Here is a 57671-nt window from a genome sequence, read left to right as displayed (position 1 = left end):
GCGCTGACCCGCCATTTTTGCTGCCCGGAATCGGTGCCTGTGGCGGGGTCAGTGGCGGCGTCGGTCGCGACGGGATCCGCGGCATCGGTGGCACCGTCGGTGACGGTCGCGGCGTCCGTGCCGTCCGTGGCGGCATCGGTGCCATCCGCGACGTCAAAAGCCACGTAGACGTGGGCTTCCACCGCGTGCTGCACCTGGATCCACTCCAGGCCGGCCGCCGGGGGCGCCTGAAGCGCGGCAGCCAGCAGCTGGTGCAGCTCCTCGGGATCCCCCACCCGGTGGGCGAAGCCATTAGAGGCGGCGAAGACCCAGTCGGTCTCCCGGCTGGGATTGCCGACGGGCTCGCCGCCGCGTTCTCCCGTAGGAGCCTCTCCCAGCGCGCTGCCCGACCCCTCGCCCGGCTCGTGCTCTCCGTTAGTCCTTGAGGATGTCATTGATCACGATGGTCTGATCGCGACCCGGGCCCACACCGATGTAGGACATACGGCAGCCCGAGAGCTCCTCCAGGCGCTTGACGTAGTCCTGCGCCTTCTCCGGCAGCTCCTCGAAGGTGCGGCAGCCGGTGATGTCCTCGTCCCACGCCGGCATCGTCTCGTAGATCGGGGTGGCGTGGTGGAACTCGGTCTGGGTCATCGGCATCTCGTCGTGGCGGACACCGTCGACGTCGTAAGCCACGCAGATCGGGATCTCACCGATGCCGGTCAGGACGTCCAGCTTCGTCAGGAAGTAGTCCGTGAAGCCGTTGACGCGGGAGGCGTAGCGCGCGATGACGGAGTCGTACCAACCGCAACGGCGCGGGCGGCCGGTGTTCACGCCGACCTCGCCACCGGTGGTCTGCAGGTACTCGCCCCACTTGTCGAAGAGCTCCGTCGGGAACGGGCCGGCACCAACGCGGGTGGTGTAGGCCTTGATGATGCCCAGGGAGCTGGTGATGCGGGTCGGACCCACACCCGAGCCCACGCAGGCGCCACCGGTGGTCGGGTTGGAGGAGGTCACGAACGGGTAGGTGCCGTGGTCCACGTCCAGCATGGTGGCCTGGCCACCCTCCATCAGCACGCGCTCGCCGCGATCCAGGGCCTCGTTGAGGACCTTCGAAGAATCGATGAGCATCGGAGCCAGGCGGTCCGCGTAGGACAGGAAGTACTGCACGACCTCCTCCGGCTCAATAGCGCGGCGGTTGTACATCTTCACCAGCATCTGGTTCTTCTTATCCAGCGCGGATTCGATCTTCTGGCGCAGGATGGACTCATCCAGCAGGTCCTGGGCGCGGATGCCGACGCGGCCGACCTTGTCCTGGTAGGTCGGGCCGATGCCGCGGCCGGTGGTGCCGATGGCGCGCTTACCGAGGAAGCGCTCGGAGACGCGGTCGATCGCCACGTGGTACGGGGCGACGAGCTGAGCGTTGGCGGAGACACGCAGGTGGGAGGTGTCCGCACCGCGGGCCTGAAGGCCGTCGATCTCCTCGAACAGGGCCTCCAGGTTCACCACGCAGCCATTGCCAATGATGGAGGTGGCGTTGTCGGAGAGGATGCCGGCCGGCAGGAGCTTCAGCTCGTACTTCTCCCCTCCCACGACGACGGTGTGGCCGGCGTTGTTACCGCCGTTGGGCTTCACGACGTAATCGACCTGGCCACCCAGGATGTCCGTCGCCTTACCCTTGCCCTCATCGCCCCACTGGGCACCGACAACGATGATTGCTGCCATTTGACTTCTCTTGTCCTCGCTTATTGGGGGTAGTCCAACTTAAAGATCATACTACGAGGTCGTGGCCCGGCTCTTCTTCAGCGCGAGGATCGGTGGGATCAGCATCACCAGCCCGGCGATGAGGGCGACTCCGCCGAAGAGCCACACCAGCCCCGCGATGATCGCGATGGGTGCGAGGATCGCCGCAGCGATCTCGAAGGGGGCGAAGCCCACGTAGGCCATACCGAACTCTTCGAGGGTGCCGGAGCGCATCTCCGGGTCGACGATCTTCAGCACGGCAATACCCGTGGCCACCGAGGCGGTGGCCCAGCCCCAGCCGAACACCGCGCGCTCGAACCAGCCGTGGTCGAAGGTGCGGGGCGCAACGTAGAAGAAGAGGAACAAGCAGAACGCCAGCCCCACCAGGAACAGGATGATCAGCGGGACGATGTAGCTCGCAACCACCGCCGGGATGATGGACGCGATACCCACCGCCACCAGGAAGTCCGTCGACGCACCCGAGACTGAGCCCATCAGCTTCGTGTCCAGATAGTGTGGAGCCTTGAGCAGGTGCAGCGCACCCACCCCGGCCAGGCCCACGAGGAAGGCCATCGCGAACAGCGGGAAGCTCAAGGCCGGGAAGGTCTCATTGATCCAGTTGGTCAGGATATTCGCCAGGAAGATCGTCACGGTCAGCACCGCGATGTGCAGCGCGATCGGCTCAATCGAGGATGGGCTCGTGGTCGCCCGCCCCACGCTCGGGCGCTGACCAGGCAGGGAGATGATGCCGGTGCGCATCTCCTCCGGCAGCTTGTCCAGGCGGGGCAGCTCATTAGTGTGGCCCCTCTTCGAGCCCCACCGGGCGAAGATCACACCACCGATGATCGCGGAGAACATACCCACCGCAGCGGCGGTGAAGCCCAGGCTCGTGGCCTCAGACATGCCCGCGGAGTCCAGCGCGCCACCGACCGCGGCCGCGACGCCGAAACCACCGACGAAGCCGACGGGCAGCATGATGCCGAACCAGTCTGGCGTCCCAAACAGCGGGGCGAACAGCAGCACACCCAACAGTGCGAAGAAGCCCCACTGCGCCAGGTACATGCCCACGGAGTAGGACCACATCGTGCGCGCGCCCTGGCGCACCTTGGCGTCGAAATTCATCGTGAACGGCAGCGCACCGAAGACGACGGCGATGAGGATGGTCGCATAGTCCCCGAAGTGCTCGCTGAACTGGATCAGCCCCAACCCGTTGGGCCCCAGCAGCAGGCCCAGCAGGCCTGCGGTGATCGGGGCGGGGATCAAGAGTTTCTGGAACCAGGGAATGAAGCGCCGCATGAGGTTGCCCACGATGAGCAGCACCGAAATCCAGCCGATATCCATCACGACGTCGAAGGGTGTGAAGCCATCCACGTGAATAAATCACCTTTCTTCTCTTACGGGGTTCTCACGGGCGGCTGTCATCGCGTTTGGCTCACTCTCTCGCGGTGGTGGCCACCCGGGTTAAGCTAAACGCCATGATAGTCGTGTTGCTCACTCCAGAATCCAACTTCACGGAACAGGACGTCCGCGCTGCCGTCGGCGAGGGCCCGGAGAAGCTGGAGTTTCACGAGGTCTCCACGATCCCAACCCGCCGCGAGCTGAAGGTGCTCAACCCGCTGCCGAGCCTGGTCACCGAGCCCACCCCCACGCTCGACGAGATCGCGGCCCAACCGGACGTGCCCCACCAGGGCGAGCCGCAGCCCGCCCCGCACGTGGCCAGCGAGCCGGTGCGGGTGGTCGTCATCGGTGAGGACGCCACCGTGGCCGCCGTGGCCTCCAAGCTCATGCGCCTCGACGCGCTGTGGGCCCAACTGGCCTTCGTCCCCACCGGCGGGGAGAGCGACATCGCACACAGCTGGGGGCTACCCGAGGAACCGGGCGCAGCGCTGGAGTTCGCGCTCACCGCCCCGCCAGCGCCCACGCCCGTCATTCGTGACGACCACTCCATCGTGGTGCTGGGCAGCGCGGAGCTGACCGGACCGGAGGGCGGGGAGCTTTACGGGGAGGTCATCGTGGACTCCGACACGCTCTACCACCATGACCGCGGGGCGCGTGGGAACTTCACCCACGGCGTGCGGCTGGTACCGACCCCGTCCGCGCCTGGGATCGCGGCCGTGCAGCTGCCGAGCCCGGAGCAGGTCAAGCGCCTGGAGAAGGCCCGTTCGGGTGGCTGGTGGGCGAAGTTTACAGCGGGATTCCGGCCGCCGGCCGAGCCCACGATCTTGAAGGGCCGGGCGCTGCAGGCCGGCGCCCGGGAGATGACGGTCACCCGGGATACGGTCACGCACCCGCGGCCGCTGAAGGCCGTGACCTTCTACCGGCATCTGCGGGACGGGCAGTTCATCCGACGCTAGCAGCGTGGGGGAGTCAGTCCTCGTCGAAATCCGGGTCCTCGCCCCAGACCTCCGGCGGGTGCCACGGGTTCTTCACCGTGGGCGCCAGCGAGGCCATCGCGGAGGGGCGGGAGTAGCCGCAGACCATCAGCGCATCCACGATCGCGGAGCGCACCTGCGCCACGATCACCAGACCTGAGAGTCCCTGGTTTGGAATGATCTCCGGCTTCGCTTCCGATGCCAGCTTCTGCAGCGCGCGGATCACCTCCGGGATCTCCACCAGCTCCTGGCGGCTGCCACGGGTGCCGCCCATCGTGTACAGCGCGCCCAGGTGGCCGAGTGCATCAGAGAGGTCACGGACGACCTCCACGAGCTCCTCCGACACCGGCTCGCCGTCCTCCACCATGATCTCCGCCCGGCGGGCGAGCACCCGGATGTTGCGGACCAGGTTATCCACCGGCAGCAGTGCCCGCTGCATGGAGCGGGAGTGGCGCCGGGCGGACCAGTAAAGCGGGGAGATGGTGACGATCTCGTCGCCGCCCTTAGATTCCGCCATCAGGGAATTCACCGTGGACTGGGTGCCGCGTGCAGTCTCTAGCGCCTCCGCCAGGGCGTCGCCGTCGCCGAGCTCCATCGCTGCCGCGACCTCGTCGAGCACGAGGGCGGACTTGGAGATCAGGGAGGAGAGGTCACGGCGGGCGGCGCGCAACGGAGAGCGGGGCACGATAGCCATGACGAGCATGCCGATCACCCCGCCGATCAGCGCGTCGACCATGCGGTCGGTAGAACCCCCGGAGCCAGGTGGCAGCAGGGTCGCGATCAGCACCCCGGTGTTCGCCGCCTGCATCGCGACCATCGGACTGCGGTCAACGAAGCTAGCGATGACGATCCCGGTGAAGACCACCACGGCGATCTGCCAATAGCCGGCGCCGATCTCTCGGATCACGAGGTCGCCGATCCCCACGCCAAGGCTGACCCCCAACACCAGCTCGAAGGCGCGGCGGAGGCGTTTGCCGCCGTTGACCCCCAGGGTGATGATGCCCGCCATCGGGGCGAAGAACGGGTTGTGGTGGCCGAAAACCTCGATCGCGATGAAGTACGCCAGCGCGGCGGCGAGCGCACACTGGAAGGCGAAGATGATGGAGACCTGCACACGCGTCAGGCGCTGCTTCGGTGCAATGTCTCGGATGCTACGCGCGGCGGCCGCGATGCCCGGCCGGCGGCGGATCAGGGCACGCAGCCGAGCCCGCGCGGGGCGGGACTTGGCCTCCTCTTTATCGAGGATTTCACCCAGGTCCTCCCCCAGCGGGATGTCTTTCGGCCGATGCGTGCTCATGCCCTTCAGTGTGCCACGTCCAGCTGTGGCCTCGAGCACGAAGGGCTGAGAGTTAGAGGGCGTTGACGCTTTTAAAGCTTGTCGACGTCCTCGAGGTTCATCGCCGGCACGGCTGCGGGGTCGCAGTCGTTGAGCAGGTTGAGGCAGCGGATGACCTCGTCATCCTCATTGATGCGCTTCGCGGCGACGACGAGCGCGCCGATGGCACGGAGAACGCCCTGGTTGGGGACGTGGTCCCACGGCACTGGGCCGGTGCCCCGCCAGCCGTTGCCACGCAGCGCATCCAGGCCCCGGTGGTAGCCGGTGCGGGCGCAGGCGTAGGCGGTGACCGGCTCGTCGACTTCGATCAGGCGGAAGGCCAGCGCAGCCCACGCACCGGAGTCCTTCGGGTTGGCCTTCGCGATCTTCGCCAGCGAGTCCAGGTCGGCGCCCGCGTCATCGGCGGTGACGGCGCTGGTCAGTTCCTCCGGCAGGCGAACCTCGGGGTGCTCGGCACCAAAGAGGTCTCGGCCGGTACGCAGTTGTTCAGCCATTGGTCCTTCCTCCTGATCAGTATTGCTTCGGCGCGGGGTTATTCCTTCCCCGCGCCGATACGGAAGCGGGTGTTACTTGCCCAGCGTATTGCCTGCAGAGCGCAGGTCCTGGCAGGCCTCGACGACGCGCTCGGACATCGCCTGCTCGGCCTTGCGCAGGTAGGAGCGCGGGTCGAAGACCTTCTTGTTGCCGACCTCGCCGTCGATCTTGAAGACGCCGTCGTAGTTTTCGAACATGTGGCGGGCAACCGGGTTGGTGAAGGAGTACTGCGTGTCGGTGTCGATGTTCATCTTGATGACGCCGTAGCGCAGGGACTCCTCGATCTTCTCCTTCTCGGAGCCGGAGCCGCCGTGGAAGACGAAGTCGAATGGGTTGCTGCCCTCAGCCAGACCCAGCTTCTTCTCCGCGACCTTCTGGCCCATGTCCAGGACCTCTGGGCGCAGCTTCACGTTGCCCGGCTTGTAGATGCCGTGGACGTTGCCGAAGGTTGCGGCCAGCAGGTAGCGGCCCTTCTCCCCCAGGCCGAGGACGTCGATGGTCTTCTCGAAGTCCTCTTCGGTGGTGTAAAGGTTGGCGTTCGGGTCGGCGGAGACGCCGTCTTCCTCGCCACCGACGACGCCGATCTCAACCTCGAGGATGATGTTCGCGGCGACGGACTTGTCGAGCAGGTCCTTAGCGATCTGCAGGTTCTCGTCGATCGGGGTGGCGGAGCCGTCCCACATGTGGGACTGGAACAGCGGGTTCTCGCCGGCCTCGACGCGCTTGCGGGAGATCTCCAGCAGCGGCAGGACGAAGGTGTCCAGCTTCTCCCTCTGGCAGTGGTCGGTGTGCAGGGCGACGTTCACTCCGTAGTGCTTGGCGGCCTCGTGGGTGAATGCCGCGAGCGCCTCTGCACCAGCCACCATGTTCTTCACATTCAGGCCGGAACCGAACTCCGCGCCACCGATGGAGAACTGGATGATGCCGTCGGACTCGGCGTCTGCAAAGCCCTTCAGGGCTGCGTTGATGGTCTCGGAGGAGGTGCAGTTAATCGCTGGGTAAGCGAAGCCACCCTCCTTGGCCTTGTCCAGCATGTCGCGGTAGACGTCCGGGGTTGCAATTGCCATTTTTGCCTCCTAAGTGCCGCTTCGGGGCGGCGTGGGCCACCCGCTCAGCATGATTTACTCACCTGAATTATGCCTGCACTTCATTCTACGCGTCGGCAGCCCCGCCGGTCCCCGCCCGTTTGAGGGGACAAGCAGCAAAGGCGCGTGGCAAAGAACCCCCAACGACCAGGGATTCCCTCAAAGCTGGGGTGCTAGTTGCCCTGCTCGCGCTGGGCGGCCTCCAGCCCCGTGATGCGCGCGGCGGCCTCCATCAGCTTCCACCCGGAAAGTTGCACAGACAGATCCCGTTCCGCGATGTCGGAACTAGCCACCGCCCCGGCGATCGTCGCACCAACCAGGCCACCGGAGTGCGGCAACGTCGCGTCCCTATCCCACCGCGACGGGAAGACCGGCAGACCGTCCACCTCCAGGCGATAGCGCCAGGCGGACTCGGCGGAGTGCAGCACGATCCGGCGCGCCTGGGAGCGGGCCTTGCGCGTGCGCGGCCCCAGCTCCGGAAGCTTCTCCGCCGCGAGCGCCAGGTAGCGGACGAGGATGCCGTTGAACAGGCCGCCGTCGCCGCCAGCGGTGGGCGCGGTGATGACGTAGTTGGAGTTGGTCAGATGCTCGGAGATCGCGTCGATGAGACCGCAGGCGCGGTAGATATAGTCCATCCCGGCCTCCGAGACCTCGTCATCCCCGACGCGGGCTTGCTCGCGCTCGGCGATGGCCAGCTCAACGCAGGCGCCGAGGGCAACGCCCTGGCAGTAGCTGTGGATCGTGGGCTCCGGGACAGGGCCGTTCATGCGCATCCACAGCCCGTCCATGACCAGACCGTCCTCGTTGAGCATGTTCTCCCAAATCCAGTCGACCAGCTGGCGGGCCAGGTCGAGACGCCCGGTGCGGGCCGCCATGATCGCGACCGGCCCGTTGGTGGGGACGTTGTAGAAGGTCTCGTTGCTGCGCCACGGCAGCACGCCCGTGAGCGAGTCCACGCCCTCCAGGATGTTCTCCTCCAGATCCTTGCGGGCGGAGACGCGCTTGACCTTGGTGTACTGCTCCGCACGCCACATGGCCAGCGCGAGCCAGGCCTTGTCGTCGTAGTAGTTATTCCGCGTCAGCGGCGCGAGATTGCGCAGCCGCATGCCACGCAACGTGGCCCGCAGTTCACGTTGGCGGGCCTTAGATGGGCGACGGCGCGTGGCGTCCACCTGGCAGTCCACGTAGTGGGCCTGCCACCAGTAGTGCCATCGGTAAAAGGCCTTGTCCCGCGCCAGGGGTGGCCAGGCGATCACGGCAAGATTGGTCCGCGGCACGCCCCATACTTTCGAGGCGTGGCGGTCCGTAATTGCTTGCTGGGCCAGATCGGCCCGGTGATCCCAACGTTCGTGCACACCTTTAAGTCTGCCCAATCCGGGCGATTTTCGCGAAGTTTTGCAGCTTTTACCAGGCCTGGGAGAGGTCCGCGTGCTGCCGGATCCAGGCGTGCATCGCGATCCCCGCCGCCACACCCGCGTTGATCGAGCGGGTGGATCCGAATTGCGCGATGGAGACGGTCATCCGCGCCCCACGCTGCGCCTCCTCGGTCACGCCGGGTCCTTCTTGGCCAAACAGCAGCAGGCAGCGGCGCGGCAGCTCGGCCGTTTCCAGTGGCACGGAGCCGGGGGTGTTGTCCACGGCGACGACCGCCAGGTCCCGTTCCGCCGCATAGTCGAGTACCTCGGCGACGGTCTTGTGGTGCTCGAGGTACTGGTAGCGGTCGGTGACCATCGCTCCCCGTCGGTTCCAGCGCTTGCGCCCGACGATGTGGACCGTATCCACCGCGAAGGCGTTGGCGGTGCGGACGACGGTGCCGATGTTGGCGTCGTTCTCGAAGTTTTCGATGGCGATGTGCAGCTCGTGTCGGCGGGAGTCGATGTCCGCGACGATGGCGTCCATCTTCCAGTAGCGGTAGGCGTCGACGACGTTGCGGCGGTCACCGTGTGCGAGCAGTTCCGGGTCGAAGTGTTCTTCCGTGGGCAGCGGCACCCCGGGGTATTCCTGCTCCCAGGGGCCGACGCCGACGCGGGATTCGAACCACTCGGTTGGGCCCTTTCCGGAGTGTCCGGTGGGTTGCGGTTGCTGGGCCGGCTGATGGCCTGGGTGCGTGGTGTCCGGCTTGTCTTCGTGGCTCACTACGCGGTCTTTTCCTTCTTCTGACGCAGGGCGCCATTGATCCCGTCGACGAGCAGCAGCTGCGCGATGACGTAGGTCGCCATGACCGCGCCGTCGGTGAGTGCGTCGATGATCTTGAGGGCCGTGGGCGCGGTGGGGCGTTGCGCGTGCTTCAACAGGGTGAGGCGGTTGAGGATCAGGGCGTCGGAGAGCAAGAAGAGCGTTCCGCCGAGCGCGTGGCCATAGTCCTCCGGGGTTTCCTCTGGCGTGCTGCGAAGGAGAGACGGGTCTTGAGCCAGCACGTTGGTTGCCCCCAGGAGGGAGCCGTAGCCACCCGCAGCGGGCAGGGCCTGTGGCAGCTTCCAGCTGGCCAGCCCCAGCCCCGTCGCAAGGACCGGCAGGTGGGCCGCGGCGACCGTTGGGGAAGGCCGGGCGCCCCGCTTGGCCAGCAGCCAGATATAGGCCAGCTGGTTGGCGCTGAACCACGCCGCACCCCGGTTGAGGTTCCCGGCCCGCTCGGTCGGCTCCGGGCTGCGGGACTGGGTATTCATCAGGGTGATATCCCCCAGCCAGCCACCCACGAGACCAGCCAGGAGAAGAGCCTGCCCAGCGTTGGGGGTGCGGATCTTGCGCCAGGAGCGCGGGTTATCTGCGGTGGCACTGGGCGCGAGGACGGTGCTCGCGAGCAGGGGCATGAGCGTTGGCTTTACGGCTCGCGTGATGCGATCCGAACGCGTGGCCGCGGCGGCGACGGAGACGGCACCGGCCGCCAGGTAGGCAATGCGCCCCGGGTGTGGGTGGCGGGCGGCGGCGCGCAGGGCGTGGGCGCCTTCGGCCGCTCGCTCCAGCACGTGGCTCAGAATTCGGTTCTGTGTCAGGGTGCTGCGCATCGGGGTCTCCTTGTGGTTTCGCGGGACTATCGCTCCACCGCGGCGGGCAGGCCTAGTTCAGGCCGAGATCAGCCAGGCCGAGCAGCGGGCGGTACTCCAGGCCTTCTGCCTCGATGACGTCGCGGGCGCCGGTGTCGCGGTCCACGACCGTGGCCACGCCGACGACGTTCGCCCCGGCCTCACGGGCGGCGGCCACGGCGGTGAGTGGGGAGTTGCCCGTGGTCGTGGTGTCCTCGACGATGAGCACGTTCTTGCCGGCGATGTCCGGGCCTTCGATGCGGCGCTGCATGCCGTGCTTCTTGGCTTCCTTGCGGACGACGAAGGAATCGACCCCCTCGCCGGCGTGCATGATCGCGGTGGCGACCGGGTCGGCGCCGAGGGTCAGCCCGCCGACGTTGGTGTACTCCCAGTCGCTGGTCAGCTGGCGCAGGAGCTGGCCGATGAGTTTCGAGGCCTCCGCGTGAAGGGTGGCGCGGCGCAGGTCGACGTAGTAGTCGGCCTCCTTGCCGGAGGAGAGGGTGACTTTACCGTGGACGACGGCGAGTTCCTTGACGAGCTCTGCGAGTCGCGCAGCGGCGGCGCGGTCGACGGAGGGGGTTTCCTGTGCCATGGGACGCGTTCCTTCCGGAGGAGGGGATGAAAGATTTGCTGTTCTTTAAGTTACCGCAGGAAAAACAAAACCCACCCAGTGGGCCTCGCGTTCAGCGAGGGCTCATTGGGTGGGTTGCCGCGTGGAAGGGTCAGACCACGCTAGCTTTTCGTGGTCACACTTCCGATTGAAGCGGATTCACAGTCTTCTTTTAGTCCCGGGAGGGGCTTGCTTTAGTCCCGCAGGGGCTTGGCCTCATCTGGCGAGTGCCCCGGAGCGAGGCCTTCTCGGACGAGTTCGTCTTCGATTGTGTCCTCCGGGTTACCGACATCGCCTGTCTTTTGTTTCTTTCCTAGCCACTTATCGAATAGGCCGTTTTGGTACATCACCGTTCCGAGAATCATGAGGATACCCAGGAACTGCAGCAGGGACGGAACCTCACCGAACAGCGGCCAAGCGATGACCACCGAGGAGACCGGGGAGAGCAGCAGGATGCCGGCGGACAGCGTCGGATCCAGCCAGACGGAGCCCCACTGGACGAAGGTCCAGGCAACTGCCTGGCCCAGGGTGGCCAGCATGATCAGCCAGATCCAGTTCATGGTGGTCAGGTCGTCGCCCAGAGCGGACTCTGGGTTCACCGCAGGCAGGTGACCATCGACCAGGACACCGTGAGTGAAGTCGAAGCCACCGCGCGGGGAGCCAGTGTATGCCCACAGAGCCGGGGCAACCAGCTGGGAGATAGCGGTGTACATCATCGGCTGGATGTACAGGTCCTTACGCGGAGCCGTGGTACCGGCCTTGCGGGAGAAGTACAGGTAGAAGGAGTAGCAGATACCAGAGGTCAGGCCGAGCAGGGTGCCCAGGGTTGCGGTGTTGATGCCCGCGATCTGCTCCGGGCCGGTGGACTCGCCACTGCCCTCGAAGACACCACCGGTGAGCATGACACCGACGATCATGATCGGCACGAGCACCAGGAAGACCGGCGGGATCTTGTACTTATCGAAGATCGCCGAGAGCATTGGCACGACGATCACCTGCAGGTTCAGCAGGATGGCCGCGATACCGGCGCCAACGTAGAAGATCGAGTAGTTCCAGGCAGTGAAGTCGACACCCAGGAACAGACCTGCGACGAGGGACATGATGATGCCGGCCTTCGGCAGGGAGCCCTTGCGCTTAATCTCCCAGAAGCCGAATGGCAGCAGGACGATCAGGCCGATCAGAATACGGAGGAATGCCTGCGTCGCAGGATCCATGTTGGAGGCCTTCACCCAGATAGGAGTGAAAGCGAGGAATGCGGTACCCAGTCCGAGAATGAGCACGGCCTTGCCGTGGGACACAGGCTTGACTGGAAGCATGCGTCCGGACGCCGTAGCGCCTTGACCCTTAACAGTGTTCATGGTTTCCATTTTTACATTTCCCGTTAAGGCAATTGCAATGATTTATGCCCAATATCACAAATAACCCAATATACCCGTATTGCTTCCGCAATTGATCAATCACCTGTTTTAGTAGGCATAACGGGAGTTATGTTCTAAAGGGAAGTGAATTTCTTATGCCGAGATATCTCTTTCAACAATTCAGGCTCGAATAATTCGATCATTGTCCTCGCCGCCGGGAAGTTCCGGACATCACCTCGACCTAAACAATTTAACGCCCCTCCGAACGCCAATCTTCGTCATCACCCGGCTCGACGATTTCCGCCTCTACCAGCTCAATCTCCGCCTCTACTGGCTCAATCGGAGACGGCAGCGCATGGCGCGCATCCGGGGCGCGGTGGCGTCCGCTACGGCGGCGCTGCCCCCGTCGCTCTGCAGCGGTGGCGGACAACTCGTCGCTAAAGATCGTGGGCGCCCTCTCAATATCCGCACGAATAACCTGCGGGCACTGACCGACTGATGCAGAAATATGGTCTGGATCCTCCCCAATGAGGGGAATATTCTCCGAATCCATTTCGAGCACCGAGCCGTCGAAATCATCAGTCAGGTTCGCCTCACGCTCCCGATCGAAACGGCGAGGGAATTCCACCGGATTAGCCGGCCGTTCAATGTGCGGACGATCCGAGAAGGTTGATTCGTCACTTTCTTGGCCGGCATAAACCTCCGCGGCGTCCGATACCGAGCTCGGCGGCACGGCAGCCTCCCCTGATTCCCCCGCCTCCACGGGCGCGGCGGAGGTCTGCCCCACAGGACGCAGGTAACCCGGCCGCGACTTCCTCTCCCCCGCCGGAGCCTCGTCGCTCTCGCCGTGCTCCCGTCGATTCTCGTCCTGCAACGCCTTCTCACCCTGCTGGTGGTCAGAAGATTCCGCCCCGGCAGGCGTGAGGGAGACCACAGTGCCCGGCAACGCCCGCGTCTGGTCTGCGTTCTCCAGCTCCAGGACCACGCTCATCGTGCGCGGCGGAAGAACCATCGCCGCGTGCGCGAGGGAGAGCAGCTCCGGCAGGATCCGCAGCCAGATGCTGAAGTCCAGCTTCCGGCTAATGCTCAAGATAACCCAGTCGCCACCCCAGATTACGTCGGAGGCGACCTGGCTCAGCGCCGCGAGGCTGTCCTCCACCCGGACATCCAGCATGCGGTCGAGAGCCCGCACGTCGGAGGTATAAGCGGCATAAGGTGGCTGATCCAGCAGCTCGGAACGTCGCAGCCCCTCTGTCACCCCCTGCTCGCGGGAATAGTGCACCGTCACCGGGGACGCGGCCGCCCGGCGCATCGCCATGAGCGTGCCCTCCCCCAGGTCTGCCACGTGGTACTCGTGCCCCTCCCAAAAGCCACTGACCACATCCTTGGCCAGGGCCCGAATGGGAGAAACGCTCACCGCGTGCAGTGCGGCAATCGGCCACTCCTGCGGCAAATCGAGATCCTCACGGGTGAACTCCGCCCCGTTGGCGGCAGCCCACTGGCGGCGCCGGCGGCGGATCGAGGCAAACAGCCCACCCTGGGCAGTCTCGGCGGCCACCATATCCGGCCCCTCCTCCGGGGCCTGTGCGTCCTCCGGGGGCAGCTCCGGCGCGTCCTCTGGCTGGGCTTGCTCCCCAACCGGGCCTGCGACAGCACCCTCGCCCGCACGGTCGGCCCGCTCGTCGGCCGACCCGCCGCCATCGGCAGCGCCAGGAACCGCCCCAGCGGTCGACGCAGCGTCGTTCGCGTCGCCGTCGTCGTCGGTGGAGTCGGCGTCCGGGAGGGAAGAAGCGGGAGGAACCGACTGCCTAGCTGCCGCAGCACCACCGGACTCCCCCTGGGAGCTCGCGTGCTTCAGCAACCACACCGCCACAACGAGCAAAATCAGCCCGATGAGCAGGGCAACAATCGATCCACTCATGTCGTTCAGCCTAGTCCGCCTCCCCGTGCAGCAACAGAAAGCGGGGAGCGAGCCTGGCAGCCAGCCTCACTCCCCGCCCGAACGGCGCGTCAGCGCCTCTTATTCGTTGGCAGCAGCGTAGTCGGCGCTGTCCATCAGCTCGCCCGCCTCGGAAACGCGGACGTCGTAAAGCCAGCCCTCGCCGTAGGGATCCTCGTTGATGACGCCGGCGTTGTCCTCGAGCTCCTCGTTCACGGCGACGATCTCGCCAGAAACCGGCGCGTAAATGTCGGACACGGACTTGGTGGACTCGACCTCGCCGAATGGCTCGCCGGCCTCAATCTCGTCGCCGACCTCCGGGAGCTCGACGAACACAATCTCGCCGAGAGCCTCTGCCGCGATGTGGGTGATGCCGACGCGAACGACCTCACCCTCCGTGATGTCGGTGGTGTTAACCCACTCGTGCTCTTCGGAGTACAGGAAGTCAGTAGGCAAAGCAGTCATGGTCGCTCCTCACGATCATCTTCAAAAACTGTGGGCGTGTCATGGGCATTGGGTGTAATCCCCACCACATCGAACACGGCAAACTGTACTACACAGCCGGCCCGCTGCGGCGGATATCACGGGGATACCTCGGCCCGGGGTCGGCTGGGCCACCCCCATTTCATGTTTTGCAGAGTTTGATGCCGCTTTTCTGGGGTTTTCCGACTTCAAACTCTGCAAAACGTGAAATAAACGTGGAATAGGGGTAGCGCGGGGCGGTGAGGCCCCGGCTGCCCTACTTTTCGCGCTGGTAGAAGGGCATCTCCACGACCTGGTACGGGTACTGCTTGCCGCGGATATCGACCTGCACGGTCTGTCCCACGGCGGCTGCCCCGCCCTCCTCGATCGCGGCCTTATCCACGTATGCCATCGCGACCGGGTAGCCCAGGGTCGGCGAGAGCGCGCCCGAGGTGACCTCTCCGATCGGCTGGGCGTCCTCGCCCTCGCCGGCCAGGACCGCGTAGCCACTGCGGGCTGCGCGGCGCCCCTCACCCTGCAGGCCGATGAGCACCCGCGCCGCGCCCTTCTCCTTCGCCGTCACGATCGCATCGCGCCCCACGAAGGAATCCTTGGACTTCGTCGCAGCGAGAATGCCGAGACCCGCGTCGACCGGGGTGAGCTCGTCGTTGAGCTCATTGCCGTAGAGCGGCATGCCCGCCTCCAGGCGCAGAGTGTCGCGGGCAGCCAGACCACAGGGCAGGCCGTCCAGCTCCGTGGCCTTGCCCAGCGCGACGTTCCACACCTGCTCGGCAGCGTCGTTGTCCACGATGATCTCGAAGCCGTCCTCGCCGGTGTAGCCCGTGCGAGCGATCAGCGCCGGCTGACCGGCGACGATGCCCTTGAAGGCGGCATAGTAGCCCAGGCCGTCAACCGCGCCCTTGACGTCCTCGGTCGCGCCGGAAGCCTCCGGGGCGTCGGTGACGTTCTCGACGATCGAGTGCATGACCTCGGCGGCCTTCGGACCCTGGATCGCGACGAGGGACTTGTCCCCAGTCTGGTCCACGACGGTGACGTCGAAACCTTCGGCGCGCTGCGCCAGGGCCTCGGCGACGCGCGGGGCGTTGCCGGCGTTCGGGACGACGAGGAAGTCGTCATCCGCGAGGCGGTAGGTGATCAGGTCGTCCACGATGCCGCCGTCCTCGGTGCAGAGCATGGAGTACTTCGCCTTGCCGACCTTGACGGCGGACAGGCGGGAGATCAGGGCATAGTCGAGGAACTCCGCGGCCTGCGGGCCGGAGACCTCCACCTCACCCATGTGGGAGAGGTCGAAGACACCGACGGTCTCGCGGACGGCGCGGTGCTCGTCGAGCTCCTTGCCGTACTTCAGGGGCATGTCCCAGCCACCGAAGTCGGTGAAGCGGGCGCCGAGCTGCTCGTGCACGTGGTGCAGGGCGGTGTGCTTCGGGGTGCTTGCAGAATCAGTCATTGCAAAACCTTCCTTCAAACGTGCTGGGTCTTAGTCCTCGATAGCGAAAGCTTCGAGCGGCGGGCAGGAGCACACGAGGTTGCGGTCGCCGTAGGCGTTATCGATGCGGCGCACCGGCGGGAAGTACTTCGTGTGGCGCAGGCCATCCACCGGGAAGGCTGCCTGCTGGCGGGAGTACTTGCCGCCGGAGACGGCATCCTCGAAGTCGTCGCGGGTCACGCTGAATGCGGTGAACGGCGCGTGGCGCAGCACGGATTCCTCGACGGTGACCTTGCCGTCGATGATCTCCTGGATCTCACCGCGGATGGTGATCATCGCTTCGATGAAGCGGTCCAGCTCCCCCTTATCCTCGGACTCGGTCGGCTCGACCATCAGGGTGCCGGGCACCGGGAAGGCCAGGGTCGGGGCGTGGAAACCGAAGTCCATCAGACGCTTGGAGACGTCCTCGGCGGTCACGCCGGAGGCCTTGGTCAGGGCATTGAGGTCCAGGATGCACTCGTGGGCGACCAGGTCGTTCTTGCCCGTGTAGAGCGTCGGGAAGTGATCGGCGAGCTTGCGGGAGATGTAGTTCGCGTTGACCAGGGCCATGCGGGAGGCCTCGGTCAGCCCCTCGTCACCCATCATCGCGATGTAGGACCAGGTGATCGGCAGGACACCGGCGGAGCCGTAGCGTGCGCCGGAGACCGGCAGGCCGGTGTTCGGATCCTCGGACTGTTCGACGGTCGCGTCGGTCGGCAGGAACGGGATGAGGTGCTCGGCCACACAGACCGGCCCCACGCCCGGGCCACCACCGCCGTGCGGGATGGTGAAGGTCTTGTGCAGGTTCAGGTGGGACACATCGCCGCCGAATTGCCCCGGCTGGCCCAGTCCGACCAGCGCGTTGAGGTTCGCGCCGTCGATGTACACCTGGCCGCCCGCGGCGTGGACCTTGTCGCAGACCTCGCGGACGTGCTCCTCGAACACGCCGTGGGTGGACGGGTAGGTGATCATGATGCCGGCGACCTCTGGGCCGTACTTCTCGAGCTTGGCGTCCAGGTCATCCAGCAGGATCGAGCCGTCCTCGGCGGACTTCACGGCCACGACCTTCAGGCCGGCCAGTGCCGCGGAGGCGGCGTTGGTGCCGTGCGCGGAGGTCGGGATCAGCACCTTGTCACGCTGGTCATCGCCGCGGGACAGGTGGTAGCGGTGGATCGCCAGCAGACCGGCGAACTCGCCCTGGGAGCCGGCATTCGGCTGAACGGAGACCTTCGCGTAGCCGGTGATCTTGGCCAGGCGCTCCTCCAGGTCATCGATGAGCTCCAGCCAGCCAGCTGCCTGATCGGCCGGGACGTGCGGGTGAATCCCCGCGAACTCTGGCCAGGTGATCGGCTCCATGGAGACGGCGGCGTTGAGCTTCATGGTGCAGGAGCCCAGCGGGATCATCGTGCGGTCCAGCGCCAGGTCGCGGTCCGCCAGCTTGCGCATGTAGCGCATCATCTGGGTCTCGGAGGTGATGGCGGTGAAGATCGGGTGGGTCAGGATCTCGTCATCGCGCAGCACACCGAGGTCGGCGAGCGGGCCGGCGGAAAGCTCGAAGCCGGCGGTATCCGCGGTCGCGCCCTTCTTCTCCGCGACGACAGCCAGCAGCTCGGCGACGTCCTCATCCGTGGTGGACTCGCCGACGGAAATTCCGACGTGGTCCTCGTCGACCTTCCGCAGGTTGAAGCCCGCGTCCACCGCACGCTGCAGGACGGCGTCCGCGCCACCGACGCTGGACACATCCACGGTCACGGTGTCGAAGAAGGAGTCGTGAGCCAGGGTCAGACCAGCCTCGGACAGGCCCACGCCCAGAGCGACGGCGCGGCCGTGCACCTGGGTTGCGATCTGGCGCAGGCCAGCCGGGCCGTGCCAGACGGCGTAGAAGCCCGCCACGACGGCCAGCAGGGCCTGGGCGGTACAGATGTTCGAGGTCGCCTTGTCGCGACGAATGTGCTGCTCGCGGGTCTGCAGAGCCAGGCGGTACGCCGGGGTGCCCTCGGCATCCTTGGACACGCCGACGAGGCGGCCCGGCATCTTGCGCTGCAGGGAATCGACGCAGGCCATGAAGCCGGCGTGCGGGCCGCCGAAGAACAGCGGCACACCGAAACGCTGGGCAGAGCCCACCGCGATGTCCGCACCCAGGGAGCCCGGGGAGGTCACCAGGACCTGGGCCAGCAGATCAGCAGCGACGGTGACCAGCGCGCCGGCCTCCTTCGCAGCGGAGATCAGGCCGCTCAGGTCACGGATCCGGCCGGTGGACCCCGGGTTGGAGACCACAACACCGACCAGCGGGGTGTCTCCCGCGGCGGCGGCGAAATCAGCGGCGGTAGCGTCCTTAAAATCGACGACCTTGACCGGGATGTCCGCAGCCTCGGCGCGAGCCTCGGTCACGGTGATGGACTGCTGGTGGAGGGAGGAATCCAGCAGCACCACACCACCCTGCTTGGCGGCCTTGGTGTTGCCGCGGGCCATAAGCTGCACGGCCTCGGCGACGGCGGTGGCTTCGTCCAGCAGGGATGCGCCCGCAATCGGCAGGCCGGTGAGGTCCTGCACCATGGTCTGGAAATTCAGCAGCGCTTCCAGGCGACCCTGGGAAATCTCCGGCTGGTACGGGGTGTAGGCGGTGTACCAGCCCGGGTTCTCCACCACGTTGCGGCGGATCACCGCGGGGGTGATCGTGTCGTAGTAACCGTTACCGATGAGCTGCTTCATCGGCTTATTCTTCGACGCCATCGCCTTAAGCGCGGCGAGCGTATCGGCCTCGCTTAGCGCGTCGGGCAGGCCGATCGGCCCCTCCTGAACGATGGAGGAAGGAAGGGCGGCCTCCGCGAGCGCAGCGGAGGACTCATAGCCCAGGAAGTCGAGAATCTCCTGGGTATCGCTGCCGTTGGGCCCGATGTGGCGGTGGACAAAAGCTGCGTGATCAGTAGCCATCAAGCTCAAACTTTCCGGTTTGTGGTGTGCTTATTCCGCCTAAATCCTATCGGAGGCTAAAGACAATAGTGTCCGGGGTCACGTTTTCAGGGGTGCGGGGTGGGGTGCCCCACCCCACGGGCTTCTTATCCCCGCCCGCTGCCTGCCCTCTCTGGCGCACCCCTGGGGCCATCGAGGCAACGAACCCGAGCACCACTAGCCCAGCTCTTCGGAGCTGGGGCTGGGTGCCGGGGAGGCACGCGGCTACAGCGCGTTGCTAACCGGATTAGCGAAGGCTTTGAGATCCTCCCAGGAGTCGGCACGGGCGGTGTCTTGCTCGTAGGCGATCAGGTAGCCCCAGTGCTGGCCGGCGTAGGCACCCTCGGCCACCAGGCGGCGCACCAGTGCTTCGGCGGCCTTACGTTTGGACTGCACCCGGGCGTCATCCCGGCCGCGTTCGTCCTTGCCCTCGATGATCCAGTGCACCCCGTTGGTATCCAGGGCCACGAAGTCAGGGAAGTAGCGATCCTTAGCGTTGTAGAACACGAAGGCCTGATCCTGCGGATGCAGCCGGTGCCACCACACAATCCCTGGCGAGGTATTTAGCAGTCGTGCCAGCTGATACTCCCCGGTGAAGGAATCAAAAGATTCCTCCGCGAACAGCGATTTGAACCAGCCGCCATACACCCGCCCGCGTACAAACTGCGCACGCGTCTCAATCTGGTCATGCACCTTCTCCCCCAGCGGCAATGTATAGCCGGCACCGGGCATCTTCTTAGGGTGAATGCTGGGCACCTCGCGGGTGGCCCGCAGGGTTTCGGTGATGTAGTCCTTAATCAGACCCAGCAGCTCAGCGCAAGCAGAGTCCAGGGACTTCACGGTCCACCCGGTGAAGCTCACGGCTTGCATGAACCTCGGTACCAGGAAGGTGGATACATAACGGCCGGTTGCTTCGGTCTTGGGTACCAGCGCCAGCTTCATCACCAGTTTCACCAATGTGTCTTGAGCGTCCGCATCCTCGACGTGTACGGAGTCCACCTCAGCGCTCTCGCGATCTTCAGCGCGGAGTTTCTTGCCTAGGACTGCGATGATTTCCTTGCGTAGCAGCACATCGCCTGCGGAGGTCACCCGCCGGGCTGCCTGCTCGACCGCGCCGTCGCTGATCTCCGAGAGATCAATCGGTGGCTGCTGGAGGGTCATTGTGGTCACCGGGAAGTGGTATACGACGTCAGCGAAGCCGGGGTTACGGTCGATGGAGACCAGCTCCCACTGCGGTTCTTCCCTGCCGTCCCGGCCGGGGTCGATGATCTCCCGAACCCCCACCCCCGGTGTTCCCGCCGATCCGCTTTCACCGAGGGGAACCATTGCTGGCTGTGAGCCATCGCCTGCACTTCCGCCCTCGCCTGGGTCGGTGCTGTCGCCTGCTTCCGCGCTGCTCCCAGGGGCTGGCCAGGCGCCTGCCTGCCCGGTACCTGTGCCTGCCCCGGCACCAGCGCCGGGGTCTGTGGAGGATTCGGTGCCCGCGTTGGTGGCTCTGCGGATCGCTGCATCCACATCTGCCTTGTCGGGTTCGGGGACAGCTTTTTCCAGGCCGAACTGCTGCAACACATTCTCAGCATCTAACAGCTCGGTGAAGGACTGGTGGGCGATAATGTCCAGCTGGTCGATCTGTCCCACACCCGTGTACTTCCCGAAGGGCAACCGCAGCCCGCGACCCATCGTCTGCTGGGTCAATACCTCGGACGCCATGGCCCGCAGAGTGACCACGACGGCGATATTCTTCACGTCCCAGCCCTCTTTGAGCTTGTTCACGCTCACCACCGCCAGCACGGGGGAATCAGGCCGGTCAAGCTGGTCGAGTCGACGCTGGGTCAACTCATCTTCGTGCTTGGAGTCCACCTGCAGCACGGCATCATCCCGGCCGAGGTACTCCGGGGTGCGCAACAGGTTAGCTATCTGGGTGGCGTGCTCCACATCGGAGCAGACCACGAAGGCCACCGCGTTCACATGATCGCGGCCCTCTGAGGCGGCATAGGAATCGTAGTAAGCCTGCTTGAGGGCCCGCAGCTGCAGCGCATCACGCAGTTGTTGCTCCTCAGAAGCCTCGTCGGTGCCGTACCCGGTCTTGCGAAATGCCAGTACGGGGGCCTTGACGTACTTGTCTTGGATGGCACGGTAAAGCGGGTACTCGAAGATCACGTGATCGGTCTTCTTATTCACCGATGCGGTCAACCCGATCGCGGCGGCAGGGTCGAGTTCCTTCAGTGCAGCATTAAACGCGGCGGCGCTAACGCCGTAGAGGTGGGATTCATCGGCGATGACCACCAGATCATCCAGCCCCTTCAAGTAGTCGAAGAGCACCCCGGCGTTTTCATCGAACCGGCGGGGTTTACGCCGCATAGCTTCCTGTGTGCCCCCGCGGGTATCCCCCTCGGTGGACTTCGGGGCGATGAGTTGCTGAATGTTGAAGATGAACGTCAGCACCGGCACCTCCCGCCCGAACGCGAGCTCGGCAGCACCATTCTGGCGGGCCACCCAGGCGGAATAATCCTGCGGGGTCACCACCTCAGGCGGCACGGCTGAGCCTGTGATGTAGCGCGGCGCTCCGGGAGTGAAGTTCTGCACGGTCTTTGCCTGCACGGTTTTGCCTGGAGTGACGATCACCACGTTGCCGACACCTTGGCGGCGCAGGTATTCCACAAATGCGGCCATCAGGTACGTCTTGCCCACACCGGTAGCGAGGTTGAGCACCTGCATCACAGACGGGTCATAATCGCCGTCGAGAGTGAACACCAGCTGGCGCAGCGCCTCCTTATTCGGGGCACGCAGGTCGAACTCGGAGCTGATGGATTCCAGCAGGTCGGAATCAAAACTGATATTGAGCCTGGTTGCCATTACTGCTCATCACCCTTGCTATAGCGGAATAGATCATCGGGCAGGGCGACCACCCGCGAGCCCTTCACCGTTTTGCGCAGGTGCTCGCGCACCCCGTCCATGACGGTGGTCGCCGCCAGCACGATTGTCTCGCCGGGCTGGGTCTGGGAGGCCAGCCAGTCGACGATCTCGACCGTGGCCACGCCTTCCACCACCTTGAGCAAGGCATTGCCACGCCGGGCATCGAAAATATAGTCATCATCGGCGTGCAACAGTGTGAACCCGAGGTTGGCGGCCACAGACTGGATCAAAGCTTCGCCGGTGGCTGCTGCTGTGAGCATCACCCGGTCCAGCTCTGGGTTGTAGTCGAAACACGCAGGCGACAGATGGGCGACCTGGAAGGCGCCGCCACCACGCCAGTTCAGCACTTCCTTCGTGCGCCTGGTCTTAGAGGCAGCCTTCAACGCCTTCGTCAGTGGGTTCTTCTTCGCCTCGGGGTCGTCTTTAATCAGCTTGTTCAGCACTCTCGTGAATTTCGCGGCATCTTCCGGCGAGACACCATCGGGGAGTTCGACGTCATAGGCAGCGACGCGTTCCCCCTTCGTCCGCGTAATTCCGCCTGGGTCTTCGTCGTTGACGACCTTCTCCAGACGGGGACGCGTGAACGTCGTGAACGTCGACTCCAACAACTCACACGTCACCCAACGACGCCCCATCTTCTGAGCTACCGCAGCCGTCGTCCCGGACCCAGCAAACACATCCAGCACGATGTCACCAGGATTCGAGCCGATATGAATGATGCGTTCGAGGAGACGCTCCGGCTTCGGAGTGTCAAATGGCGTCAATGCTGGAAAGAGCGCTTTCAGCTCAGACTTGGCAGCGCGATTGTGGCCGACATCCTTGTTTTCCCACCATGTGCGAGGATTGTTGCCCTTGGTGGGAATATACGCTTTACGTCCGATTCCTCCCGTCGAACGGATCAGAATCTCCGGGAGCGGATCGCCTGAAATGCGTCGTGCGGCCACCCGCTTACGTGCTTCATCGAGTGGAACATCCAAAACTAGCGCACACACATCATCGGACGCCTTATCTCTAGGTACTCCTTCATTGCTGGCACGCCAATCAGCGTCATGAAGATTCTCCAGCCGATACGGAACCCACCCCTGCAAGCCGTCAAGAATGCGCTGTTGCGAATATCGCCAACTGGCACCTTTAGGAGGGCGCATCATTTCACCTGTCAGGGGGTTCTGGATCGCATAGCACATGCCTCCCGAGCCGTCGCCATGATTACCCGATGGGTTATCGTCCCACCAAGGTCCGAGGGGGTCATTGTCCGGATTAGAGAAGCGGGCATTGTCGGCTGCTGTGCGAAGAGCCTTGTTTGGCTCGAAGGCCTCGCTACGGCGGTAAACGATAACGAAATCCTGGTCCACCGAGAAACCCAAACCACGCCGAGGGGAGTCAGCCTTTTGCCAAACAATTTCTGCTTGAAAATTCCCCGCACCAAACACCTCATCCATCAGCACGCGCATCCGATGCACCTCAACATCGTCAAGGTGAACCCAGATCGACCCATCATCGGCAAGCAGCTTCTTCATGTGGAGCAGTCGGTCGCGCATCATGGTGAGCCAGATGGAGTGCTCGAGGTTATCTTCGTAGGAGGCGAATGTTTGCGCGGTGTTAAAAGGTGGGTCGATGTAGATCAGTTTGACCTTGCCCACGTACTTCTCGGCCAACTCGGGCACCCGGGTGAGCGATTCGAGGACGTCGCCGGATTCGCCGAGGATCAGAAGGTTCTCGTCCTGAGGCTCAAGGTCGGCGCGCTCGGAATAATCGAACTCCTCCGACTTCTCCGTTTGGCTGCCCTGCACGTAATCGTCGTAGACGAGGGTGTGGGTTTCGCAGTAGCGCGGATCGGAAGGATCCACCCACGTGTAACCGTACTTGCCGGCCTCGGTGGGGATGAGGGCTTTGTCCTTGTTGTACCAGGTCAGCTGGAGGCGTTGCTTCGTCATCTACTCACGTTCTCCCGGTGAACCATCCCAGCTGCCGAGGGACTGATTGTCGAAGAATAAACACATAAGCAATACAGTATCCGAGCCCGCCGACACGGAGTCAGAGTATCGAAAGCAGAAACGATACCCTACCCTACTGCGCTAATAGCCCGCCTCCGGATCAACCTCCGTGGGCAGCGGCTCCCCCGCCGCATAGGCCTCGGCCACGCGGACGGTGTGCTCACCAATTCGGCGGCGCACCGAGTACGGCGGATTGGCCAGGTGCGGCGTGATGACCACATTGGGCATCGTCCACAGTGGGCTATCGGCCGGTAGCGGTTCCGGGTCCGTGACGTCCAAGGCCGCGCCCGCGATCTCCCGCGAGTCCAGGGCCGCTATCAGCGCTTGGGTATCAATGAGCGGACCACGCCCCACATTGACCACAACCGCATGTGAAGGCATCGCCGCAAACGCCGCAGCGTTGCCCAGGTGCTTCGTCTCATCCGTCAGCGGCGCAACGAAGACGAAGTAATCCGCGCGCGGCCACACCGACTCAATGTCGCTAAAGGGAACGGCTTCCGCGCCGTCCACCGGACGGCCTGAGCGATTGACCGCGATGATTTTCACGCCAAACCCGGAGAGCATCTCAATGAGCCGCTTGCCAATCCCGCCCGCACCGATGATCGCCACCGTCGTATTTTCAAACAGGAAAGAGGTGTACGCCTCCACCTCGTCGCGGTTGTCCCAGGTGTCCACACGCTTGTGCGCGTGCAGTTGGGCCAAGAGCAACGCAATCGTGGACTCAGCTACCGTCGAGTCGTAAAGTCCCGCGGCATTGGACCAGCGCACATTCGTCGAGCGGATGAGGTCGAGGATGTGGTCCACGCCCGCGAAAGGCACCTGCACGAATCCAATGGACTCGGGCAGCTCCGGGAAATCAGCTGGCTGCCCGTTAAAGACGAGGAACTCCGCGTCCTCCAGCGCGACACGCTCGTGTCCCGCAGCTTCGAGCGCCGCCGTGGTCTCCTCCCACGGCTCTGGCACAATTGCGTATTTCATTGACTATGCCCCCTTAGTATCCCGCGGTGGCATTGACGCGGGTGGGCATGGGCTCGCCCGCCTCCCACGCCGCCGCGTTCTCGTTAAAAATCTTTCCCATGTGGAACGTCGCCACGTGCTTGGACGCCGCCATGTGCGGGGTCATCACGCAGTTGGGCAGCGCGTAGAGCGGGTGCCCGTCGGGCAGCGGCTCCGGATCCACGACCTCAAGGCCCGCCGCAGCGAGCTGGCCGTCGCGCAGCGCCGCCACGAGGTCGTCGGTGACCACAGTCCCCCCGCGCCCCACGTTGACAAATACCGCTGAGTCCTTCATCGCCGCGAAGAGTTCCACGTTGAAGAAACCAGCTGTCTCCGAGGTGAGCGGCAGAGTCGATACGACGAAGTCGAACCGGTCCCACTCCACATCCTTCAGCGTCACGGGACCGGTTCGCGTGACCTCCGTGAGGTTGACATCAAACGGTCGCAGCAATTGCGCCAACCGCTTGCCGATGCCTCCAGCACCCACGATCGCCACCTCCCGCGGCCGGCCCTGCGCGTAGAGCCACGCCTGGGTTTTGTCGAGCTCCCGCGCGACGTCCCACGTCGCAGCCTGGGCAAAGGCTTTGTGGTGATGCGCGGCAGAAAGCATGAGCGCGAGCGCGGCCTCAGCGACGGGTTCGGCAAATGCCCCGGCCGCATTGCACCACGGCAGTCCGTCCGCGGTGATGACGCCAGCCTCAATGAGTTGATCGACGCCGGTGTAGCAATGCTGCACCCACTGGATATTCGCGGGCATCTCCGGGATACGGTCAGGGCGCGGATCTGTATTGATATAGACCTCAGCTTCCTCAAGCCCCACATGTTCGTGGCCAACGCGTTCAATATCTGCAATCGTCTCGTCCCAGGGACGTGGCATGTAAAACTTCATGGCCCCACCCTAGGGAATCTGGCAATGGGGAGCGCACAACCCCAATCGTGGGAATCCTCACCGGACCCCCCAGCGGTTCCCGGCGCCTGGTGGCAACACACCCCCAGCAGGACACCGCCCATCATTAGGGCAGACCACCACTAGCGGCAGGCCAGAAGCAACGCAATCTCAACCGGAAGGAGCATTTTCAGACTATGGTAATTTTGTGCCTAAAAATACTATTCCGAGTTCTCTCAGCTCCTGGTTCCTTCCCCCTGCCCTGCCCCAGGTCCCGGACGGCCGCCTCGCCGTCGTGACCGGGGCGAGCAGCGGGATCGGCAAGGCGGTCGCAGCCCGCTTCGTGGCTTCCGGATTCCGGGTGGTCGGAACCACACGTAACCCGGCCACGCTCACCGATCCGGTACCGAATGTGGAGTACCTAGCCTTAGACCTCGCAGATCCGGCCTCTATTGAGACCTTCGCCGAGGACGTCCTGGCACTTGGCGCGCCGGGTGTGCTCGTTAACAATGCAGGCGAGAGCCAGAACGGCCCACTGGAGGAGCTACCCCGGGAGGCGCTGGAGCGGCTGTTCCAGGTCAATGTCATCGGGCACGTGGAGCTCACCCAGAAGTTCCTGCCGGCGATGCGCGAGCAGGGTTTCGGCCGCATCGTCATGATCGGCTCCATGCTGGGCAGTTTCCCGCTGAGCTACCGGGGTAGCTACGTGGCCTCGAAGGCAGCGATCCGCAGCTTCGCCGACTCTGCCCGCAGCGAGCTTTCGCCGTTCGGGGTCGGCATTTCCACCGTGGAGCCCGGCGCGATCGCCACGGGGCTCAGTTCGCGGCGCACCATCTACGTCGACGACGCCGGCCCGTACTCGCGGGACTTCCACCGGATGCTCGACACCCTCAACGACAACGAAGCCAAGGGCATCAGCGCTGAGGACGTCGCGGAGCTGGTGGGCGCCGTGGTGGCAGAGGCGCGCCCGCGTGCGGTGTACGCCCGGGGCTCCCTGGCGCCGGTGCCCTATATCCTGCAGCGGATCGTGCCACGGGAGACGATGTTGCGCATCATGCGCGCCAAACACGGCCTCTAAAAGCTGCAGACTAATCTCGGGCCGGCAGGTTAGTCCTCCTCGCCGGGTGTCCTGCCGCCTTCGCCCCCAGCGGCCTTCTCCCCAAAAGCCCGCTCCCCAAAGGCCCTCTCCCCAAAGGCAGAGTGCAGCTCGGAGCGCGCCTCCGCGCGCACGTCTAAGCGGTGATTCATCCGCTCCAGATATTCGCTCTCACGCTGCTTAAAGGCCCAGTCGCGCCACGGCTGGGCAAAGAGTGCGAGTACCGTCGCTCCCACAACCCCCATGAACAGCAGCGCGCCCGCGAAAATGGTGACCGCCGGGCCGCCGTGTACCCCGAACACGATCGCCAGCATCACGCTGCCGACCAGCCCGAGCGAGGCCAGCGACATATAGGCCACGTTGATCGGGTGGAGCCGGTGGCCGAAGCTGCCGTTGTAGGTCATCACCAACGGGATGATCTGCAGCGCGAACAGCCCCAGGAAGTAATAGGTCGCCACCCGGCGCAGCACGTCGGTGTCCAGCAACTGCGGAAAGCCCGTCAACGCGGTGAGCATCCACAGCATCGTGACGAGGTTCAATAGACGCCGTGCCATGTGGCTAAACCCTAAACAGCTCGTCTTGCGCCGCGCACGGGCCGCTCAGCGCGACGGGAAACTCGATCTCCCCCGACCCGTGGGATAGCGCCAACACCAGCACGATCGGGTCGTAGCCGAGGCGGCCAACCTCTTTGGGCGCGTAGGTGACCACCGGGGCTCCCGCCTGCACGGTCGAGCCCTCAACCCAGCGGGTCGCGAAGCCCTGCCCGTTGAGCTGATCAGTGTCGATGCCCATCTGCACCAGCACGCGGGCACTCTCGTCCTCCAGCTCCACGACGAACATGTGGGGCTGCATCCGCACGATGGTTCCCGCGACCGGGGACTGCACCTCCACGATCTCCTTATCGGGGTCTGGGATCACAGCCACTCCCGCGCCTGCGGAGCCGGAGGCGAACACAGGGTGCGGCACTGCGCTCAGCGGCGCGGTCGTTCCAGCGAGAGGTGCCCCCACCGGGGTGCGCTCCGCCTTCAGGGCTTCCCCGCGGTCTGCAGCGACGGCGTCCACGTCGGCCGCGCCGAAGCCTGCGGCGCCTACATCCCCCGCGCCGCCGAGGTCCTCAAAGTCGTGCCCATCTGTCATGCTTCCCCAGCTTAACCACGCGCGATCTTGCGGGAGGAGGAAGCGGACCATTGTGACCAACCCCCTACGAAGTGCCGCCCGACGGGGAGGCCTGCCTCCTCCATCGCTGCCAGGAAGAGGGCGGAGTCCAGCCCGGACCCGGAGTGCACGGTCAGCTCGGTGTTCTCATCGATGCCGTGGCTGGTGAAGATCTCACGCAGTTGTGCGCCACCCAGTACCTTGCCCTCCTCATCCAGCAGGGAGGCCACGGGGATGTTCACCGCGCTCGGGATGTGACCTGCCTGGTGGTCGAAGGGCTCCCGAACACCGCGGAAGCGCTCCGGGTCGCGGCAGTCAACCAGCATCCGGTCGCGGCACCAGACGTCGATCTCGTCGATGTATAGCTCCGGCATGGACCGCGGCCGGACCTTGAAGTCCCCGCGTCCCCGGAGGGCACCGATTCCGCCGGCGACGTCGCCGCCCGCCTTCTCCCATTGGGAGGTTCCGCCGTTCAGGATCTTCACATTCTCGACGCCAGCCCAGCGCAGGATCCACCAGGCGCGAGCAGCGTAAATATTGCGACCGGCGTCATAGATAACGACGGGGCGACCTTCCGTGATGCCCCAGTTATAAAAGTTGCGCTGGAGGGCAGCCAGACCCGGCATGGGATTGCGGCCCCGGGCACGCGACGGGGTGCCGGCCAGGTGCTGGAGAGGGTTGCAGAACATCGCCCCCGGCAGGTGCTGACCCACGTAGGCTTCCCACGCGCTGTTCTCGGTTTTAGCCCAGTGGGAGTCGATGATGGTCATGCGCTCGCCGAGGCGATAGGCCTCATAAAGATGCTCACCGCTGATGAATGGGCCCGGAATTTTGGAGAAGGTATCGTGCACGCGCCGGGAAGTTGCTTGGCTCATGGTCACCATCCTAGAGATTGTGCACGCCCGAGGTTTTCATTACTCAGCCTCTTCCCCACGAGCCCCCGTGGGAGCGTCCTTCGGGCGGGCCTATCCCCCGCTCAGGCGCGCTTTCTTATATGCTTTTTAGGTTAGCTTTCTACCCTTCAAAGACTGGAGCAGTGGATGTCTGAAAACCCGTGGGAGAAGAAGCCGTCTGGCTCCGGCGACGGTCAGCCGGAGAACCCATGGAATCAGCCCTCGGATAATCCGTGGGCGCGGAGCCAGCCAGGCACCAACCAACCGAGCACCAACCAGCCGAGCGCCGACCAGCCCGCGCCGACGTCCCCCAACGCGCCGCGGGACTCGGGCAAGGAGACCACCGACCCGGACCTGCGCTCGTCGAACCCGGAGGGGGACTGGGCGGCGCTGGCGAACTCTCCGCAGCCACCGAACTACCAGCGGGGCGCGGCCTCGGCAGGGGCGGCGGCTGGCACGGCGAACTACGGTCAGAACTTCCAGCAGGGCCCCTATCAGCAAGGTTTCCAGCAGGGGCCGCCGAATGGTCAGGGCTATCAGCAAGCCCCTTACCAGCAAGGCCCTTATCAGCAGGGTGGCTACCAGCAGAGTTACGCCCAGGGGCCACAACAGCAGGCCCCTTATCAGCAAGCCCCGGAAAAGAAATCGGGCAAGGGCTGGCTGATCGCGCTCATCCTCCTCCTGATCCTCGCGCTGATCGGTGGCGGCTTGTGGTGGTTCCTCGCGGGCTCCAAGGAGGGTGGCTCCAACGATGAGCCTGTCACCGTCTACGAGACGGAGTACGAGGACGAACCCTCCTCCGAGAAGACGACCACCAAGGAGGACGACGAGGACGAAGACGAGGACACCGAGACCTCCGAGCCGGAAGATTCCAACGGCCCGAAGGCGGTCTCGTCTCCGTCCGACTACCCCTACGGGCTCCGCTCCGACGGCTGGGAGGTCAGCAGTAACGCCCGCTGCAACTCCACCGACGAGTGGGTATACGCGGCGACCAACGGCTCCACCTACGTCTCGATCTGCGAGAACCCGGATAACGGCCGCTACTACTACCGTGGCTACAGCGACGGGATGGGGTACGAGGAGGACGTCGACATGGCTTCCGCGGACGTGGCCCGCGGCAAGTTCCGCGTCCCCGCCGCACCGAACACCATCGTGATCGACGGCAAGACCCTGCGCGTGATCGGGGCTGACGGCGGCGAGCTGGATTCCCAGCGCCTGCCGAAGGCGGTCTATAACCCGAACTACTAAGCCGCTGCGCCCTGCATAAACGCAGCGAGCAGAGGAAAAGGCCCGGCGGTACTCAGCACCTCCTGAGTGGCCGCCGGGCCTTGGGCTTTGCCGGGGCGAGGATCCCCCGCCCACCCCAGGCGAGAGCGATTACTCGCCGCGGTGGATCCAGAGGCTGTCCACGCCCTCAACCTCGTGCGGGTCCACGTCCACGCGGACGGTATCGCCGTCCCGGATCGCTCCGGAGAGCAGCTCCTTGGCCAGGGCATCGCCGATGGCCTTCTGGATCAGCCTGCGCAGCGGGCGGGCACCGTAGGCCGGGTCGTAGCCACGCTTGGCGAGCCAGGCCTTCGCCTCCGGGGAGACATCCAGGGTGAGGCGACGGGAGGCCAGGCGATCCGCCAGCCCGCCGATCTGGATGTCCACGATGTGCTCCAGCTGCTCCTCGGACAGCGGGTCGAAGATCAGCACATCGTCTAGGCGGTTAATGAACTCCGGCTTGAAGTGGGCCTTCACGGCGTCCATGATCTGCTCGTGGTTGCCGCCGGCGCCCAGGTTGGACGTCAGGATCAGCATCGTGTTGCGGAAGTCCACCGTCCGTCCCTGTCCATCGGTCAGGCGGCCTTCGTCGAGGACCTGCAGCAGGATGTCGAAGACGTCCGGGTGGGCCTTCTCCACCTCGTCGAAGAGCACGACCGTGTACGGGCGACGGCGCACCGCCTCGGTCAGCTGACCGCCCTGGTCGTAGCCGACGTATCCCGGAGGGGCACCGACGAGGCGGGCGACGGAGTGCTTCTCGCCGAACTCGGACATGTCGATTCGGACCATCGCGTGCTCGTCGTCGAAGAGGAACTCCGCCAGCGCCTTGGCCAGCTCCGTCTTACCCACGCCCGTGGGGCCGAGGAAGAGGAAGGAGCCGGTCGGACGGTTCGGGTCGGCCACGCCGGCACGCGCGCGGCGCACGGCGTCGGAGACCGCGTTGACTGCATCCTTCTGGCCGACGACGCGGCCTGCCAGGACGCTCTCCATCTCCAGCAGCTTCTCGGTTTCTCCCTGCAGCATCTTGCCGGCCGGGATGCCGGTCCACGCGGAGACGACCTCGGCGATGGTGTCCGGGGTGACCTCCTCGGTGAGCATCATCTCCTGGTTGTCGGCCTGCGCCTTGGCCTGGGCCTGCTCGGCCTCATCCAGGCGCCGTTCGACGTCCGGAATGCGGCCGTAGCGCAGCTCAGCGACCTTGGCGTAGTCCCCGTCGCGCTCCGCGATCTCGGAGTCCCGGCGCAGGGCGTCGAGCTCCTCCTTGATTCCGCGCAGCGAGTCGATGCTGGACTTCTCGTTTTCCCAGCGGGCGGTCAGGCCGGCGAGCTTTTCCTTCTCATCGGCCAGCTCCGAGCGCAGGCGTTCAAGGCGGTCCTTGGAGGCGGCGTCAGTCTCCTTGGCCAGGGCCATCTCCTCGATCTCGAGGCGACGCACGATGCGCTCGGCGTTGTCGATCTCCTCCGGTCGAGAGTCGATCTCCATGCGCAAGCGCGAGGCAGCCTCGTCGACCAGGTCGATGGCCTTATCCGGCAGGAAGCGGCTGGTGATGTAGCGATCCGAGAGGCTGGCGGCGGCGACCAGGGCGGAGTCCTGGATACGCACGCCGTGGTGCACCTCGTAGCGCTCCTTGAGCCCGCGGAGGATACCGATGGTGTCCTCCGGGGTCGGCTCGCCGACGTAGACCTGCTGGAAGCGGCGCTCCAGGGCCGGGTCCTTCTCGATGTGCTGGCGGTACTCGTCCAGGGTGGTCGCACCGACCAGGCGCAGCTCACCGCGGGCGAGCAGCGGCTTGATCATGTTGCCGGCATCCATCGCGGAGTCGCCACCGGCGCCAGCACCGACGATGGTGTGCAGCTCGTCGATGAAGGTGACGATCTCGCCGTCGGCTTCCTTGATCTCGTCGAGGACTGCCTTGAGGCGCTCCTCGAATTCGCCGCGGTACTTCGCGCCCGCGAGCATCGCGCCCAGGTCCAGGGAGACCAGCTTCTTTCCCTTCAGGGACTCGGGGACGTCACCCGCGACGATGCGGCGGGCCAGGCCCTCGACGATTGCGGTCTTACCCACGCCCGGTTCACCGATGAGCACGGGGTTGTTTTTCGTGCGCCTCGATAGCACTTGGACGACGCGGCGGATCTCCTGGTCGCGGCCGATGACCGGGTCGATCTTCCCGGCGCGGGCAGCGGCGGTGAGGTCCGTGGAGTACTTCTCCAGGGCCTGGAACTGGCCCTCCGGCTCTTCGGTGGTGACCTTGCGGTTGCCGCGCACGCTCTCGAAAGCACCACGCAGGGCGTCAAAAGTGCCGCCCAGGTTGTGCAGAATCGTGGCGGCGTCCGAGCTGCCCTTGGCGATGCCGGCGAGCAGCACCTCGGTGGAGACGTAACTATCGCCGAGTTCCCCGGCGAGTTCCTGGGCGGCCGTCATGGCGTTCAGGGCGTCGCGGTTGAACTGCGGGTTGGCCATGCCGGAGCCCTGTGCGGTGGGGTAGCCCTCCACGAGGGACTTCGCCTGGGTCCGCACGGCGTCGGCGTTGACGCCGGCGGCGGTGAGGATCGGCTGGGTAATGGAGTCCTGCTGCTCGAGCAGGGCCACCAGCAGGTGGCCGGGACGGATGTCCGGGTTCCCGCGGTTCGAGGCGTCCTGAAGGGCGGTCTGCATTGCTTCGCGGGTCATGGTGGTTGGAGTGAAGGAGCTCATGATGTCGTGACCTTTCTGTGGTGAGGTTTGTCGCTACCTATCCTAATTGAGTTCACTAGACTCAACCACGCCAGCCTTGAGTCTATTCCACTCAACCTAAAATATTTTTTGATCCCCGGCCCACTCTTACCCTTCCCTGCCCCGGCCACGCCGCGCAGCCCCCGATGATGGCCTTGGGCTAAAGAATTATGGGACAATGAGCCCGCATCACAGCTGGCCGCTGCCTCCGCGGCAGCTGCCCAGGAAGGGAGCCCACACAATGTCACATCACGCAGCGCCCAGCGACCGCGGCTCCATTGACCTGCTCTCCCCCATCCTCGACCACCTCGAGCCCCTGAGCGCACGCGTCCGGGACATCCTCGATACCCAGGGCCCCGCGCTCGCGCCCACCGCCCAACCAGTGCGCACCGGGGGTTTCCCAAACGCTTCCTCGAGCACGTGGTCGGATCTGAAACCAGACCAGTCCCTCCTGGCACGGAGCATCCGGGCACTACTCACCAGCCTCGGGCTAGCTCAGGACCCGGGGGATTACACCGGCGAATACCCCCACCAGGAAGCCGATTTCCTTCTTGCCCTCGGCCATGACCTGCGCAAGCACGGGCTGGAGGCCGAGCACTACGGTGCGCTCGCCCGGGCACTCGGCCACGCGGGGGCCGACGTCCTGACCCTGGATGAGCAAGCACAGGACACGCTGGAGGATGCCGCGGACCTGACCTGCCACCTGCTCGCCATCGGCGCCCAGCGCAGCACCGCGACCGCGACGCGCACCGCCGAGGTCCTCGACGTGGCGGAAGCCTACCCCGGCGACGACGCCGCCGGACGGCCCGCGATCGGCGTCATTCGCGTGCAGGAAAGCTCACCGCAACCCTGGTGGACCGGGCAGTACCTGGACATCCGTACCCCCTACGGCGACACCCAGTGGCAATACCTGCACCCCGCCACGCCCGCGAACCCGGACGGGCTGATCGAGTTCCACGTGCGCGGGGACACCGAGGCCCGGCGCGCAATCCTCGCGCAGGCCCAGGTCGGTGATCAATGGGTGCTCGGGGCGAGCTATGGCTTCCTCAGTGTGGATGCGGAGGACGAGCGCCCGGTGTGCATGATTGCGCAGGACACAGGCCTGGCTCCACTGCGGGCCCTGCTGTTGGAGCTCGCGCAGCAGCCCGAGCCACCGGAGACCGCGCTGTATGTCGGAGCGGGTAGCGTCGCCGAATTCTACGAGCTTCCCAGTCTGCTGGGCTTTGCGCGCGCCTGGGACTGGCTGCGGGTGGTGCCCGTGGCGGCGGAGGCGGCCGGGGTGGAGGAGCTGACGGGGGCGTCGGCGGAGCTCGATGGACTGCTGCGGGTCGGCCATGCCGTGAACGCCGCCATCCGGGACGGTGCGTGGCAGGGCGCCCGGGTGCTCGTCGCCGGGAGTCACGCGCAGGTCACCGCGAGCGTGGATGCGCTGCTGGCAGCGGGCGCGGATTCCGAGCAGCTCAGCGTGGATGGGGCTTAGGCTAGTCCTCTGGCTCGATGTGGATCGTCTCGGTGATCTCGCGGTCGAGGTTGTGGCCGCCGAGGATCGGCAGCCCCTTGCGGACGTGATCCACGGAGTTCGGGTCGATATCCACCGTCAGCACCTGGGCGGCGTAGCCGGTCTCCGCGAGCTTGGCCCCCTGCGGGCTCACCACCACGGAGTGCCCGATGCCGGTGGGGCCTTCTGGCTTGCCGTAATCCTCGGGGCTGCCGGGGCGGGCCATGCCAGCGGCCACGAGGTAGGAGCTGGAGTCCAGGGCCCGGGCGGAGGTCAGCGCACGCCACTGATCGAGCTTGCCTGGCCCATCGGCCCAGCTGGTGGGCACGACGATGACCTTCGCACCGGACTGCGCCAGGGCGATGAAGTGGCCGGGGAAGCGGATGTCGTAGCAGGTGGCCAGGCCGATCTTCACGCCGTTGAGCTCAAAAGTCACGCGACGGTTGCCAGGACGCACGGTGGCGGACTCCTGGTGGCCGAAGGCGTCGAAGCAGTGGATCTTGTCGTAGCCCGCGAAGATCCCCGGGCCCGCGACCAGCAGGGTGTTGGTCACGCGGCGGAACTCCTGGATGCCACCGTTATCGTCCGGGCGCTCGGTGGACAGCTCCCCATTGGGCAGCCGGAAAACCGTATCCGCCGGGGTGAACATGCCCACGACGGCGACGATCCCGTGCTCCTCAGCAGTGGCCTTGATGGCCCGACCGAAGGGACCATCGAGGGGTTGAGCGACCGTGTCGAGGCGCCCAGAATCGAAGGGAAACATCGCAGCCTCGGGGAAAACCACGAGGTCAGCACCGTTCTGCGCGGAGCCAGCGATGTACTTCCGGATGAGGGCGAGGTTCGCCTCAACATCCGGCTGGGCGCTCATCTGGATCACGGAGATTCGCATGCCACCAGGGTAACGAGAAACCAGCCCCCGCGCTGCCGCTCGGAGGGAATAGGTCTGGGGTACTTCCGCGGCCACTGTGGATATCCCCGACGTGGCTATCCACAGAAATCTCTCTTGGGCCGCAACCCCTATGACTTTCCCGCCGGCGGTGTTTTCCTAAACGCACCGGCCACAGGCGGCAAAGCAGACCCGCCACCAGGCCACCGAACACGAAGGGGGAACAATGCCAGAGACCACCACGCTCGCACCGGGGATCGAGCAGATCCTCGGCCGCATCGGAGACACAGTATCCAGCACGGCGAACCAGACTGCCGAAGATGTTGTGCAGGCGGGGGCCGAACGCGCCCGGTTGGGGCTCACCAACCATGCAGAACTCACGGACCAGGTGGAGGGCAGCCTGCGCGGGCTCTCCTCCCCCGACCCCGCCAGCCCGTCCAGCGCGTCGCACAAAGCGGATGGCACTACGACAGAGCTGAACTACGGCGACGTCCTCAACCTCGACCCCATCGCCCTGGAGCACGTCCTCATGGCCAGCGAGAAGCTCCACGCGCAGGCTTCCGAGCAGGCCGGAAGGCTCAGCCCAGGGCTGATTCCCGGTCCCGGGCCACGCATGGGCACGGCAGTGGAACTCGCCAACGCCGCCGTCCCCGTCGCCCTGCGTTCCCAGCTGGATCAGTGGCAGCGGATGTGCGCCGATATCTCGTCTTTTAAGGACGCCAACACCGCGGCCGATTCGGTGGCTGCACGGTGCCTGGCTCCCACCGGTGGAGGTGAGCTGCCATGAGCGGGGTGACGGTTCCCGCGGTGGAGCACGCCGCTACCGGCGAGATTCTTGAGCAGGCACGTACCTGGTCGGATGCCGGCAATCACATCTCCGAACTCGCCGCGGAGTGCCGGGGTCTGGGGATGACCGAACCGGATGTGTGGCAGGGCGCGGCGGCGGACGCGGCACACCACAGGCTGAGCACCGCGCTCACACAGGCGGACTCCACGGGCTGGGCAGCCGGCCTGTGCGGCACCTCGACCAGCGGCTACGCCCGGACACTGCAGATCGCTCAGGGCATCCTCAAAGCGCTGCGTTGGGTTGAGCCCATGATCCGCATCGACAGTGCTGGTGTGGCGCGCACGGAGGTTCCCGCACTTCAGCCTCTGACCGGTGCGCTCACCGGCATCGCGCAGTCCGCGCTCACGCTGGTGCGGGCGGTCGACGCTGCGACCGGATCCGCCGTCGATGCACTCGCCTCCCATGTCCGCCCGGTGCCTGTGGTCGGCTGGGGTGGGGCCGAACCAGGTGGGGCGGCCGTGATGCCCGCCCAGAGCATCAACCTGCCCTACGGCACCGCAACCGTGGTCGGCGATGTGGCCAGCGCAGAGCGGGTCATCACCCTCGTCGGCGGGGTGGGGTCCCGCGGGGACGCCGCCAAAGCGAAGCAGGTGCGCTTCGCCCAGCAACTCGCCGGGGAAAAGGTCGCGGTGGTGTCCTGGAACGGCTACCACGCCCCCAGCAATCTGATCAGCGGTGCCAGTGGGGAGCTCGCCACGACGGGTGGCGCCCGGCTGCGGGCCTTCCAGGACAGCCTGCGCCGGATTAACCCCGACGCCACGCTGCACGTCAGTGGCTATAGCTACGGTTCCGTTGTCGTCGGCCAGGGCGCGGCCGACGGCCACCTCGACGCCGACCGGGTCACCTTCCTCGGCAGCCCCGGCGTCCCCGTCAACCACGCCAGCGAGCTGCGGCTCAACCCCGGCGCTCGGGTCGAGGCCTACACCGAACCCGGCGACCTCATCGAAAACATCAGCTCCGCCGCCACCGTCGGGAAGCTGGCGTCCGACCCCGCCGCCGTCCTCCCGAAGAACCAGGGCATCCACGGAGCCGATCCCACCTCCCCACTTTTCGGGGCCGATGACCTCCTGAACTCGGGCGGTAGCGGCGAGCGTGCTGGTTTTTCTCAGCTCCTGGAGTACGGAATCGACCGGGTCGACGACGCGCGGCTCGCCCTTAGTGGAGAGACGAGTTCCCACAGCGCTTATTACAACGACCCGGCGGTGGTGGCAGCCCTCCGCGAATAAGCGCCTCACCAGGGGATACCCCCTTTTTGATTTTATTCGCGTCGGTGCTTTCTTCGCTGTAGCCTACGAAAGATGAAGACTAACGCTCAGCCGTCCACCCCGGAGGTCTTGGTCGCCGACGACCCGCGCACCGTCCGGCTTGGCACCCTTGTCAGTTTGATCATTGGCAGCGCTGTGGGCGCCGGCATCTTCGCCATGCCGCAGAACATCGCGCTGGTGGCCTCCCCAGGCGCGGCGATGATCGGCTGGATCATCACCGGCCTCGGCATGCTGTGTGTGGCCTATGTCTTCCAGGCTCTCGCGCAGCGCAAGCCGCACCTCGACTCGGGCGTGTACAGCTACGTGCGCGCCGGGCTGGGTGACTTCATTGGTTTCGCCTCGGCGTGGGGTTATTGGCTGGGCACGATCATCGCCCAGGTGGGTTATGCCACCCTGTTCTTCAGTTCGCTGGGCTTCTTCTTCCCAATCTTCGGTGGCGATCACCCCTTCGTTCAGTCCCTCGCAGTCTCCGCGCTGACCTGGACGATCTTCCTGGTGCTCTCGCGTGGCGTGCGCCAGGCGGCGATCATGAACGTGGTCGCCACGGTCGCGAAGATCCTGCCGATCATCGCCTTCCTCGTGCTTGTTGCGTTCGTGGGCTTCAAGCCGGAGGTCCTCACCGCCGACTTCTGGGGCCAGGCCGCCACTTTCGGTGAGGATGGCAACCAGGTCAGCACCCTCACCGACCAGGTCAAGGGCATGATGCTCTTCACCGTCTGGGCGTTCATCGGTGTGGAGGGTGCGTCCACCTATTCCAAGCGGGCGCGCCACCGCAAGGACGTCTCCCTGGCCACCCTGCTGGGCTTCCTCGTTGTCTTCCTGCTGCTGGTGCTCGTCAGCTTCCTGTCCTTCGGCGTGGCCAGCCGCGAGGAGCTCGCCGCGATGGGTGATAACTCGATGGCGGAGGTCCTGGAGCTCGTCGTCGGACCGTGGGGCGCGGGCCTGATCTCCATCGGCCTGTGCATCAGCGTGCTGGGAGCCTACGTCTCCTGGCAGATGCTGTGCGCCGAGCCGATCATGCTGATGGCCCAGGATGGCCTGCTGCCAAAGTTCGTTGGTAAGACGAACCCGAAGGGCGCCCCGGTCACCGCCCAGCTGTTCTCCGCGGTGATCATCCAGGTGTTCATCGTGATCTTCTACCTCAACGAGTCCACGTACTCCACGATGGTGCAGCTGGCGACCTCGCTCTACCTGCTGCCTTACGTCTTCAGCTCGCTGTACTTGCTGTTCCTGGCCACCCGCGGCGCGGGCATCGCCCACCCGGATGCCGGCCGCCTGTTCAACCTCTCCGGCCCGGAGATCCCGAAGTCCACCAACCGGGTTCACCTGCTGCTCGGCGGGGTGGCATTCATCTACTCGCTGTGGCTGCTCTACGCCGCCGACCTGCGCTTCGTGCTGTTGGGAACGCTGCTGGTGATGCCGGGCATGATCATCTACATCTTCACCCGCATCTCCGCGAACGAGCGGATCTTCAACGCCTTCGAATGGCTGATCGCTGCTATCGTGACTGTTTCTTCTATCGCGGGACTCTGGCTCATCCTCACCGGGGAGATTGCGCTCTAAACCGCCAATAATGAACGTCAGGCCCGCTACCCCAAGGTAGGGAGCGGGCCTGAAACGTCTCACTGGCAGGCTGGCTAGCCATACCGCTAGCGCTTGCGCCGCTGCTCCCACAGCACCACCGCGGTGGAGCGCGGCACGTGCACGATCTCGCCGCGGCTGCGGCCCCGCGATTCGCCTCGGGCGTTGGCGAGCTGCTGGCGCAGCACCGCATTTTCCTGCTGTGCAGCCTGCAACTGTTCCTCCAGCTCGATGATGCGCTGGATGCCCGCGAGGTTCACGCCCTCCTCGTGGGAGAGCCGCTGGATCTCCAGCAGCTGGGCGATATCGTCCCGGGAGTAGCGCCGCCCGCCACCACGGGTGCGCTGTGGGGTGACCAACCCCATGCGGTCGTAGGTGCGCAGGGTTTGGGCGTGCATGCCGGTGATCTCGGCGGCCACGGAGATCACGAAGACCTCCTGCTCCTCCCCCTTGCTTCTGGCCCCGCCGGTTTCCGGCCCGGCCTGCTCATTCGGGCCCTGCTTCTTGCTTGCCTCAGACATTGGCTTTCACCTCCACTTCCTGGCTGTTAGTCCCGACCGGGCCAGTTGGCACGAGGGTCGAAGCCGGAGCGCTTCTCCTCCTCGGCGTAACTGCGCAGGGCGCTCATCGCGCCTTCGTCGAGGTTGTTCGGGATCTCCACCTTCACGGTGACCAGCAGGTCGCCGCTGTTGCCGTTGCGCTTGTGGACGCCGCGTCCCCGCACCCGGAGGGTCGTGCCGTCCGCGGTGCCCTGTGGGATGCGCACGCGCACCTTCGAGTCCAGGGTCGGGACGGTGACCGCCCCACCGAGGACGAGTTCGGTGTAGCTGACCGGGACGGTGAGCTGCAGGTCGTCGCCGCTTCGGGTGAAGACCTTGTCCGGCTTGACGTGGACGGTGACGAAGAGGTCGCCGGAGGGCTTGCCACGTTCGCCTGCGGCACCCTGCCCTGCCAGGCGGACCTTCTGCCCGTCGACCACACCGGCCGGCACGCGGACGGTGATGGTGCGGGGGCGGTGCTGCTGGCCGGTGCCGGAGCAGTCCGGGCACGGGTCCTCGATGCGGGTGCCGGTGCCGGAGCAGTCCGGGCAAGGCCGGGAGAATCCGAACGCGCCCCGGTCCTCGGAGACCAGTCCGTTGCCGCTACAGGTCCCGCAGGTGCGCGGGCTGGTGCCGGGCTTCGCGCCGGAGCCGTGGCAGTTGGTACAGGGGGCCGCGCTGGTGAGCCGGATGGGCACGGTCACGCCCTTGGTGGCTTCCCGGAATTCGAGGGTGATCTCGGTTTCTACGTCCGCGCCCCGGCTGCGCTTGCGCTGGCGCCGCCCGCCTCCGCCGCCGAAGCCGCTAAACCCGCCGCCTCCGCCGCTGCTTGAGCCGCCGAAGACGTCGCCGAAGATGTCCGAGATGTTGAATTCCTCGCCCATCCCGGTGCCACCGCTAAAGCCGCCGAATCGGCCGCCGCCACCGCCGCCGAAGCCGCTAAAGCCACCTGGGGCACCGCTAAAGCCGCCACCCATGCCACCGGAGGCGACCATGGACTTCAGCTCGTCGTATTCCTTGCGCTTCTCCTTATCACCCACGACGGAGTAGGCCTCGGAGGCTGCCTTAAAGCGGTTTTCAGCTGCGGTATCCCCGGGGTGTTTATCCGGGTGGTTATCCCGCGCGATCTTGCGGTAGGCCTTCTTAATCTCCTCAGCGCTGGCGCTGTCGCTCACACCGAGGTCTTTGTAATAGTCCTTGTCTATCCATTCACGGTTCATTGTCTTCTGCCTTCGTTCTCATCTGCTGTTTTTCTAAATTTTTTGCGCTATTGCGCGATGCCGTTCGGCGCTGCTCAGGGCACGCCCCGCAACTCAACCTTGAGTCTACCGCGCTGAACTTTGCGCTTCCATTCTGCCTTAACGCTTCTGCGGGCAAAGTATTCCTTCTTCTGGGGTTTTCCGCCCGAACGGTTAGGCTGGAGGCTATGACCTCTCGGAAGCCCAATTGGTTTGAACGGCTCTTCGGCCAACCCACCGCCGCCAGCGGTGCGGAAAGCGCCCCGGTCCAGCAGCCCGACGCTGCTGCTTTTCCGGACGCCGCGAGCCCGAACGGCGAGGCGGACGGCTCCCCCGCGACCCCGCAGGTCGTCACCCCGCAGGACCCCACCGAGGTCCCGGTTTCCCAGATGCGTGATGCGGATTTTTATGCCGCGATGCGCGTGCGCCTGGCGCCGGTAAAGAAGGAGCTGGGCGTGGCACCGAAGGGTGCTTTCCAGTTCGATAAGGACTCCCCCGTCCGCCCCTACGCCGATGACCTCATCGTGCGCCTCTGCCTGGACCGCCCCGGCGGAATTCGAGCGCTCACGGAGCGCGACCTCGACGACCGCGGCCTGGTGGAACACCTCTACCGGATGGGATACCGCAACTTGTGGCAGGACCTCATCGAGTCCGACCTGCGCTTCCGGGAGGTGCGCTCGGATTCGGGCGTTCTGCCCCACGATGGCGAGCAGGACCCGGAGATGGTGTGGTCCATCGAGTCCAGCTCCTATTACGCCGGCTCTGCCCCGCTGTTCTTGGAGGAGCTTTTCGCCCGTCATCGCCCCGATGTGGACTTGAGCTCGGGCATCATTTTCGCCAGCCCACACCGCCACCTGACCCTGGCGCGCGAGGTCACCAATGGCAACGACCTCATGGGGTCGATTGGGCTGATGGCAACGATGGCGGCGGAGCAGTACAGCTCACAGCCGGGCCAGATCAGCCCGCGACTGCATCTGCTGCACATGGGTGAGGTCACCACGTTCACGGACGTAGTCTGGGGCGATAAGGATCGCCAGGTGGAGATCCAGGTCAAGCCCACCCCGTACCTGATGGGGCGCATCAGCGATGGCCTGGATGGCGACGGCGGTTTTGGTTTCGGCGGGCCGGGTGGCCCCGGCGAACCAGGACCAGGTGGGCCAGGCCTCTAGTCCCTTCCTCCAGGCCGGCCGGTGGTGCCCAGAAAACTAAGCGCCCCGCGCACAGCTCCGCCCCCTACCTCGTGGCAGCACGAAACCCCAGCACCGTGCAGTGCTGGGGTTTCCTATGCGTTTCAAGCGGTCACGCCGCGGCCCCAGGGGTAAGCCCCAGAGCCAGCTCCCGGATCAGCCGGCGCGCCGGCCGGCCCAGTTCGGCGCTACTTTGCGCCGCTACTGCGGATCCGCGATGACGACCATCGCGTGGCGGAGCACGCGCTCCCCCATGCGGTAGCCCTTGCGGAGCACGGTGCCGACCGCCTTCTCGTCGCCGGAAGACATGTCTTGCACGGCCTCATGAAGCTCCGGGTCGAAGGCATCGCCCTCGGCGCCGAAGACCTCAACCTTGGCCCCGCGCAGAACCGTGTTCAGCTTGTCGGACATTGCCTTGAGCGGCCCGGTCAGGTCGCCGTGCTCGGCTGCCAGATCCAGGTCGTCCAGGATCGGCAGGAGGTCCGTCGCCAGGCCGGCCTTGGCCGCCTCCACCGCTGCCTCCCGGTCGCGCTCAGCGCGACGACGGTAGTTGGCGTACTCGGCGGTAACCCGCTTCAGGTCCTCGGTGCGCTCGGCCAGCTCGGCCTCAGCCGGGCTAACCGCAGCCTCCGGGTCCACCGAAGGGTCGACCGTGTCGTCGCCGTCGGCCAGGTCGGCCGCAGCGTCGTCGGCTGCTGCCTCGGCGGCGTCGCGCTGGGCGTCCTCCTGGGCCTTCACGGCCGCTTCGGGGGACTCGCCCGGCGCCTCGCCGGCATTGTCGACGGCCGCATCCGCCTCTGGGTCAGTGACCGCCGGATCACCTGGGTTATCCGGCATCTCGCCGGAGGTGTGTGCGTTCGTCATTACTTCTTCTCATCCTCGCTGTCGTCCTCGTCGACAACCTCAGCGTCGACGACGTTCGGATCCTCGGAGCCTGCATCCTCAGCGCCGCCTGCCTCGCCAGCCTGGGCTGCCTCGGACTCGTAGATGGCCTTACCCATCTCCTGGGACTCCGCGGAGAGCTTCTCCATGGCGTCCTTGATGGCCTCGATATCCTCACCCTTCAGGGCCTCGTCGACAGCCTTGGCTGCCTCCTCGACCTTGTTCTGGATGTCCTCGGAGACCTTGTCCTTGTTGTCCTCGACGAACTTGCGGGTCTGGTAGACGGTGGACTCTGCGGAGTTACGGACTTCCTGCTCCTCGCGGCGCTTCTTGTCCTCCTCAGCGTGAGCCTCGGCGTCCTTGATCATCTGGTCGATCTCGTCCTGGGAGAGGCCGGAGCCATCCTGGATCTTGATCGTGTTCTCCTTGCCAGTGCCCTTATCCTTCGCGGTGACGTGCACGATGCCGTTGGCGTCGATGTCGAAGGTCACCTCGATCTGCGGGACACCGCGCGGGGCCGGAGCGATACCGCCGAGCTCGAAGGAACCGAGCAGCTTGTTGTGCTGCGCCATCTCGCGCTCACCCTGGAACACCTGGATCTGCACGGAAGGCTGGTTGTCCTCAGCCGTGGTGAAGGTCTCGGAACGCTTCGTCGGGATGGTGGTGTTGCGCTCGATGAGCTTGGTCATCACGCCACCCTTGGTCTCGATACCGAGGGACAGCGGGGTGACGTCGAGCAGGAGGACGTCCTTAACCTCACCGCGCAGAACACCAGCCTGCAGCGCCGCACCGACAGCGACAACCTCGTCCGGATTCACGCCCTTGTTCGGCTCCTTGCCGCCGGTCAGCTCCTTGACCAGGTCGGTCACGGCTGGCATGCGGGTGGAACCACCGACCAGGACGACGTGCTCAATCTCGTTGATATCGACGTCGGCGTCCTTGAGGACGGCCTGGAAAGGCTTCTTGGTGCGGTCCAACAGGTCCTGGGTGATGCGCTGGAACTCGGTGCGGCTCAGCGTCTCGTCCAGGAACAGCGGGTTCTTGTCGCCGTCGACGGTGATGTACGGCAGGTTGATGCTTGCCTGCTGGGAGCTGGAGAGCTCGATCTTCGCCTTCTCAGCGGCCTCGCGGAGGCGCTGCAGGGCCATCTTGTCCTTGGTCAGGTCGATGCCGTTGGCGTTCTTGAACTTCTCGACCAACCAGTCGACGATCGCCTGGTCCCAGTCGTCACCGCCGAGCTTGTTGTCACCGGAGGTTGCACGGACCTCGACGACACCGTCGCCGATCTCCAGGAGGGAGACGTCGAAAGTACCGCCACCGAGGTCGAAGACCAGGATGGTCTGCTCCTTGTCGCCCTTCTCCAGGCCGTATGCCAGCGCTGCGGCGGTCGGCTCGTTGACGATGCGCAGGACGTTCAGGCCTGCGATCTGGCCGGCGTCCTTGGTTGCCTGGCGCTGGGAGTCGTTGAAGTAAGCCGGCACGGTGATGACCGCGTCGGTGACGTCCTCGCCCAGGTAGGACTCGGCGTCGCGCTTCAGCTTCATCAGCGTGCGTGCGGAGATCTCCTGTGCGGTGTACTTCTTGTCGTCGATTTCGACGTTCCAGCTGTCGTCGCCGATGTGGCGCTTGACGGAGCTGATGGTGCGGTCAACGTTGGTGACCGCCTGGTTCTTTGCGGACTGACCGACCAGAACCTCGCCGTTCTTAGCGAAGGCTACGACGGAAGGCGTGGTGCGTGCGCCCTCGGAGTTGGCGATAACGGTTGCCTCGCCGCCCTCGAGCACCGACACCACAGAGTTCGTGGTTCCCAGGTCAATACCTACTGCGCGTCCCATTGTCTTTTCTCCTTTTTGTTGTGGGTTTTATGTGCTGGCCCTTGCGAGCCTCTCACTAAGCCTTAGCGCCCTAGACTCAAGTTTTATTCCCAGCGTTCGGAAAATCTTTTAAATTTCTCCGAAAATCGGCGATTTTGAGTTGTTTTGAGCCCTTCGGCGGCCTCGGAGGCCCTGCATGAGTGCCAGCGCCTCAACTTCTGTAACCAAGTATCCAGAGATTTCATTCCCGGTCAAGCCAAATTGAGTGCAATGCGCTCAGCTTCCACGATTTCCGCAGCGCAGACTAGGCTAAACAGCCATGAGCCTGTCGATGCACATCGCCGCACTCTTTCCGGACCCGCGCGTTCAGCGCGCCAAGAAGCAAACCGGCATTGCCCGGAAGACTGCCATCGTGCCGGATCCACACCACGAGGTGCGCCAGCACTATGCCGTCTTCGAGCACTGGCACTCAGGCTTTCCCATTTACTCCATCACCCAGATGATCTTCGGAGACTCTCAATCCGCCGAGGCGCAGGAGTATGACCCGAACGCACCAGCCCTCGACGAGCTCACGCCCCAGCAGACCGCCAAACGCGCCGTCCTCTACATTCCGGGCGGCGACTTCTCCGACTACATGCCCACCGCCGCCTGGCGCTTCGTCACCGACCTGGTGGACGCAGGCCTGCGCGTTGACATCCCCCTCTCCGGCCGACTGCCGGACTACACCGCCCGGGAAGCCGTGCCGTTGGTACGCCGGGCCTACCAGGATCTCCTGAAGGAGCACGGGGCGGAGAACATCACGGTCATCGCCGATGGCTCCGGAGCAGCGCTCGCCCTCGGCAGCCTGCTGGCATTCCTGCCGGACGCCAGCCCCGCCAACGTCATCCTCGTCGACCCCTGGTACGACCTCGTCGCGAGCGGCTGGCAGCAGGAACACACGGGAAGGGTGGCGTCCTACTTAAAGGAGGTCTCCCACCGCTGGGCCGGCGGCCAGCTGAATAACGCGAAGGTCAACCCCGGCGTCATGGAACGCCAGGAGTGGCGCCAGTGGGCGGGTTCCGCCTTCCACGTCTTCGTCGGTGGGCACAGCCAGCCGATGCGGGATGCGCGGCGACTCGAGAAGGACCTAAAGAACGCGGAGGTGGCGGTGGAGGTCACACGCGTCGAAGGAACCGTCTACATGTACCACCTGCACCGGACCAGCGAGGGGCGCCGCGACCGCCGTCAGATGATCCGCATCGCACAAGGGCAGGGGAACTAAAGCGCGACCCCGATGGCGATGTGTTCCGCATCACTGGTGGTAGAGCGCCGATTCGTGAGCCAGCACACAATTTAAGCAACATTTCTATTGCTTATTTCGCCCCCGGGGCGAGGCCGAAAAAGTGTATATACCTGCGGTTAAGCTGCTAACGTACCCATGAAGTAACGGAATTATAGGTATCCAGCTCATCCGAGACTGGCTTATAAAGGAGTACTCCATGTACCTGCTTGCAGCAGGGCAGGCGACAAGCACTGACATTCCGTGGAATGTCACGGTCCCCCTGGGGATCATTGGCGCGCTGCTCTCCATCCCAGCCTGGATTTTCTTCATCCGCGGTGCCCTGCAGATCTTCAAGACGATCCGCCTGGGCCAGCCGGCGCTGAAGCGCACGGATAACCCCGGCGCCCGCCTCGGCAACCTGATCAAGGAAATCCTGGGCCACACGAAGATGGCCAAGAAGCCTGGGGTTGCGATCGCCCACTGGTTCGTCATGGTGGGCTTCCTCCTGGGCTCACTGGTCTGGTTCGAGGCCTACATTCAGACTTTCAACCCGGAGGGTGGCTGGCCGATCATCGGCAACTGGGCCGTCTACCACTTCGTTGACGAGATCCTGGGTATCGGCACCACGCTGGGCATCATCGCCCTGATCATCATCCGCCAGAACATCGGCGATAAGGAGCGCAAGGCCCGCTTCTACGGCTCCAACGCCAAGGCCGCGTACTTCGTCGAGATCGTGGTCCTGCTTGAGGGCCTGGGCATGATGTTCGTGAAGGCCGGCAAGATCGCCACCTTCGCCAGCTACGAGGGCGGCCACGCCGCCACCGACTTCCTGACGATGCAGATCGCGAAGATCCTGCCGGAGTCCCCGCTGATGGTCTCCATCTTCGCGCTGATCAAGCTGCTCTCCGGCATGGTCTGGCTGTTCATCGTTGGCCAGAACATCACCTGGGGTGTCGCATGGCACCGCTTCATGGCGTTCTTCAACATCTTCCTGAAGCGCAACTCCGACGGCCGTAACGCGCTCGGCGCGGCGAAGCCAATGACTTCCCAGGGTCGCATCCTGACCATGGAAAACGCCGATCCGGACACGGATAACATCGGCGCGGGCTCCATCGAGGACTTCACCTGGAAGGGCTGGATGGACTTCACCTCCTGTACCGAGTGTGGCCGCTGCCAGGAGCAGTGCCCGGCGTGGAACACGGAGAAGCCGCTGAGCCCGAAGAAGCTCATCATGGACCTGCGTGACCACGCGGTCTCCTCTGCCCCGTACCTGCTGGAGAAGGCCTCTGCCCCTGCCGGTGGCGGCCTGTTCACCGGCGACGCCACCGAGGTGGACCCGGCAGCCGAGGCGCACGCCGACATGCCGCTGCTGCAGCTGGTCGCCGAGGGCGAGATGGGCGTTATCGACCCGGACGTCCTGTGGTCCTGCACCAACTGTGGTGCCTGTGTCGAGCAGTGCCCGGTGGACATCGAGCACATCGACCACATCGTCGACATGCGCCGCTACAAGGTGCTGGCTGAGTCCGAGTTCCCGACCGAGCTGGGTGGCCTGTTCAAGAACATGGAGACCAAGGGCAACCCTTGGGGCCAGAACAACAGCCAGCGTTCCGACTGGATCGAGAAGGCAAAGGCCGACGGCATCGAGGTGCCGGTCTTCGGCGAGGACATCGAGAACTTCGACGACACCGAGTACCTGTTCTGGGTCGGTTGCGCCGGTGTCTACGACGACAACGCCACCAAGACGACCCGCGCGGTCGCGGAGCTGCTGTACACCGCTGGTGTGAAGTTCGCCGTCCTGGGTGAGAACGAGGGCTGCACGGGTGACTCCGCCCGCCGCGCCGGTAACGAGTTCCTCTTCCAGATGCTGGCTGAGCAGAACATCGAGATCCTGGACAACGCCTTCGAGGGCGTGCCGCCGAAGCAGCGCAAGATCGTTGTTACCTGTGCTCACTGCTTCAACTCCCTGCGCAATGAGTACCCGGAGATGGGCGGTAACTACGAGGTCATCCACCACACCCAGCTGCTGAACAAGCTGGTCCAGAAGGGCTACCTGGAGCCGGTGAACACGCCGAACTCCAGCCGTACCGTGACCTACCACGACCCGTGCTTCCTGGGCCGCCACAACAAGGTCTTCGACGCCCCGCGTGAGCTGATCGGCGCCTCCGGTGCTGAGCTCACCGAGATGCCGCGCAACCGCAACACCGGCTTCTGCTGTGGTGCTGGTGGTGCCCGCATGTGGATGGAGGAGGACCTCGGTTCCCGCATCAACCTGAACCGCACGGACGAGGCGCTGGCCACCGGCGCGGACGCCATCGCGATTGGTTGCCCGTTCTGTAAGACGATGATCAACGACGGTGTGAACAACCGTCAGGCAGACATCGAGGACAAGAGCGAGCGCACCCAGGTTCTGGACATCGCCCAGATGTTCCGCGAGTCCATCCTGGTCGACGGCGAGCTGCCGGCACCGCGCTCCCCTGAGTTCCTGGCCGCCCCTGAGCGTGGCTGGGTCGACGAGGAGAAGCTGGCCCGCGAGGAGGCCGAGCGTAAGGCCGCTGAGGAAGAGAAGCGCCGCGCTGAAGAGGAGAAGAAGCGCAAGGCGGAGGCCAAGGCTGCCGAGGACAAGAAGAAGAAGGAGGCTGCCGCTGCCGCCGGTGGTGCCGCTGCAGCTGGCGCCGCGGGTGCCGCTGCCGCCGCTCCGGGCGCGCCTGGTGGCGCTCCGGCTGCTCCTTCTGCTCCAGGTGCTCCTGCTGCTCCGGCCGCACCAGGTGCCCCAGCAGCTCCTGCTGCGGGCGCCCCGGCTGCCCCAGCGGCGCCAGGTGCTCCGGCCGCACCGTCGGCCCCGGGTGCTCCGGCGGCGCCGTCTGCAGGCGCTCCAGCAGCTCCGGGTGCCCCAGCGGCACCGGGCGCTTCCGCCCCGGCTGCACCGAAGGCTCCTGCTACTCCGGGTGCTCCGGCAGCTCCAGGTGCCCCAGCCGCTCCTGCTGCACCGTCTGCAGGTGCCCCGTCGGCCCCAGCAGCTCCTGCTGCACCGGGCGCTCCTGGTGCTCCAGGCGCCCCGGGTGCTCCGGCGGCTCCGGGCGCTTCCGCCCCAGCTGCGCCAAAGGCTCCTGCCGCTCCGGGTGCTCCAGGCGCACCGGCAGCCCCGGGTGCCTCCGCTCCAGCGGCTCCGGCTGCTCCAGCAGCTCCGGCAAGCGAGGGCTCCGCTGCAGCTGAGAAGCCAGCAGCAGCACCGGCTGCGGAGAAGACCGAGTCCGGCGCTATCAAGCTGGGCAGCACCACTCCGGGCGCACCAGGAGCTCCGGGTGCACCGGCTGCGCCGGCAGCTGCCCCTGCAGCAGCTCCAGCGGCTGAACCAGCTGAGGCTCCGGCCGCACCGGCAGCCGAGCAGAGCGAGCAGGCAGAGGCTCCAGCTGAGGCTACTGCCCCGGCAGCTGAGGCACCACAGGCTGCTGCACCAGCATCGGGCGCAGCCGAAGAGGGTGGCGTGATTAAGCTCGCTGCCTCCACCCCGGGCGCTCCGGGTGCACCGGGCGCTCCCGCGGCTCCTGCCGCACCGGCTGCTGCCCCGCAGTCTGCTGCGCCAGCTGCCCCGGCGGAGCCAGCAGCGCCACAGGCCCCGGCCGAAGAGCAGGCCGAGGCTCCAGCCGAGGAGGCTGGCGCTGAGGAGACCCCAGCCGAGGAAGCACCGAAGGCCGCTGAGGCTCCCGCCGCTCCGGCCGCGGATAAGCCGGCCGGTGGCGCGACCACCGAGGGTGGGGTCATCAAGCTGACCCGCAACACCCCGGGCGCACCGGGCGCCCCAGGCGCTCCTAACGCCTAAGGGCCGGGCCAAGAGGCACCGCCTCTGGACTGAAGAACCGCACCTGCTACCGAAGCAGGTGCGGTTCTTTTTATGCGGCACCCCGCAGCAATCCCCTTCGATAAATAGCGCCCCATCACATTGCACGCCCCTGCCGCCGTTTCCAACCACTATCCTCGGGTTGACCTAGCCGGATACACCCGGTGCGAAACTCCCATTTCGCCATCTCCACAGTGTCGGAAAATATAATATCTACGGCGTAAGCAGGAAGCCTGAAACATGTGATCCGCGGGTAATCACATGACTATATGGAGGAGCACCATTGGAACCTTCCAACCCCTGGGCCGAAGAAAACCCATGGAAGCAACCGAGCCCGTCCCCCAATCAAGGCACCAGCTCTTGGGGTAACAACCCGCCCCCGACGCCCGGCGGATCCGACGGCCCTGAAACACCACAAGGTTCCTCGAAGAAGCCGGTCATCATTACTCTCATCGTGCTCCTCGCCCTCGCGGTCGTCGGCGGGGGTGGCTGGTACCTCAAGCAACGCAGCTCATCGGAGGAAACTTCGACGGCACAGGAAGCACCGTCCTCCACTGCGTCGACGGAGGCCACCGCAACGCCCACCACCGAAACATCGGAGTCACCGACCAGCACCACAGAGGACACCACTCCGAGCAAGGGCTCCTGCGGTGAAGCAATCTCTGGATCCGGAATGCGGCGACCGACCAGCTCCTTTTGCGATGGCACATGGGCTCTCGTTGGTGACACCGGCACCGACCACACCAAGCTGTTCTATTGGACGGGCGATGCCTGGCGCACCTACGAAAACCATGGCCGCCACTCGAGCGGAGCCCTCAGCCCGTGCTACGAGCGCGACACCCTGGTTGAGGACAAGGTGCCGCCGCGGCTGGTGAACAAGATGTATCAGGGACACCTGCTGTGCGATGACACTCCGTCGTCTTCCAGCGACGATTCCGCCTCCGGCTCCCAGCACAACAGCGCGCTGCCCTCGGACGACCTCCCGCCGGGCGGTGACTGGCTGCCGTACCCGCCCTGCGACGGTAGCTACGCGCTGATCGTCGATTCCGTCGTGGTGCCCCGGGCCAGGATCCAAAGCCATTGGTCCGCAAGAGCCTCGCGGCCCATCCCGGCGCAGAGGCTACTTACCCCGACCAATGCGCGGCTTTCCGTGGCCGCGTCGACGGCGCGTACGTCTATCCCGTCTACATCAAATACGGCAACGACCTGGCTGGCGTGTGTGCCGCCGAAAACCGCGGCGAGGGCAACGCCCGCAAGCTCCAGCGCGTCGCGGACTACTCCAGCCCCTGCTAGAAACTTTGTTCGCAGCCCAGCGCCCCACCCAGCGGTAAAGCGCTGGACTAACGCTGCGGCCGGCCGCGCGGGGAGGTGACCGTCCGATCCCCCGGGATCCAGAAGCGCAGCGGGGCGGCCACATTCTTCGAAATCCCGATACGCGGCCCAGCGACAAACTCCGCCCGCTCCGCCGGCGGCTGCAGGTACAGCACCCCCTCCTCGGGGTCAGCCACGCCCAGCGCATCGTCGACCTGGATCACCCGCGAACCGTCGAGGTGCAGGTCGAAGCCCATAGCCTGGCCGAGGTTTCCGGGGCCGCGGGCCAGGTTCTCCTCGGCATGCTTCTCCCCGCGCCGCTGCCGCACCAGCTCCTTGCCCGCAATCACCTCACCGGCGCGCAGCAGGATTCCGCCCGCCTCGCCTTCCGGGTGGCACACCAGGTTCCCGGCGCGGTGAATCCCGTAGCTGGCGTAGACGTAGAGCCGCTGCGGTGGGCCGAACATCGTTTCGCACCGGGGCGTGGGTCCGTTGTAGGCGTGCGATGCGGGATCATTGCGCCCCACGTAGGCCTCCACCTCGGTGAGGCGTACGGCCACTTGCCCAGAACGAAGCACCCCTCCCAACAGGAGGGGTGCGGTACGTTCGGCAGATTGATGGAAGTCGAGGCGGAAGGTCATGCCCACCACCCTAGGTGGGCGCCTGCCTGCTCGCTCCCAGCCGGTGGCCTAGAGGCGCTGGCGCTTCAGAAAGTTCCAGACTTCCTGGCTGGCATCCGGCACGCGGTTCCAGGTGTGGTTCTGCGGGTTGGTGATCAGCTGCGTCTCAGCGCGGGCGCAGCGGTAGACGTGGCGCTTGCCGCCCGGGATGTTGTGGATCGCTGGCTGCGGAGCACAGCCATTGCGGGCCTTGTAGCTGTTCATCAGGCGCGGGACGCTCAGGTACGGGCGCCCGCCGTGGCGGGTGCCGCCGTGGTAGCGCATCATCGTGTCGCCGGTACCGTGCATCACGAGGATCGGGATCGGCAGGTTCTTGCAGCCGGAGTTCACCGGGTTGTAGTAGGCACCGCCCACGGACGCGACCCCCGCGAAGACGTGAGGCAGGTGGCACGCGACGACGGCGGTCATGCCGCCACCGTTGGAGTGACCGGTCGCGTAGATGCGGCGACGGTCGATGTTGTAGGTGCGGTCAACCTCGTCGATGATCTGGGTGACGAAGCGCAGGTCCTCGCCGCCACGGACGGTGGCGTACGGTGCGCCTTCCCAGCCGTGGTTGATGGACTCCGGGTAAATGCGGATCGCCTCGCGGGCCGCACCCGTCTCGTGCAGGCGGGAGTAGCGGCGGAAGTTCTCCGGGCTATCGCGCCAGCCGTCGAAGCCGAAGATCACCGGGGTGGGGCGGCTCGGGTTGTAGTGAGTCGGGACGTGCATGATGTACCGGCGGTTGCGGCCGGTGGACTTGGTGTACACGTTGATGGATTTGCCATTGCCGATGCGCGGCGCTGGCTTCGCGTTGTTCGGGCGACCCTTCGGCGCCGGTGCTGGCGCGCCCGGCAGGCTGGAGCCCGGCGGGAGGGCGTCCTGCACCCGCTGGCCGTTCGGCAGGCGGATGTCCCCGAGGTTCGGCAGCTGAACCTGCGGGAGCTGGAAGTCGGAAGACTGTGGGACGGCTGGCAGCGGTGGCAGCTGCGCCTCAGCCTTTGGTGTGGTGGGCAGTTCCCCCAGGCCCAAGCCCAGCGCCAGCAGCCCGCTGAAAGCCACGGCGGCGGCACGCTTGAACCCACGGCGATTTTTAAGGTTTTTCAGCATTCTCGCATCTTACATCAAGCAGGAAAGAAGTCACACGAGTAACACCAGTAACATTTGGAATTTTTCGCCAGCCCTCCGATAAGCGACCTACCTGCACGATTGTCGGCACTGAATCGAAGAACATAAACTTCAGTCCTAACCCCCGCCGTTCCCCCCACGTAAGAAGGCGAGCTAATGACGACCCCCGGCAACTCTGAGCGAGACGTCGCACGGTCAAGCACGCCCGCAACCGACGCGGAGATGTCCGAGGCCACGACCGACGGCGCCACCCCGGCACCGCCCAACCCCACGGAAAACACCCCTCAGGACAACGCGCAGGGCGACGTCGACGTCAACGCCGACCCGAAGACTGACAGCCCCGCCGTCAACCACGAGGACACGAACGCCGATACCGCAGCCTCCCCCGTCGCGGGCGACTCCCCCGAGGCAACGGACAAGGACGTCACGGACACCGACCAGAACCCCGAGGAACTGGATGAGGACGACCGCCCCTGGCGCGAAAACCTCGCCTCGGACATGAAGTCCCCCATGGGCAAGCTCCCCACCTGGGGCTGGATGGCAATCATCCTGACCGTGGCGGTGATCGCTGCCATCGCCTTCGGGATCCTCTTCATGGGCAAGGCGAAGACCACCGCGGAGGCTAACGAGTCCCCCACCGGCGCGATCACCCCGTCCCGCCCAGCGGCGACCACCACCAGCAAGTACGAGCGCGACCCGAACGCCGGCGCACCCAACGGTGGCTACGTGGACCCGGGGTATGTCGACCCCGGCTACTACGAACCCGCCCCGGAGCCAGAGGAGACCACCCCGGAACCCTCCGAGGAAACCACGAGCAAAGCCCCAAGCTCGAAGCGCAAGCCCTCCTCGAACACACCAAAGCCACCAGCCCAGGGAAATAACGGCAACACCGAGCCGCAACCGAACCCCGGCACCGGCAACAACGGCGGGAACGAGGGCATCATCCCTAACCCAGGCGACGTCATCGACCGACTCACGGGCGGCGACGGCGGCACCGGCGGCGGTCACCGCGGTGGCGGGAACAACGGCGGGGCGGAAACCGGAAACGGCGGACGGAACTAGCCGAAATGCTGGCGAAACGCTTGCCACCCTGGCAAGGTTTGAAGAATGAGTAAGCCCCTACGCCCCAGCCAATTGCGCCACCTGAACCAGTCCTCGAAGCTGGCTAACGTTCTCTACGAGATCCGCGGCCCAGTCAACGCGGAGGCCGAGCGCATGGCCGCCGACGGCCACCGGATCCTCAAGCTGAACACCGGAAACCCCGCCGAGTTCGGCTTCGAGGCCCCGGATGTGATCATGCGCGACATGATCTCCGCTCTGCCGCACGCGCAGGGTTACTCCACCTCCAAGGGCATCATCTCCGCCCGCCGCGCGATCGTCGCCCGCTACGAGGTCATCCCGGGCTTCCCGGAGTTCGACGTCGAGGACGTCTTCCTGGGTAACGGTGTGTCCGAGCTGATCACGATGACGATGCAGGCCCTGCTCGACGACGGCGACGAGGTCCTCATCCCGTCCCCGGACTACCCGCTGTGGACGGCGTCGACGTCCCTGTCCGGCGGTAAGCCGGTGCACTACCTGTGCGACGAGGAGGACAACTGGAACCCCTCCATCGAGGACATCCGTTCCAAGGTCACCGAGCGCACCAAGGCCATCGTGGTGATCAACCCGAATAACCCGACCGGCGCGGTGTACTCCAAGGAGATCCTGCAGCAGATCGTGGATGTGGCCCGCGAGCACTCCCTGCTCATCCTGGCTGACGAGATCTACGACAAGATCCTTTACGACGACGCCGAGCACATCAACATCGCGAGCCTGTGCCCGGACCTGCTGTGCCTGACCTTCAACGGCCTCTCCAAGGCCTACCGGGTCGCTGGTTACCGCTCCGGTTGGCTGGTCATCACCGGCCCGAAGGGGCATGCGGAGGGCTTCCTGGAAGGCCTGACGCTGCTCGCCGGGACTCGGCTGTGCCCGAATGTTCCGGCCCAGCACGCCATCCAGGTGGCGATCTCCGGCCGCCAGTCCATCGACGACCTCGTGCTGCCGGGTGGCCGCCTGCTGGAGCAGCGCAACATGGCGTGGGAGAAGCTCAACGAGATCCCCGGCGTGAGCTGCGTGAAGCCGATGGGCGCACTGTACGCCTTCCCGAAGCTGGACCCGAACGTCCACGAGATCCACGACGACGAGAAGCTGATGTTCGACCTGCTCCGCGCGGAGAAGATCCACCTGGTGCAGGGCACGGGCTTCAACTGGCCGACCCCGGATCACTTCCGCATGGTCACGCTGCCGTGGGCCCGCGATATCGAGAACGCCATCGAGCGGCTGGGGAACTTCCTGGCCAGCTACCGCCAGTAGCAGCCGGACGCACCCCCTCCCCGGTGCGCCGTGGACTTAGGCGAGCGTGCGGCTGCGGCCGAGCGCCAACACCCGCCAGCCGGCGTCCTCCCAGGCCTGCTGGTCCAGGCAATTGCGCCCATCGATCACGGTGGGCGCCTTCTTTTTCTTCTTCTCGCCCGGCGCTACTCCCGCCCCGGGGGCGGGGCCGGCCTGCACGGCGGCCAGCGCCTCGGCCGGCTTCAACCGGCGGAACTTCGGCCACTCGGTGGCCACGATCACCAGCTCCGCGCCCTGCAGAGCCTCGGGAAGCGTGGGGGCGTGCTGCAGCTCGGGGGCCGCCAGGCGGGCGGTCTTCTTCGCCTTCGGGTCGTAGATGCGCACGTGCGCCCCGGCCTGGTAGAGCCGCATCGCGATGTCCACTCCCGGCGCCTCGCGCACATCGTCGCTGCGGGGTTTGAAGGCGGCGCCCAGCACGGTGATGCTCCGGCCGGTGACGTCCCCACCGAAGACCTCGTGGGCCATGTGTTCCACCTTGTCGCGGCGGGAGTTGTTGATCGCGTCCACCTGGCTCAGCAGGCCGCTGGCCCCGGTCGCGCCGAGCTCTTCGGCGGTGGTCATGAACGCACGGACGTCCTTCGGCAGGCAACCACCACCGAATCCGAGACCGGCGTGGAGGAAAGACTTGCCGATGCGACGGTCCGCACCCAGGGCCGCGGCGAGTGCCGTGACGTCCCCACCGGAGGCGTCGCAGAGATCGGCGACCGCATTGATGAAGCTGATCTTGGTGGCGAGGAAGGAGTTCGCGCTCGTCTTCACCAGCTCCGCGGTTGCGGGGTCCATCATCATCAGCGGCGAGCCCTCGGCCAGGGGTTCGGCGTAGATCTCCCGGACGAGCTTTTCGACCTTCTCGCGGTCCTCGTCCCGCGCTCCGACGACGATGCGGTCAGGGTGCAGGGTGTCGTCTACTGCCGTGGATTCGCGGAGAAACTCGGGGTTCCATGCGACGGTGCAGCTCGCCACCGGGGCGGAACCCTTCTTAGCCTTCGAGCCTTTCTTGCTGCCGGTTTTCTTGGCTGCTGCCTGCGCCGCCGCGGCGTGGATGAGCCGGTCCATCCGTTCCTGCAGCACCGGGGTGGTCCCGACGGGGACGGTGGACTTACCCAACAGGACGTGATCGCCGCGTAGTAGCGGAGCCAAGGCGTCGACGACGGCGTAGATCTGGCTGAGGTCGGCCCCCGCACCGCCGGCCTGCTGCGGGGTGCCGACGCAGAGGAAGTGCGTGTTAGCAAACTCAGCGGCCTCTGCCGGGTCGGTGGTGAAGCGCAGTTTTCCGGCGCTGACCCCCCGTTTCAAAAGTTTCTTTAATCCCGGTTCATAGAACGGGGATTTACCAGCGTTGAGCCTTTCGACTTTCGCTGGATCGGTATCCACCCCCAGCACGTCATGGCCGAGCTCGGCCATGCACGCTGCGTGTGTTGCTCCCAAGTAGCCGGTGCCGACAACAGTCATCCGCATGCCCCACACGATACGCACGGATTCGGTTGCGTGACGGGCAGCGCGTCAGCGACGCCGGATCGGGGCCGCTACTTGCGGAAGTTCAGATAAGCCTTCGACGGAGTCGGACCGCGCTGGCCCTGGTACTTCGAGCCCACCGCACCCGAACCATAGGGGTTCTCGGCGGGGCTGGAGAGCTTGAAAATAGCCAGCTGACCGACCTTCATCCCCGGGTACAGGGCGATCGGCAGGTTCGAGGTATTGGAAAGCTCCAGGGTGATGTGACCGGAGAAACCCGGGTCGATGAAGCCCGCGGTGGAGTGGGTCAGCAGCCCCAGGCGCCCCAGCGAGGACTTGCCCTCCAGGCGGCCTGCCAGGTGATCGGGGATCGTGAACTTCTCAAGCGTCGCGCCGAGGACGAACTCCCCCGGGTGCAGGATGAAGGGCTCCTCGCCTTCCACCTCCACGAGGGTGGTGAGCTCCTCCTGCGGCAGCTTCGGGTCGATGTGGGTGTACCGGGAGTTATTGAACACCCGGAACAGGCTATCCAGCCGCACGTCCACAGAGGAGGGCTGCACCATCGAGGCATCAAAAGGCTCGATGCCGAGCTGACCGGCGGCGATTTCTGAACGGAGGTCACGATCTGAAAGAAGCACGTCTCCCAGTCTAACCGAGCAACCCGCGCCGAACCCCCACACCACTGAGCGGGGCTCTGATTGGGCCACCGCGTGACAGTCGGCTTTGGCCACCGAGTGACACTCGACATTGACCACCGTGCAGCGACGGACGCGACGCTAACGGCCTGGCCTTTTGGCTGCTCCCCCGCGCGTGCCCTATACTTAATCGCTAGTGTCCAGGACACATTTGCCGATGTAATTCAATGGTAGAATGTCAGCTTCCCAAGCTGAATACGCGGGTTCGATTCCCGTCATCGGCTCATTGTCATCAGTCGCGACATAGTTGACAGCTCAGTCGCGACATGATGGACAAACCGGCGCCTTGGTTTTTATTTTCCAACGGCGCCGGTTTTGTGTTTTTAGGGTTAAGTAAAGAAAAGTGTGTCTTTTCCGGGCGTGTTGCGGTTATTTGATCCAGCCTTTTTGGATGCCGAGGTTG

46 protein-coding genes and 1 tRNA gene (1 of these 47 running past the window's edge) are annotated in these 57671 nt (G+C 65.3%); 14 read left to right on the top strand and 33 right to left on the bottom strand.

The features are described 5' to 3' along the window. The 3 genes in view from QP140_RS03640 to QP140_RS03630 are tightly spaced (at most 51 nt apart) and all read right to left on the bottom strand, a layout consistent with a single transcriptional unit that may run on beyond the window. On the bottom strand, window positions 1-434 hold the 5' portion of the coding sequence (locus tag QP140_RS03640) for a hypothetical protein (protein WP_284758229.1). It extends 91 nt beyond the left edge of the window; 434 of the gene's 525 nt are visible here — the first part of the coding sequence; it begins with the start codon at window positions 432-434; the stop codon falls past the left edge of the window. Then, the gene (locus QP140_RS03635; protein ID WP_012361015.1) at window positions 415-1704 is read right to left on the bottom strand and encodes an adenylosuccinate synthase; all 1290 of its coding nucleotides are present in this window, start codon (window positions 1702-1704) and stop codon (window positions 415-417) included. Before QP140_RS03635 ends, QP140_RS03640 begins: the two co-directional genes overlap by 20 nt. Window positions 1705-1755: 51 nt before the next feature. Continuing rightward, window positions 1756-3063 carry a sodium/glutamate symporter gene (locus tag QP140_RS03630; protein ID WP_284758298.1) on the bottom strand — a complete coding sequence of 436 codons (1308 nt, stop codon included), beginning with the start codon at window positions 3061-3063 and terminating at the stop codon, window positions 1756-1758. A gap of 134 nt (window positions 3064-3197) precedes the next feature. On the opposite strand from QP140_RS03630, the gene QP140_RS03625 reads away from it, so the two are divergent. Continuing rightward, on the top strand, window positions 3198-4076 hold the full coding sequence (locus QP140_RS03625; protein ID WP_284758226.1) for a diacylglycerol kinase family protein: 879 nt from the start codon (window positions 3198-3200) through the stop codon (window positions 4074-4076). A gap of 13 nt (window positions 4077-4089) precedes the next feature. On the opposite strand, the gene QP140_RS03620 is transcribed toward QP140_RS03625, so the two are convergent. The 16 genes from QP140_RS03620 to QP140_RS03545 all read right to left on the bottom strand — a co-directional run bounded on the left by QP140_RS03620 (window position 4090) and on the right by QP140_RS03545 (window position 25674). Continuing rightward, window positions 4090-5391 (bottom strand): FUSC family protein, encoded by a 1302-nt coding sequence (locus QP140_RS03620; protein ID WP_148811293.1) that lies wholly within the window; start codon window positions 5389-5391, stop codon window positions 4090-4092. Window positions 5392-5462: 71 nt separating this feature from the next. Next, window positions 5463-5924: a DUF3151 domain-containing protein gene (locus QP140_RS03615; RefSeq protein ID WP_284758224.1), complete on the bottom strand. Its 462-nt coding sequence runs from the start codon at window positions 5922-5924 to the stop codon at window positions 5463-5465. A gap of 72 nt (window positions 5925-5996) precedes the next feature. Next, window positions 5997-7031, bottom strand: coding sequence for a class II fructose-bisphosphate aldolase (fbaA, locus tag QP140_RS03610; RefSeq protein ID WP_284758222.1), 1035 nt, complete (start codon window positions 7029-7031; stop codon window positions 5997-5999). Between the two features lie 191 nt (window positions 7032-7222). Further along, window positions 7223-8404 carry a glycoside hydrolase family 76 protein gene (locus QP140_RS03605; protein WP_284758221.1) on the bottom strand — a complete coding sequence of 394 codons (1182 nt, stop codon included), beginning with the start codon at window positions 8402-8404 and terminating at the stop codon, window positions 7223-7225. Window positions 8405-8453: 49 nt separating this feature from the next. Beyond that, the gene (locus tag QP140_RS03600) at window positions 8454-9185 is read right to left on the bottom strand and encodes a TrmH family RNA methyltransferase (RefSeq protein ID WP_284758220.1); all 732 of its coding nucleotides are present in this window, start codon (window positions 9183-9185) and stop codon (window positions 8454-8456) included. Further along, entirely contained in the window at window positions 9185-10054 is an 870-nt protein-coding gene (locus QP140_RS03595; RefSeq protein ID WP_284758218.1) for a lysoplasmalogenase, read from the bottom strand. The genes QP140_RS03600 and QP140_RS03595 overlap by 1 nt, the downstream gene beginning before the upstream one ends. Before the next feature lie 52 nt (window positions 10055-10106). Beyond that, entirely contained in the window at window positions 10107-10664 is a 558-nt protein-coding gene (gene pyrE, locus QP140_RS03590) for an orotate phosphoribosyltransferase (RefSeq protein WP_284758216.1), read from the bottom strand. Window positions 10665-10876: 212 nt separating this feature from the next. Continuing rightward, window positions 10877-12049, bottom strand: a complete 1173-nt coding sequence (locus QP140_RS03585; protein WP_284758215.1) for a DMT family transporter — start codon at window positions 12047-12049, stop codon at window positions 10877-10879. 241 nt (window positions 12050-12290) lie between these two features. Beyond that, window positions 12291-13961 carry a hypothetical protein gene (locus QP140_RS03580; RefSeq protein ID WP_284758213.1) on the bottom strand — a complete coding sequence of 557 codons (1671 nt, stop codon included), beginning with the start codon at window positions 13959-13961 and terminating at the stop codon, window positions 12291-12293. A 99-nt stretch (window positions 13962-14060) separates the two neighbouring features. Beyond that, on the bottom strand, window positions 14061-14444 hold the full coding sequence (gcvH, locus tag QP140_RS03575; protein ID WP_284758212.1) for a glycine cleavage system protein GcvH: 384 nt from the start codon (window positions 14442-14444) through the stop codon (window positions 14061-14063). A 274-nt stretch (window positions 14445-14718) separates the two neighbouring features. Beyond that, window positions 14719-15909 carry a glycine cleavage system aminomethyltransferase GcvT gene (gene gcvT / locus QP140_RS03570; RefSeq protein WP_284758210.1) on the bottom strand — a complete coding sequence of 397 codons (1191 nt, stop codon included), beginning with the start codon at window positions 15907-15909 and terminating at the stop codon, window positions 14719-14721. A 30-nt stretch (window positions 15910-15939) separates the two neighbouring features. Then, window positions 15940-18861 carry an aminomethyl-transferring glycine dehydrogenase gene (gcvP, locus tag QP140_RS03565; protein WP_284758209.1) on the bottom strand — a complete coding sequence of 974 codons (2922 nt, stop codon included), beginning with the start codon at window positions 18859-18861 and terminating at the stop codon, window positions 15940-15942. A 243-nt stretch (window positions 18862-19104) separates the two neighbouring features. Continuing rightward, a complete protein-coding gene (locus QP140_RS03560; RefSeq protein ID WP_012361030.1) occupies window positions 19105-21735 on the bottom strand; it encodes a DEAD/DEAH box helicase in 2631 nt (876 codons plus the stop codon). Beyond that, a complete protein-coding gene (locus QP140_RS03555; protein ID WP_284758207.1) occupies window positions 21735-23729 on the bottom strand; it encodes a site-specific DNA-methyltransferase in 1995 nt (664 codons plus the stop codon). The genes QP140_RS03560 and QP140_RS03555 overlap by 1 nt, the downstream gene beginning before the upstream one ends. A gap of 141 nt (window positions 23730-23870) precedes the next feature. Continuing rightward, a complete protein-coding gene (locus tag QP140_RS03550) occupies window positions 23871-24767 on the bottom strand; it encodes a D-isomer specific 2-hydroxyacid dehydrogenase family protein (protein ID WP_012361032.1) in 897 nt (298 codons plus the stop codon). A 13-nt stretch (window positions 24768-24780) separates the two neighbouring features. After that, entirely contained in the window at window positions 24781-25674 is an 894-nt protein-coding gene (locus tag QP140_RS03545; protein WP_012361033.1) for a D-isomer specific 2-hydroxyacid dehydrogenase family protein, read from the bottom strand. A gap of 205 nt (window positions 25675-25879) precedes the next feature. Between QP140_RS03545 and QP140_RS03540 the strand changes: the two genes are divergently transcribed. After that, entirely contained in the window at window positions 25880-26749 is an 870-nt protein-coding gene (locus tag QP140_RS03540) for an SDR family oxidoreductase (RefSeq protein WP_284758203.1), read from the top strand. 29 nt (window positions 26750-26778) lie between these two features. Here QP140_RS03540 and QP140_RS03535 read toward each other — a convergent pair whose 3' ends face one another. From QP140_RS03535 to QP140_RS03525, 3 genes are read right to left on the bottom strand one after another with little or no spacing between them, the layout of a single operon-like run. Further along, window positions 26779-27321 carry a hypothetical protein gene (locus tag QP140_RS03535; RefSeq protein ID WP_284758201.1) on the bottom strand — a complete coding sequence of 181 codons (543 nt, stop codon included), beginning with the start codon at window positions 27319-27321 and terminating at the stop codon, window positions 26779-26781. Between the two features lie 4 nt (window positions 27322-27325). Further along, window positions 27326-27904 carry a PTS sugar transporter subunit IIA gene (locus tag QP140_RS03530; RefSeq protein ID WP_246818134.1) on the bottom strand — a complete coding sequence of 193 codons (579 nt, stop codon included), beginning with the start codon at window positions 27902-27904 and terminating at the stop codon, window positions 27326-27328. Window positions 27905-27915: 11 nt separating this feature from the next. Beyond that, entirely contained in the window at window positions 27916-28797 is an 882-nt protein-coding gene (locus QP140_RS03525; protein ID WP_070759526.1) for a sulfurtransferase, read from the bottom strand. Window positions 28798-28962: 165 nt separating this feature from the next. Between QP140_RS03525 and QP140_RS03520 the strand changes: the two genes are divergently transcribed. Further along, window positions 28963-30063 (top strand): hypothetical protein, encoded by a 1101-nt coding sequence (locus QP140_RS03520; RefSeq protein WP_284758197.1) that lies wholly within the window; start codon window positions 28963-28965, stop codon window positions 30061-30063. A 129-nt stretch (window positions 30064-30192) separates the two neighbouring features. Here QP140_RS03520 and clpB read toward each other — a convergent pair whose 3' ends face one another. Then, entirely contained in the window at window positions 30193-32775 is a 2583-nt protein-coding gene (gene clpB / locus QP140_RS03515) for an ATP-dependent chaperone ClpB (protein WP_284758195.1), read from the bottom strand. Between the two features lie 259 nt (window positions 32776-33034). On the opposite strand from clpB, the gene QP140_RS03510 reads away from it, so the two are divergent. After that, on the top strand, window positions 33035-34273 hold the full coding sequence (locus tag QP140_RS03510; RefSeq protein ID WP_284758193.1) for a flavohemoprotein: 1239 nt from the start codon (window positions 33035-33037) through the stop codon (window positions 34271-34273). 1 nt (window position 34274) lies between these two features. Here QP140_RS03510 and QP140_RS03505 read toward each other — a convergent pair whose 3' ends face one another. Then, window positions 34275-35180 carry a carbon-nitrogen hydrolase family protein gene (locus QP140_RS03505; RefSeq protein WP_284758192.1) on the bottom strand — a complete coding sequence of 302 codons (906 nt, stop codon included), beginning with the start codon at window positions 35178-35180 and terminating at the stop codon, window positions 34275-34277. A 223-nt stretch (window positions 35181-35403) separates the two neighbouring features. Here QP140_RS03505 and QP140_RS03500 point away from each other — a divergent pair, with 223 nt between their 5' ends. The 3 genes from QP140_RS03500 (at window position 35404) to QP140_RS03490 (ending at window position 38852) form a co-directional block, all read left to right on the top strand. Beyond that, on the top strand, window positions 35404-35964 hold the full coding sequence (locus QP140_RS03500; RefSeq protein ID WP_284758190.1) for a hypothetical protein: 561 nt from the start codon (window positions 35404-35406) through the stop codon (window positions 35962-35964). After that, window positions 35961-37250: an alpha/beta hydrolase gene (locus QP140_RS03495; RefSeq protein WP_284758189.1), complete on the top strand. Its 1290-nt coding sequence runs from the start codon at window positions 35961-35963 to the stop codon at window positions 37248-37250. The genes QP140_RS03500 and QP140_RS03495 overlap by 4 nt, the downstream gene beginning before the upstream one ends. A 72-nt stretch (window positions 37251-37322) precedes the next feature. Continuing rightward, on the top strand, window positions 37323-38852 hold the full coding sequence (locus tag QP140_RS03490) for a basic amino acid/polyamine antiporter (RefSeq protein ID WP_284758188.1): 1530 nt from the start codon (window positions 37323-37325) through the stop codon (window positions 38850-38852). 86 nt (window positions 38853-38938) lie between these two features. On the opposite strand, the gene QP140_RS03485 is transcribed toward QP140_RS03490, so the two are convergent. Both QP140_RS03485 and dnaJ read right to left on the bottom strand, forming a co-directional pair. Continuing rightward, entirely contained in the window at window positions 38939-39391 is a 453-nt protein-coding gene (locus tag QP140_RS03485; RefSeq protein ID WP_284758187.1) for a heat shock protein transcriptional repressor HspR, read from the bottom strand. A 26-nt stretch (window positions 39392-39417) separates the two neighbouring features. After that, a complete protein-coding gene (gene dnaJ, locus QP140_RS03480; protein ID WP_284758186.1) occupies window positions 39418-40629 on the bottom strand; it encodes a molecular chaperone DnaJ in 1212 nt (403 codons plus the stop codon). Window positions 40630-40835: 206 nt separating this feature from the next. On the opposite strand from dnaJ, the gene QP140_RS03475 reads away from it, so the two are divergent. Then, window positions 40836-41816, top strand: coding sequence for a hypothetical protein (locus tag QP140_RS03475; protein WP_284758184.1), 981 nt, complete (start codon window positions 40836-40838; stop codon window positions 41814-41816). Between the two features lie 219 nt (window positions 41817-42035). On the opposite strand, the gene grpE is transcribed toward QP140_RS03475, so the two are convergent. Together grpE and dnaK are read right to left on the bottom strand one after the other, a co-directional pair. Beyond that, complete coding sequence (gene grpE, locus QP140_RS03470) at window positions 42036-42698, bottom strand: nucleotide exchange factor GrpE (protein ID WP_284758182.1); 663 nt, start codon at window positions 42696-42698, stop codon at window positions 42036-42038. Continuing rightward, a complete protein-coding gene (gene dnaK, locus QP140_RS03465; protein ID WP_284758180.1) occupies window positions 42698-44551 on the bottom strand; it encodes a molecular chaperone DnaK in 1854 nt (617 codons plus the stop codon). The genes grpE and dnaK overlap by 1 nt, the downstream gene beginning before the upstream one ends. Window positions 44552-44849: 298 nt before the next feature. On the opposite strand from dnaK, the gene QP140_RS03460 reads away from it, so the two are divergent. Further along, a complete protein-coding gene (locus QP140_RS03460) occupies window positions 44850-45791 on the top strand; it encodes an alpha/beta hydrolase fold domain-containing protein (RefSeq protein WP_284758178.1) in 942 nt (313 codons plus the stop codon). Window positions 45792-46008: 217 nt separating this feature from the next. Further along, window positions 46009-49611, top strand: coding sequence for a (Fe-S)-binding protein (locus tag QP140_RS03455; RefSeq protein WP_284758176.1), 3603 nt, complete (start codon window positions 46009-46011; stop codon window positions 49609-49611). A 363-nt stretch (window positions 49612-49974) separates the two neighbouring features. Here the strand turns inward: QP140_RS03455 and QP140_RS03450 are convergent, their stop codons facing one another. Then, complete coding sequence (locus QP140_RS03450; protein ID WP_284758174.1) at window positions 49975-50337, bottom strand: hypothetical protein; 363 nt, start codon at window positions 50335-50337, stop codon at window positions 49975-49977. Window positions 50338-50709: 372 nt separating this feature from the next. Here QP140_RS03450 and QP140_RS03445 point away from each other — a divergent pair, with 372 nt between their 5' ends. Further along, window positions 50710-50922: a hypothetical protein gene (locus tag QP140_RS03445; RefSeq protein WP_284758172.1), complete on the top strand. Its 213-nt coding sequence runs from the start codon at window positions 50710-50712 to the stop codon at window positions 50920-50922. A gap of 47 nt (window positions 50923-50969) precedes the next feature. Here the strand turns inward: QP140_RS03445 and QP140_RS03440 are convergent, their stop codons facing one another. Together QP140_RS03440 and QP140_RS03435 are read right to left on the bottom strand one after the other, a co-directional pair. Then, window positions 50970-51581, bottom strand: coding sequence for a DNA-3-methyladenine glycosylase (locus QP140_RS03440; protein WP_284758170.1), 612 nt, complete (start codon window positions 51579-51581; stop codon window positions 50970-50972). Between the two features lie 48 nt (window positions 51582-51629). Continuing rightward, window positions 51630-52709, bottom strand: a complete 1080-nt coding sequence (locus QP140_RS03435; RefSeq protein WP_284758169.1) for an alpha/beta hydrolase family esterase — start codon at window positions 52707-52709, stop codon at window positions 51630-51632. 174 nt (window positions 52710-52883) lie between these two features. Between QP140_RS03435 and QP140_RS03430 the strand changes: the two genes are divergently transcribed. Both QP140_RS03430 and QP140_RS03425 read left to right on the top strand, forming a co-directional pair. Beyond that, window positions 52884-53789, top strand: coding sequence for a hypothetical protein (locus tag QP140_RS03430; protein ID WP_284758167.1), 906 nt, complete (start codon window positions 52884-52886; stop codon window positions 53787-53789). Window positions 53790-53834: 45 nt separating this feature from the next. After that, the gene (locus tag QP140_RS03425; RefSeq protein WP_070760390.1) at window positions 53835-55079 is read left to right on the top strand and encodes a pyridoxal phosphate-dependent aminotransferase; all 1245 of its coding nucleotides are present in this window, start codon (window positions 53835-53837) and stop codon (window positions 55077-55079) included. Window positions 55080-55115: 36 nt separating this feature from the next. Here the strand turns inward: QP140_RS03425 and QP140_RS03420 are convergent, their stop codons facing one another. Together QP140_RS03420 and dcd are read right to left on the bottom strand one after the other, a co-directional pair. Beyond that, a complete protein-coding gene (locus tag QP140_RS03420) occupies window positions 55116-56570 on the bottom strand; it encodes a UDP-glucose dehydrogenase family protein (protein ID WP_284758297.1) in 1455 nt (484 codons plus the stop codon). A 74-nt stretch (window positions 56571-56644) separates the two neighbouring features. Further along, window positions 56645-57211 carry a dCTP deaminase gene (dcd, locus tag QP140_RS03415; RefSeq protein WP_041628532.1) on the bottom strand — a complete coding sequence of 189 codons (567 nt, stop codon included), beginning with the start codon at window positions 57209-57211 and terminating at the stop codon, window positions 56645-56647. A 210-nt stretch (window positions 57212-57421) separates the two neighbouring features. Here dcd and QP140_RS03410 point away from each other — a divergent pair. Beyond that, a tRNA-Gly gene (locus QP140_RS03410) sits at window positions 57422-57492 on the top strand. Window positions 57493-57671 lie beyond the last annotated feature (179 nt).

Source organism: Corynebacterium sp. UMB9976 (genome assembly GCF_030212265.1).
Lineage (GTDB): Bacteria > Actinomycetota > Actinomycetes > Mycobacteriales > Mycobacteriaceae > Corynebacterium.
The sequence above is the reverse complement of the archived record's forward strand: the minus strand, read 5'-3'. Positions and strand labels throughout refer to the sequence as shown.

What these genes read in the sequence shown, in the direction of transcription:
- QP140_RS03455 (WP_284758176.1), top strand. Translation starts at nt 46,009, where the DNA reads ATGTACCTGCTTGCAGCAGGGCAGGCGACAAGCACTGACATTCCGTGG.
- QP140_RS03520 (WP_284758197.1), top strand. Translation starts at nt 28,963, where the DNA reads ATGTCTGAAAACCCGTGGGAGAAGAAGCCGTCTGGCTCCGGCGACGGT.
- QP140_RS03505 (WP_284758192.1), bottom strand. Translation starts at nt 35,180, where the DNA reads ATGCGAATCTCCGTGATCCAGATGAGCGCCCAGCCGGATGTTGAGGCG.
- QP140_RS03510 (WP_284758193.1), top strand. Translation starts at nt 33,035, where the DNA reads ATGTCACATCACGCAGCGCCCAGCGACCGCGGCTCCATTGACCTGCTC.
- QP140_RS03580 (WP_284758213.1), bottom strand. Translation starts at nt 13,961, where the DNA reads ATGAGTGGATCGATTGTTGCCCTGCTCATCGGGCTGATTTTGCTCGTT.
- QP140_RS03545 (WP_012361033.1), bottom strand. Translation starts at nt 25,674, where the DNA reads ATGAAGTTTTACATGCCACGTCCCTGGGACGAGACGATTGCAGATATT.
- QP140_RS03625 (WP_284758226.1), top strand. Translation starts at nt 3,198, where the DNA reads ATGATAGTCGTGTTGCTCACTCCAGAATCCAACTTCACGGAACAGGAC.
- QP140_RS03495 (WP_284758189.1), top strand. Translation starts at nt 35,961, where the DNA reads ATGAGCGGGGTGACGGTTCCCGCGGTGGAGCACGCCGCTACCGGCGAG.
- QP140_RS03425 (WP_070760390.1), top strand. Translation starts at nt 53,835, where the DNA reads ATGAGTAAGCCCCTACGCCCCAGCCAATTGCGCCACCTGAACCAGTCC.
- QP140_RS03430 (WP_284758167.1), top strand. Translation starts at nt 52,884, where the DNA reads ATGACGACCCCCGGCAACTCTGAGCGAGACGTCGCACGGTCAAGCACG.
- QP140_RS03555 (WP_284758207.1), bottom strand. Translation starts at nt 23,729, where the DNA reads ATGACGAAGCAACGCCTCCAGCTGACCTGGTACAACAAGGACAAAGCC.
- QP140_RS03620 (WP_148811293.1), bottom strand. Translation starts at nt 5,391, where the DNA reads ATGAGCACGCATCGGCCGAAAGACATCCCGCTGGGGGAGGACCTGGGT.
- QP140_RS03630 (WP_284758298.1), bottom strand. Translation starts at nt 3,063, where the DNA reads ATGGATATCGGCTGGATTTCGGTGCTGCTCATCGTGGGCAACCTCATG.
- QP140_RS03595 (WP_284758218.1), bottom strand. Translation starts at nt 10,054, where the DNA reads ATGCGCAGCACCCTGACACAGAACCGAATTCTGAGCCACGTGCTGGAG.
- QP140_RS03475 (WP_284758184.1), top strand. Translation starts at nt 40,836, where the DNA reads ATGACCTCTCGGAAGCCCAATTGGTTTGAACGGCTCTTCGGCCAACCC.
- QP140_RS03530 (WP_246818134.1), bottom strand. Translation starts at nt 27,904, where the DNA reads ATGACAGATGGGCACGACTTTGAGGACCTCGGCGGCGCGGGGGATGTA.
- dnaK (WP_284758180.1), bottom strand. Translation starts at nt 44,551, where the DNA reads ATGGGACGCGCAGTAGGTATTGACCTGGGAACCACGAACTCTGTGGTG.
- QP140_RS03440 (WP_284758170.1), bottom strand. Translation starts at nt 51,581, where the DNA reads ATGACCTTCCGCCTCGACTTCCATCAATCTGCCGAACGTACCGCACCC.
- QP140_RS03560 (WP_012361030.1), bottom strand. Translation starts at nt 21,735, where the DNA reads ATGGCAACCAGGCTCAATATCAGTTTTGATTCCGACCTGCTGGAATCC.
- fbaA (WP_284758222.1), bottom strand. Translation starts at nt 7,031, where the DNA reads ATGGCAATTGCAACCCCGGACGTCTACCGCGACATGCTGGACAAGGCC.
- QP140_RS03490 (WP_284758188.1), top strand. Translation starts at nt 37,323, where the DNA reads ATGAAGACTAACGCTCAGCCGTCCACCCCGGAGGTCTTGGTCGCCGAC.
- QP140_RS03585 (WP_284758215.1), bottom strand. Translation starts at nt 12,049, where the DNA reads ATGGAAACCATGAACACTGTTAAGGGTCAAGGCGCTACGGCGTCCGGA.
- grpE (WP_284758182.1), bottom strand. Translation starts at nt 42,698, where the DNA reads ATGACGAACGCACACACCTCCGGCGAGATGCCGGATAACCCAGGTGAT.
- QP140_RS03635 (WP_012361015.1), bottom strand. Translation starts at nt 1,704, where the DNA reads ATGGCAGCAATCATCGTTGTCGGTGCCCAGTGGGGCGATGAGGGCAAG.
- QP140_RS03500 (WP_284758190.1), top strand. Translation starts at nt 35,404, where the DNA reads ATGCCAGAGACCACCACGCTCGCACCGGGGATCGAGCAGATCCTCGGC.
- QP140_RS03550 (WP_012361032.1), bottom strand. Translation starts at nt 24,767, where the DNA reads ATGAAATACGCAATTGTGCCAGAGCCGTGGGAGGAGACCACGGCGGCG.
- pyrE (WP_284758216.1), bottom strand. Translation starts at nt 10,664, where the DNA reads ATGGCACAGGAAACCCCCTCCGTCGACCGCGCCGCCGCTGCGCGACTC.
- gcvH (WP_284758212.1), bottom strand. Translation starts at nt 14,444, where the DNA reads ATGACTGCTTTGCCTACTGACTTCCTGTACTCCGAAGAGCACGAGTGG.
- gcvT (WP_284758210.1), bottom strand. Translation starts at nt 15,909, where the DNA reads ATGACTGATTCTGCAAGCACCCCGAAGCACACCGCCCTGCACCACGTG.
- QP140_RS03535 (WP_284758201.1), bottom strand. Translation starts at nt 27,321, where the DNA reads ATGGCACGGCGTCTATTGAACCTCGTCACGATGCTGTGGATGCTCACC.
- dnaJ (WP_284758186.1), bottom strand. Translation starts at nt 40,629, where the DNA reads ATGAACCGTGAATGGATAGACAAGGACTATTACAAAGACCTCGGTGTG.
- QP140_RS03485 (WP_284758187.1), bottom strand. Translation starts at nt 39,391, where the DNA reads ATGTCTGAGGCAAGCAAGAAGCAGGGCCCGAATGAGCAGGCCGGGCCG.
- clpB (WP_284758195.1), bottom strand. Translation starts at nt 32,775, where the DNA reads ATGAGCTCCTTCACTCCAACCACCATGACCCGCGAAGCAATGCAGACC.
- QP140_RS03420 (WP_284758297.1), bottom strand. Translation starts at nt 56,570, where the DNA reads ATGACTGTTGTCGGCACCGGCTACTTGGGAGCAACACACGCAGCGTGC.
- QP140_RS03525 (WP_070759526.1), bottom strand. Translation starts at nt 28,797, where the DNA reads ATGAGCCAAGCAACTTCCCGGCGCGTGCACGATACCTTCTCCAAAATT.
- QP140_RS03615 (WP_284758224.1), bottom strand. Translation starts at nt 5,924, where the DNA reads ATGGCTGAACAACTGCGTACCGGCCGAGACCTCTTTGGTGCCGAGCAC.
- gcvP (WP_284758209.1), bottom strand. Translation starts at nt 18,861, where the DNA reads ATGGCTACTGATCACGCAGCTTTTGTCCACCGCCACATCGGGCCCAAC.
- QP140_RS03460 (WP_284758178.1), top strand. Translation starts at nt 44,850, where the DNA reads ATGAGCCTGTCGATGCACATCGCCGCACTCTTTCCGGACCCGCGCGTT.
- QP140_RS03435 (WP_284758169.1), bottom strand. Translation starts at nt 52,709, where the DNA reads ATGCTGAAAAACCTTAAAAATCGCCGTGGGTTCAAGCGTGCCGCCGCC.